At 66.1% G+C, this 56,926-nt stretch carries 52 protein-coding genes (1 of these 52 cut by a window edge); 21 read left to right on the top strand and 31 right to left on the bottom strand.

All coding sequences use genetic code 11. The features are described 5' to 3' along the window. The 4 genes from RTN46_RS00780 to RTN46_RS00765 form a co-directional block, all read left to right on the top strand. Positions 1–594 carry the final stretch of a malate:quinone oxidoreductase gene (locus tag RTN46_RS00780; protein ID WP_312178521.1) on the top strand. 903 nt of this gene lie to the left of the window's left edge, so only the last 594 of its 1,497 coding nucleotides appear in the window; its start codon lies off the left edge, out of view; its stop codon occupies positions 592–594. Positions 595–725: 131 nt separating this feature from the next. Beyond that, positions 726–3,857, top strand: a complete 3,132-nt coding sequence (locus RTN46_RS00775) for an efflux RND transporter permease subunit (protein ID WP_312178520.1) — start codon at positions 726–728, stop codon at positions 3,855–3,857. Positions 3,858–3,971: 114 nt separating this feature from the next. Beyond that, positions 3,972–5,087: an LLM class flavin-dependent oxidoreductase gene (locus tag RTN46_RS00770; RefSeq protein ID WP_312178519.1), complete on the top strand. Its 1,116-nt coding sequence runs from the start codon at positions 3,972–3,974 to the stop codon at positions 5,085–5,087. Between the two features lie 4 nt (positions 5,088–5,091). Next, a complete protein-coding gene (locus tag RTN46_RS00765) occupies positions 5,092–5,574 on the top strand; it encodes a MarR family transcriptional regulator (RefSeq protein WP_312178518.1) in 483 nt (160 codons plus the stop codon). A 95-nt stretch (positions 5,575–5,669) separates the two neighbouring features. On the opposite strand, the gene RTN46_RS00760 is transcribed toward RTN46_RS00765, so the two are convergent. The 4 genes from RTN46_RS00760 to RTN46_RS00745 all read right to left on the bottom strand — a co-directional run bounded on the left by RTN46_RS00760 (position 5,670) and on the right by RTN46_RS00745 (position 9,832). After that, on the bottom strand, positions 5,670–7,139 hold the full coding sequence (locus tag RTN46_RS00760) for an MFS transporter (protein WP_312178517.1): 1,470 nt from the start codon (positions 7,137–7,139) through the stop codon (positions 5,670–5,672). After that, positions 7,139–8,545 carry a M20/M25/M40 family metallo-hydrolase gene (locus tag RTN46_RS00755; RefSeq protein WP_312178516.1) on the bottom strand — a complete coding sequence of 469 codons (1,407 nt, stop codon included), beginning with the start codon at positions 8,543–8,545 and terminating at the stop codon, positions 7,139–7,141. Before RTN46_RS00755 ends, RTN46_RS00760 begins: the two co-directional genes overlap by 1 nt. A gap of 70 nt (positions 8,546–8,615) precedes the next feature. Continuing rightward, the gene (locus RTN46_RS00750; RefSeq protein ID WP_312178515.1) at positions 8,616–9,059 is read right to left on the bottom strand and encodes a DUF2975 domain-containing protein; all 444 of its coding nucleotides are present in this window, start codon (positions 9,057–9,059) and stop codon (positions 8,616–8,618) included. A gap of 65 nt (positions 9,060–9,124) precedes the next feature. Then, the gene (locus RTN46_RS00745) at positions 9,125–9,832 is read right to left on the bottom strand and encodes a TetR/AcrR family transcriptional regulator (RefSeq protein WP_312178514.1); all 708 of its coding nucleotides are present in this window, start codon (positions 9,830–9,832) and stop codon (positions 9,125–9,127) included. 126 nt (positions 9,833–9,958) lie between these two features. On the opposite strand from RTN46_RS00745, the gene RTN46_RS00740 reads away from it, so the two are divergent. From RTN46_RS00740 to RTN46_RS00715, 6 genes are all read left to right on the top strand, one after another. Beyond that, entirely contained in the window at positions 9,959–10,453 is a 495-nt protein-coding gene (locus RTN46_RS00740; protein ID WP_312178513.1) for a DUF3237 domain-containing protein, read from the top strand. Between the two features lie 54 nt (positions 10,454–10,507). Continuing rightward, complete coding sequence (locus RTN46_RS00735; RefSeq protein ID WP_312178512.1) at positions 10,508–12,094, top strand: ABC transporter substrate-binding protein; 1,587 nt, start codon at positions 10,508–10,510, stop codon at positions 12,092–12,094. 61 nt (positions 12,095–12,155) lie between these two features. Then, entirely contained in the window at positions 12,156–13,574 is a 1,419-nt protein-coding gene (locus RTN46_RS00730) for an amidase (protein WP_312178511.1), read from the top strand. Beyond that, on the top strand, positions 13,571–14,629 hold the full coding sequence (locus RTN46_RS00725) for an ABC transporter permease (RefSeq protein WP_312178510.1): 1,059 nt from the start codon (positions 13,571–13,573) through the stop codon (positions 14,627–14,629). The genes RTN46_RS00730 and RTN46_RS00725 overlap by 4 nt, the downstream gene beginning before the upstream one ends. Continuing rightward, the gene (locus RTN46_RS00720; protein ID WP_312178509.1) at positions 14,622–16,355 is read left to right on the top strand and encodes a dipeptide/oligopeptide/nickel ABC transporter permease/ATP-binding protein; all 1,734 of its coding nucleotides are present in this window, start codon (positions 14,622–14,624) and stop codon (positions 16,353–16,355) included. Before RTN46_RS00725 ends, RTN46_RS00720 begins: the two co-directional genes overlap by 8 nt. Beyond that, positions 16,352–17,239, top strand: a complete 888-nt coding sequence (locus RTN46_RS00715) for an ABC transporter ATP-binding protein (protein ID WP_312178508.1) — start codon at positions 16,352–16,354, stop codon at positions 17,237–17,239. The genes RTN46_RS00720 and RTN46_RS00715 overlap by 4 nt, the downstream gene beginning before the upstream one ends. A gap of 30 nt (positions 17,240–17,269) precedes the next feature. Here RTN46_RS00715 and RTN46_RS00710 read toward each other — a convergent pair whose 3' ends face one another. After that, positions 17,270–17,992, bottom strand: coding sequence for an NrtR DNA-binding winged helix domain-containing protein (locus RTN46_RS00710; RefSeq protein ID WP_312178507.1), 723 nt, complete (start codon positions 17,990–17,992; stop codon positions 17,270–17,272). Positions 17,993–18,047: 55 nt separating this feature from the next. Next, on the bottom strand, positions 18,048–18,548 hold the full coding sequence (locus RTN46_RS00705; protein ID WP_312178506.1) for an Lrp/AsnC family transcriptional regulator: 501 nt from the start codon (positions 18,546–18,548) through the stop codon (positions 18,048–18,050). Between the two features lie 849 nt (positions 18,549–19,397). Between RTN46_RS00705 and RTN46_RS00700 the strand changes: the two genes are divergently transcribed. From RTN46_RS00700 to RTN46_RS00680, 5 genes are all read left to right on the top strand, one after another. After that, positions 19,398–20,432: a thiamine pyrophosphate-dependent enzyme gene (locus RTN46_RS00700; RefSeq protein WP_312178505.1), complete on the top strand. Its 1,035-nt coding sequence runs from the start codon at positions 19,398–19,400 to the stop codon at positions 20,430–20,432. Positions 20,433–20,457: 25 nt separating this feature from the next. Next, positions 20,458–21,474, top strand: a complete 1,017-nt coding sequence (locus tag RTN46_RS00695) for an alpha-ketoacid dehydrogenase subunit beta (protein ID WP_312178548.1) — start codon at positions 20,458–20,460, stop codon at positions 21,472–21,474. Beyond that, positions 21,467–21,796, top strand: a complete 330-nt coding sequence (locus RTN46_RS00690) for a biotin/lipoyl-containing protein (protein WP_066295408.1) — start codon at positions 21,467–21,469, stop codon at positions 21,794–21,796. The genes RTN46_RS00695 and RTN46_RS00690 overlap by 8 nt, the downstream gene beginning before the upstream one ends. Beyond that, positions 21,796–22,611, top strand: coding sequence for an alpha/beta fold hydrolase (locus RTN46_RS00685; protein ID WP_312178504.1), 816 nt, complete (start codon positions 21,796–21,798; stop codon positions 22,609–22,611). The genes RTN46_RS00690 and RTN46_RS00685 overlap by 1 nt, the downstream gene beginning before the upstream one ends. Before the next feature lie 185 nt (positions 22,612–22,796). After that, the gene (locus RTN46_RS00680) at positions 22,797–23,741 is read left to right on the top strand and encodes a serine/threonine-protein kinase (protein WP_312178503.1); all 945 of its coding nucleotides are present in this window, start codon (positions 22,797–22,799) and stop codon (positions 23,739–23,741) included. Between the two features lie 6 nt (positions 23,742–23,747). Here the strand turns inward: RTN46_RS00680 and RTN46_RS00675 are convergent, their stop codons facing one another. The 9 genes from RTN46_RS00675 to RTN46_RS00635 all read right to left on the bottom strand — a co-directional run bounded on the left by RTN46_RS00675 (position 23,748) and on the right by RTN46_RS00635 (position 34,778). Further along, the gene (locus tag RTN46_RS00675; RefSeq protein ID WP_312178502.1) at positions 23,748–23,927 is read right to left on the bottom strand and encodes a hypothetical protein; all 180 of its coding nucleotides are present in this window, start codon (positions 23,925–23,927) and stop codon (positions 23,748–23,750) included. Positions 23,928–24,096: 169 nt separating this feature from the next. Further along, on the bottom strand, positions 24,097–25,005 hold the full coding sequence (locus RTN46_RS00670) for an ABC transporter ATP-binding protein (protein ID WP_312178501.1): 909 nt from the start codon (positions 25,003–25,005) through the stop codon (positions 24,097–24,099). After that, positions 24,995–25,768: an ABC transporter permease gene (locus RTN46_RS00665; protein ID WP_312178500.1), complete on the bottom strand. Its 774-nt coding sequence runs from the start codon at positions 25,766–25,768 to the stop codon at positions 24,995–24,997. The genes RTN46_RS00670 and RTN46_RS00665 overlap by 11 nt, the downstream gene beginning before the upstream one ends. Continuing rightward, the gene (locus RTN46_RS00660; protein WP_312178499.1) at positions 25,765–26,553 is read right to left on the bottom strand and encodes an ABC transporter permease; all 789 of its coding nucleotides are present in this window, start codon (positions 26,551–26,553) and stop codon (positions 25,765–25,767) included. The genes RTN46_RS00665 and RTN46_RS00660 overlap by 4 nt, the downstream gene beginning before the upstream one ends. 37 nt (positions 26,554–26,590) lie before the next feature. Further along, on the bottom strand, positions 26,591–27,577 hold the full coding sequence (locus tag RTN46_RS00655; RefSeq protein ID WP_312178498.1) for an ABC transporter substrate-binding protein: 987 nt from the start codon (positions 27,575–27,577) through the stop codon (positions 26,591–26,593). A 234-nt stretch (positions 27,578–27,811) separates the two neighbouring features. After that, positions 27,812–29,188: an MFS transporter gene (locus tag RTN46_RS00650; protein WP_312178497.1), complete on the bottom strand. Its 1,377-nt coding sequence runs from the start codon at positions 29,186–29,188 to the stop codon at positions 27,812–27,814. Between the two features lie 113 nt (positions 29,189–29,301). Next, complete coding sequence (locus RTN46_RS00645; RefSeq protein ID WP_312178496.1) at positions 29,302–32,442, bottom strand: SMC family ATPase; 3,141 nt, start codon at positions 32,440–32,442, stop codon at positions 29,302–29,304. Further along, positions 32,439–33,605, bottom strand: a complete 1,167-nt coding sequence (locus RTN46_RS00640; RefSeq protein ID WP_312178495.1) for an exonuclease SbcCD subunit D — start codon at positions 33,603–33,605, stop codon at positions 32,439–32,441. Before RTN46_RS00640 ends, RTN46_RS00645 begins: the two co-directional genes overlap by 4 nt. A gap of 90 nt (positions 33,606–33,695) precedes the next feature. Next, positions 33,696–34,778 carry an aquaporin gene (locus RTN46_RS00635; protein ID WP_312178494.1) on the bottom strand — a complete coding sequence of 361 codons (1,083 nt, stop codon included), beginning with the start codon at positions 34,776–34,778 and terminating at the stop codon, positions 33,696–33,698. 194 nt (positions 34,779–34,972) lie between these two features. Between RTN46_RS00635 and RTN46_RS00630 the strand changes: the two genes are divergently transcribed. Further along, on the top strand, positions 34,973–36,055 hold the full coding sequence (locus RTN46_RS00630) for an ADP-ribosylglycohydrolase family protein (RefSeq protein WP_312178493.1): 1,083 nt from the start codon (positions 34,973–34,975) through the stop codon (positions 36,053–36,055). Positions 36,056–36,088: 33 nt separating this feature from the next. Here RTN46_RS00630 and RTN46_RS00625 read toward each other — a convergent pair whose 3' ends face one another. The 8 genes from RTN46_RS00625 to clpS form a co-directional block, all read right to left on the bottom strand. Continuing rightward, positions 36,089–37,093 (bottom strand): exonuclease domain-containing protein, encoded by a 1,005-nt coding sequence (locus tag RTN46_RS00625; protein ID WP_312178492.1) that lies wholly within the window; start codon positions 37,091–37,093, stop codon positions 36,089–36,091. A 1-nt stretch (position 37,094) separates the two neighbouring features. Continuing rightward, positions 37,095–37,781, bottom strand: coding sequence for a DedA family protein (locus tag RTN46_RS00620; protein ID WP_312178491.1), 687 nt, complete (start codon positions 37,779–37,781; stop codon positions 37,095–37,097). Positions 37,782–37,888: 107 nt separating this feature from the next. Beyond that, positions 37,889–38,527, bottom strand: coding sequence for an RdgB/HAM1 family non-canonical purine NTP pyrophosphatase (rdgB, locus tag RTN46_RS00615; RefSeq protein ID WP_312178490.1), 639 nt, complete (start codon positions 38,525–38,527; stop codon positions 37,889–37,891). Next, positions 38,524–39,291, bottom strand: a complete 768-nt coding sequence (gene rph / locus RTN46_RS00610; protein ID WP_312178489.1) for a ribonuclease PH — start codon at positions 39,289–39,291, stop codon at positions 38,524–38,526. The genes rdgB and rph overlap by 4 nt, the downstream gene beginning before the upstream one ends. Before the next feature lie 69 nt (positions 39,292–39,360). Continuing rightward, positions 39,361–40,200, bottom strand: coding sequence for an MBL fold metallo-hydrolase (locus tag RTN46_RS00605; RefSeq protein ID WP_312178488.1), 840 nt, complete (start codon positions 40,198–40,200; stop codon positions 39,361–39,363). Beyond that, the gene (gene murI, locus RTN46_RS00600) at positions 40,197–41,183 is read right to left on the bottom strand and encodes a glutamate racemase (protein WP_312178487.1); all 987 of its coding nucleotides are present in this window, start codon (positions 41,181–41,183) and stop codon (positions 40,197–40,199) included. Before murI ends, RTN46_RS00605 begins: the two co-directional genes overlap by 4 nt. A gap of 65 nt (positions 41,184–41,248) precedes the next feature. Continuing rightward, positions 41,249–41,812, bottom strand: a complete 564-nt coding sequence (locus RTN46_RS00595) for a DUF2017 domain-containing protein (protein WP_312178486.1) — start codon at positions 41,810–41,812, stop codon at positions 41,249–41,251. A 31-nt stretch (positions 41,813–41,843) separates the two neighbouring features. After that, positions 41,844–42,152: an ATP-dependent Clp protease adapter ClpS gene (gene clpS / locus RTN46_RS00590; RefSeq protein ID WP_312178485.1), complete on the bottom strand. Its 309-nt coding sequence runs from the start codon at positions 42,150–42,152 to the stop codon at positions 41,844–41,846. A 100-nt stretch (positions 42,153–42,252) separates the two neighbouring features. Between clpS and RTN46_RS00585 the strand changes: the two genes are divergently transcribed. After that, positions 42,253–43,587 (top strand): nicotinate phosphoribosyltransferase, encoded by a 1,335-nt coding sequence (locus RTN46_RS00585; protein WP_312178484.1) that lies wholly within the window; start codon positions 42,253–42,255, stop codon positions 43,585–43,587. After that, a complete protein-coding gene (locus tag RTN46_RS00580) occupies positions 43,584–44,201 on the top strand; it encodes a nicotinamidase (RefSeq protein ID WP_312178483.1) in 618 nt (205 codons plus the stop codon). The genes RTN46_RS00585 and RTN46_RS00580 overlap by 4 nt, the downstream gene beginning before the upstream one ends. 69 nt (positions 44,202–44,270) lie before the next feature. Here RTN46_RS00580 and RTN46_RS00575 read toward each other — a convergent pair whose 3' ends face one another. From RTN46_RS00575 to RTN46_RS00545, 7 genes are all read right to left on the bottom strand, one after another. Beyond that, the gene (locus RTN46_RS00575) at positions 44,271–46,061 is read right to left on the bottom strand and encodes a DEAD/DEAH box helicase (RefSeq protein ID WP_312178482.1); all 1,791 of its coding nucleotides are present in this window, start codon (positions 46,059–46,061) and stop codon (positions 44,271–44,273) included. Continuing rightward, positions 46,058–47,473, bottom strand: a complete 1,416-nt coding sequence (locus tag RTN46_RS00570) for an MFS transporter (protein WP_312178481.1) — start codon at positions 47,471–47,473, stop codon at positions 46,058–46,060. The genes RTN46_RS00575 and RTN46_RS00570 overlap by 4 nt, the downstream gene beginning before the upstream one ends. A 74-nt stretch (positions 47,474–47,547) precedes the next feature. Continuing rightward, a complete protein-coding gene (locus RTN46_RS00565; protein WP_312178480.1) occupies positions 47,548–47,853 on the bottom strand; it encodes a DUF3039 domain-containing protein in 306 nt (101 codons plus the stop codon). A 28-nt stretch (positions 47,854–47,881) separates the two neighbouring features. Beyond that, complete coding sequence (locus tag RTN46_RS00560; protein ID WP_312178479.1) at positions 47,882–49,456, bottom strand: transporter; 1,575 nt, start codon at positions 49,454–49,456, stop codon at positions 47,882–47,884. Continuing rightward, positions 49,438–50,292 carry an ABC transporter ATP-binding protein gene (locus RTN46_RS00555; protein ID WP_312178478.1) on the bottom strand — a complete coding sequence of 285 codons (855 nt, stop codon included), beginning with the start codon at positions 50,290–50,292 and terminating at the stop codon, positions 49,438–49,440. Before RTN46_RS00555 ends, RTN46_RS00560 begins: the two co-directional genes overlap by 19 nt. A 166-nt stretch (positions 50,293–50,458) precedes the next feature. Then, positions 50,459–51,403, bottom strand: a complete 945-nt coding sequence (locus RTN46_RS00550; RefSeq protein WP_312178477.1) for a tetratricopeptide repeat protein — start codon at positions 51,401–51,403, stop codon at positions 50,459–50,461. A 96-nt stretch (positions 51,404–51,499) separates the two neighbouring features. Then, a complete protein-coding gene (locus tag RTN46_RS00545) occupies positions 51,500–53,221 on the bottom strand; it encodes a hypothetical protein (RefSeq protein ID WP_312178476.1) in 1,722 nt (573 codons plus the stop codon). A 264-nt stretch (positions 53,222–53,485) separates the two neighbouring features. Between RTN46_RS00545 and RTN46_RS00540 the strand changes: the two genes are divergently transcribed. Next, entirely contained in the window at positions 53,486–54,802 is a 1,317-nt protein-coding gene (locus RTN46_RS00540; RefSeq protein WP_396157095.1) for an AI-2E family transporter, read from the top strand. Positions 54,803–54,910: 108 nt separating this feature from the next. On the opposite strand, the gene RTN46_RS00535 is transcribed toward RTN46_RS00540, so the two are convergent. After that, entirely contained in the window at positions 54,911–55,270 is a 360-nt protein-coding gene (locus RTN46_RS00535; RefSeq protein WP_312178475.1) for a hypothetical protein, read from the bottom strand. 39 nt (positions 55,271–55,309) lie between these two features. Between RTN46_RS00535 and nucS the strand changes: the two genes are divergently transcribed. Continuing rightward, complete coding sequence (gene nucS, locus RTN46_RS00530) at positions 55,310–56,005, top strand: endonuclease NucS (protein ID WP_312178474.1); 696 nt, start codon at positions 55,310–55,312, stop codon at positions 56,003–56,005. 319 nt (positions 56,006–56,324) lie between these two features. Continuing rightward, positions 56,325–56,528 carry a cold-shock protein gene (locus RTN46_RS00525; protein WP_191807782.1) on the top strand — a complete coding sequence of 68 codons (204 nt, stop codon included), beginning with the start codon at positions 56,325–56,327 and terminating at the stop codon, positions 56,526–56,528. Positions 56,529–56,926: the final 398 nt, after the last annotated feature.

Below are 56,926 nucleotides of genomic sequence, written 5' to 3'. Positions count from 1 at the left end.
CCCCCGATGTCCGTTCCCCACCTGGACACCCGCTTCGTGGACGGCAAAAAGTCGCTGCTCTTTGGCCCGTACGGCGGTTTCTCCCCCAAGTTCCTCAAGGGTGGTTCCTTCCTGGATCTGCCGCTGTCCGTGCGCCCGCACAACCTGGTGCCCATGCTGGCGGTCGCCAAGGACAACATGTCCCTGGTGAAGTACCTCGTGACCGAGGTGCTGAAGTCCCGCGAAGGCAAAACAAAGGCTCTGCGCGAGTTCTACCCGCAGGCCACCACCGAGGGCTGGGACCTGATCACCGCCGGCCAGCGCGTCCAGGTCATCAAGAAGGATCCGAAGAGCGGCGGCGTGCTGCAGTTCGGCACCGAACTCATCACTTCGGCTGACGGCTCCATCGGTGCGCTGCTTGGCGCCTCCCCCGGAGCTTCCACGGCTACCCCGATCATGATCAACCTGATGAAGCGTGCCTTCCCCGGCGAGTTCGCCGGCTGGGAGCCGAAGATCAAGGAAATGATCCCGGGCTACGGCGTCAAGCTGAACGAGAACGAATCGCTCGCTGACGAGATCGAAGCCGAAACCAACCGCGTCCTGAACCTGGGTTAGCCACGCCCTGAAGGATTGACGTGCCCCCACCAAGCGGTCCGGGGCACGTTTCGTTAACGCGGCCTGCCCCTGGGCGGAGGCCGCCTGCGGCGCACGTATGATGAGTTCGTCCACGTCACAAAGGCAGGTTCATGGATCGTCTGGCCAAGCTCTCCCTCGCCAACCGGGCCCTCATTGCGCTCATCACAGTTTTTGTGGCGGTCTTCGGCGTTATTTCGCTGAATTCGCTGAAACAGGAACTTATCCCCGCACTGGAGTTTCCCCAGATCAGCGTGATTACCGCGCTGCCCGGCGCCTCCCCCGAAGTCGTGGACAAGCAGGTGAGCGAACCGCTGGAGGCTGCCCTCACCGCCGTCGAAGGCCTGGAGTCTTCCTCCGCGACCTCCCGGACCTCGATATCCGCGATCACCCTGACCTTCGCGTACGGCACGGACCTGGACCGGGCCCGAGGCCAGGTGGACCGCGCCATTTCCAATGCCCGGCAGTCCCTGCCGGAGGACACCAACCCGCAGTCCCTCGCCGGAAGCATCAGCGACTTCCCGATCGTTTACCTGGCTGTCTCCAGTGACCAGCCGCTGAGCGAACTCAGCGCCGACCTGGAGCGGCTGACGGTGCCGCGGCTTCAGAAGGTCGAAGGGGTCCGCACTGCCGAAGTCACCGGCGGCTCCGAACGCCACGTCGCCATCCTGCCCGACGACGCCGCGCTGGCAGCGCTGGGCATCTCACCCGCGGCTATTTCCGCCGCCCTGGAAAACAGTGGGGCATTGATCCCGGCCGGAACGGTCCAGGAGGACAGCCGCACGCTCTCGATCCAAGTGGGAAGCCCGCTGGATTCCCTCGAGAAGATCTCCGCGCTGCCGCTGGAAGCGGAAGGTGCGGAGCCGGGTGCCGCGCCGCCGACCATCGGCGACGTCGCGGTCGTGGAAATCACTGACGACGAACAGACCTCGATCACCCGCACGAACGGCGAGGCCACACTCGCCATCTCGATCACGAAGACTCCTGCCGGCGATACGGTGGGCATCTCGCATGAAGTGATGGATCTGCTGCCCTCGCTCCAGGAGGAGCTGGGCAACGGGGCGAAGTTCACCGTGATCTTCGACCAGGCGCCCTTCATCGAGAAGTCCATTTCCGATCTCACCACCGAAGGCCTGCTGGGCCTTGGCTTTGCCGTGCTGGTGATCCTGGTCTTCCTGCTCTCCGTGCGGTCCACCCTGGTCACCGCCGTCTCCATTCCGCTCTCGCTGCTGGTCACCTTCATTGGCCTGCTGGCCTTCGGCTACTCGCTGAACATCCTGACCCTCGGCGCGCTGACCATCGCCATCGGCCGCGTGGTCGATGACTCGATCGTGGTGATCGAAAACATCAAGCGGCACCTGGGCTACGGCGAGGAAAAACGCACGGCCATCCTCACCGCCATCCGCGAAGTCGCCGGAGCCGTGACGGCCTCAACGCTGACCACGGTGGCTGTCTTCGCTCCGATCGCCCTCGTCGGGGGCCTGGCCGGGGAGCTCTTCCGCCCCTTTGCCATCACGACGTCGCTGGCGCTGCTGGCGTCACTGCTGGTGTCGCTGACGATTGTCCCGGTGCTGGCCTACTGGTTCCTGAAGTCCCCCAAACCGGTCAGCGATCCGGCAGCGTACCGCGCGGACGCCGAAAAGCGCGAGCAGTCCTCCTTCCTGCAGCGCGGCTACCTGCCGATCCTGCGCGGCACCCAGCGCCATCCGGTTTACACCTTGCTGGCCGGCGCCCTGGTCCTGGCCGGAACCGTGGCGATGACGCCCCTGCTGCAGACCAACCTGCTCGGCGACACCGGCCAGAACACCTTCAGTGTCCGGCAGGAACTCCCGCCGGGCAGCTCACTGGAGACCACTTCCGAGGCCGCCGCCGCGGTGGAGGACCTCCTGGCCAACACCGACGGCGTGAAGGATGTCCAGGTCACGATGGGCACCTCAACGTCGGGGATCGCCGCGTTCAGCGCCGGCGGCGCTTCGGTTGCGAACTTCACCGTGATCACGGATCAGGGTGTGGACCAGGTTGCCCTCCGGGAAACCGTCCGCCAGGAGCTCGAGGATCTTGGCGACGAGGCCGGCACCGTGTCCTTGGGCACCCAGGGCGGCGGCTTCGGCACCTCCAATACAGTGGACATTGAGATTTCCGCGGGAGATCCAGCCGAGCTGGAGCCGGCGGCGGACGCCCTGGTCAACGCCATGTCCACACTTCCCGGCGTCGCCGAAGCCTCGGACAACCTGGCCGCGTCCGAGCCTGTGGTGCAGGTAACCATCGACCGGTCCAAGGCTGTGGCTGCGGGTCTGGACGAACAGCAGGTCGCGGGGATTCTCGCTTCCACCCTGAGCCCCCTGCCGGCTGGAACGGTGCGGCTGGGCACCGACGACTTCCCGGTCCTCATCGGTGAAGGCACGGAGGTTGCCACCACCGAACAGCTTGCCGGGATCATTATTCCGACGGCCACGGGACCGGTCCCGCTGAGCGAGCTAGCCATTGTGGAGGAAACCAGTGTCCCCACCACTGTCTCCTCCTCCGGAGGTGAACGGACCGCCGTCGTCTCGGTGACCCCTGCCGGTGACGATCTGGGCGGTGCGATTGCGCAGGTCCAGGCCGAGCTGGCCAACGTTGAGCTGCCGCCCACCGTCACCGCGACGCTGAGCGGGGCAGCCACCCAGCAGAACGAGTCCTTCACCCAGCTGGGCTGGGCACTGCTGGCGGCCATCGCGATTGTCTACGTGATCATGGTTGCCACATTCAAGTCCCTGGTGCAGCCGCTGATTTTGCTGGTTTCCATTCCCTTCGCGGCAACCGGCGCCATCCTGCTCCTGCTGATCGCCAACGTGCCGCTGGGCCTGCCGTCCCTGGTCGGCATGCTGATGCTGGTGGGCATCGTGGTCACCAACGCCATTGTGCTGATGGACCTGATCAACCAGTACCGCCGGCCCCGCGGCGGTGAACCGGGCATGAGGGTGCAGGAGGCGATCCTGCGCGGAGCACGGCAGCGGCTGCGCCCGATCCTGATGACGGCACTGGCGACCATCTTCGCGCTGACCCCGATGGCGCTTGGCGTTACCGGCGAGGGTGGTTTTATTTCCCGCCCGCTCGCGATCGTCGTCGTCGGCGGCCTGGTCACGTCCACCCTGCTCACGCTGGTGCTGGTCCCCGTGCTGTACCAGCTGGTCGAAGGTCCCCGGGAACGCCGCGCCCTGGCGAAGGAGGAATCGGACCGCAGGGCCGCGGAAGCCGCAGGCTGAGAGAGGGAATGAAATCAGGGACCGTCCTGTTGTAACCTGTCAGTAGATGCAAATGCATACACTCTCCGTCCCCGCTACCGGGACGAGGGAACAGCCAGGCAACAGGAGGCCACCATGCAGATCGGCGTATTCAGCGTCAGCGACATCACCCGGGACCCTGTCACGGGTCGGATGCCGACGGAAGGCGAGCGCATCCAGTCCGCCGTCGCCATTGCCAAGAAGGTCGAAGAGATCGGCATGGATGTCTACGCCACCGGCGAGCACCACAATCCGCCCTTCTATGCTTCCTCCCCCACCACACTGCTGGGCTACATCGCGGCGCAGACCGAACGCATCATCCTTTCGACGTCCACCACCCTGATCACCACCAACGATCCGGTAAAGATCGCCGAAGACTTCGCCATGCTGCAGCACCTCTCCGGCGGCCGCACCGACCTGGTCCTCGGCCGCGGCAACACCGCACCGGTCTACCCATGGTTCGGCAAGAACATCCAGGATTCCGTCGACCTGACCGTGGAGAACTACAACCTCCTGCGCCAGCTTTGGGACAACGAGACCGTGAACTGGGAGGGCAAGTTCCGCACTCCGCTGCGGAACTTCACCTCAACTCCGCGCCCGCTCGACGGCGTCGCCCCGTTCGTTTGGCACGGCGCGATCCGCACGCCGCAGGTCGCCGAGATCGCTGCCTACTTCGGCGACGGGTTCTTCGCTAACAACATCTTCTGGCCGAAGGAGCACTACATGCAGCTCATCGGACTCTACCGGGAGCGCTACGAACACTACGGCCACGGCTCCGCGGACCAGGCAATCGTTGGCCTCGGCGGACAGTTCTTTATGCGGAAGAACTCCCAGGACGCCGTCAACGAATTCCGCCCGTACTTCGACAACGCCCCGGTGTACGGCCACGGCCCCTCGATGGAGGACTTCACCGCACAGACCCCGTTGACTGTCGGAAGCCCCCAGGAAGTCATCGAGAAGACCCTCACCTTCCAGGAGTACTTCGGCGACTACCAGCGCCAGCTCTTCCTGGTTGATCATGCGGGCCTGCCGTTGAAGACCGTACTTGAGCAGTTGGACCTCTTCGGTGAATATGTACTGCCGGAGCTGCGGCGCGAGTTCGATTCACGCCGTCCGGCACATGTTCCTGACGGCCCAACCCACGCCGGCCGGGTCGCGGAACGCAACACCGGCGCCTCCGACACACATAGCGCTTCTTCTTCAGTAGGCTAATGAGATGAGTTCGGAGAACAGCGGGTCCACCCCGGTCAAACAAACAGCCGAAGCCTGGGAATCCCTCTTCCGGGCACAGGTCGGCGTAATGCGGCGGCTCCAGCGTGACCGGGAGTTCAAGGAACTGACCATGCGCGAGTACGACGTGCTGTTCAACCTCAGCCGTTGCCCGGGCGGGTGGACGCGGTTGAACGAGCTCAACGAGCACCTGCTGATCAGCCAGCCCAGCCTGAGCCGAATGATGGACCGGCTGGAGAGCAAGGGCCTGGTCCGCCGCCGGCCGGCCCAGAATGACCAGCGCGGTGTGGAGCTGTCCCTGACGGAGGAAGGCCAAGCGGTGCAGAAGCGCCTCGGCCGGATCCATGTCCGGGGTATCCATGACCTGCTCTCCCCCGCCCTGAGCCCCCAGGAACTGGCCGATTTGAAGGCCCTGACCGACAAGCTGCTCAGCAGCCTCAACGCGGACGGCAAACCCGGACCGGCATGACGCCGCCGCCGTTCTACCGTGGGGCTCCCATTTGGCGGGAGCTCCGCGGCCCCGGCCCGGCCACCTGGGCCCGTCTGTGGCGGGCCACTGCGACCTCACCGGTGTGAGGTATCTGGAGTAGATCCCTCGAGCCCGGAGGTCAGGGCAGCGTCCGCAAACGCCAGCCGCGGCACCAGCAGCAAGGCGGCAGCGGCTGCGAATGCCGTCACGGAGCAGACAGTCCACACTGTGAGGTAGCCGGACAGCGGTGCGGCGGTGGCTGCGCCGGTGACCCCGCCCAGTGTCTCCCCCGCCGCGCTCAACAGCGCGATGCCGAAGATCGCCGAGGCGAAGGAGCCGCCGATCGTTTTGGTCGTGTTCGTCAGCCCTGTCGCCATCCCGGTGCGGTTCAGCGGTGCCGCTGCCGCCGCAGCGGACGGCAGCGCAGCCACGAGCGCACCGGAGCCGAGGCCGGCGATCACCATGTTGGTCAGTGTCTGCGCCAGAGAATCGTGGAAGGGCAGGAACATCCCGTAGCCGATACCCACGACGGCGGCCGCGCCGCTGAGCGTGATCCGCGGGGTGGAGAGCCGGGCGGCCAGCGGGAACAGCAGCGCGCCGGTGAGCACCGCGAGGACGTAGGCGCCGATGATCAGTGACACGGAACCGGCTTCCAGTCCCAGTCCGTAGCCGTGCAGCTCACTGTCGGTCCGGGCGAAGGTGGACATGGGTGCCTGCGCCCCCAGCACCGAGATGCCGAACAGGCCTGCCGTGAGCTGGACCGGCCACATGGTCGGGGCACACAGCATCCGGATGTCGATCAGCGGCTCGGCCAGCCGCAGCTGGTAGCGGACGAACGGTACGAAGGCGGCCAGACCGGCCGCCAGGACCAGCCACACCCACCAGGTTCCCACGCCGTTGATGCGCAGGAAGGTCAGGCCCGAGGTGAGCAGCAGCAGCCCCATGGCCAGCAGTGCGAAACCCTTGATGTCGACCGCTCCGCCAGTCCTGACCGAAGACTCCGGGACCCCGAACCAGATGGCGAATATACACAGCGTTGCTGCCACCGCGGGGACCATCAGGGTCAGGCGCAGGTCGCCGTCGAACACCCCTATCAGGGCGCCTGCGGCGAGCGCACCGGCAATCACACCGAACTGCAGTCCACCCACCAGCAGCCCTGCGGCTTTGCGGGTCAGGGCGGCCCGGTTGGGAGAGGCCGCCACGCGGGCGAAAATGAGCGCCACCTCCAGCGGCAGCCAGACCACATAGAAGCCCTGCAGCGACCAGGCCGCCAGGAACGTCCAGAAATCGGGTGCGAACGCCACACCCCAGGACGCAGCGGCGGTGAGCGCCGTGGAGACGAGCAAGATCCGCTTGTGCCCGTACATATCCCCGAGCCGCGCCAGGATCGGCACGGCGAGGGCACTGAACATCAGCTGCGCCGCTTCGAACCAGTTGACGTCTCCGTCAGCGATACCCAATCCCCTGGCAATGTCCGTGAGGATCGGTGTGTAGTACCCCTGCAGGATGCCGCTGGTGATTTCCACCAGCACCAGGAAGAGGACAATCGGTCCGAGGGCGCGCATCAGGCCTCCGCCGTCAGGTGCTGCAGCAGCCGGCGATAGAACCGGATGCCCTCGCCGAAGGTCTTGATGGAGAGCTTCTCGTTGTCTGCGTGGATGGAGGCACGTGCTGCCTTGTCCATCCGGAAGGGCGCGAAGCGGTAGACGTTGCTGCAGATGGTGGTGAACCTTCGGGAGTCGGTGCCCGCCAGCATGATGTACGGGGCGGCGAGGGCATCCGGGAACACCTCGGCTATCACCGCCTCCAGCAGCGCAAACTGCGCGCTGTCGGTGGAGGACACGGGCGAGGGGCCGGTGCCGTTCACTACGCGCAGCGAAACGTTCCGGTCGCGGATGGTGTGTTCCATCCGCAGCAGGACAGACCCGATGCTCTCCCCCGGGGCGATCCGCACGTTGGCGGTGGCGGACGCCCGGGTGGCCAGGACATTCGAGGCCTTGGAACCCTGCAGCCGCGTCACGGCCACTGTGGTGCGGGTCAGCGCATTGGGTTCCCCGCCGAGGGCACCGAAGACGCGGGCCAGCGGCCGGCGGAGGGCGCCGGCACGGGCGAAGAGGAGGCGGGGCAGAAACGGCGCTCCGGCTGCCAGCCGGTGCAGCATTTCAACGGTGACGGGATGCAGGGCGGCCGGGAACGGCCGGTTGTCCAGGCGCACGACGGCGCGGGCCAGCCGGGCGGTGGCGCCCAGCCTGCTGGGGGTGGATGCGTGCCCGCCTGGGTCCTCCACGGACAGTTCCACATCCAGGATCCCCTTTTCGGAGACGCCGACGACGGCGACCGGCCGGTTCACGAAGGGAAACGCCTGGGCCGCAACGGCGCCGCCCTCGTCCAGCACCAGCCAGGGCGTTACCCCGCGCGCAGCCAGGGTTTCGGCAATCGCTGCCGCTGTATCCCCCGCGGTTTCCTCATTGTCGCCGAAGGAGAGGTAGACATCCCGGGAGGGGACGAACTGCTCCGCCAGCAGGGTTTCGACGGCTTCCAGGATGGCTGCGAGCTGGCCTTTGTCATCGAGCGTCCCCCGCCCGTGGATAAAACCATCCACGATCCTCCCGGCGAACGGCGGATGCTCCCACGCCGCCTCGTCCTCGACCGGAACGACGTCGTAATGCGCCATCAGCACCACCGGATCAGGCGGCGGGCTTGCCGGCTCTCCCCCGGACTGCCCTCCTCCGGCGGCCCAGCGGTACAGCAGTCCGCCGCCATTCACGCGCTCAAGCTCCAGCTCTGCGTGGACGCGCGGATAGAGCTCCGCCAGCAGCTCTGCGAACCGGGCGAACTCCCGCGCGTCGGCGCCTTCGGGGTCCGGGGAAGAGACGGTGCGGCAGCTGATTAACCGGGCCAGCCGGGAAGCCGCCGCTTCACCCGGTTTCCCGGGCAGGGGGTCGGTCGCAGGAACAGCACTCGTATACATGGGAGAAGTGTAAGCGCCGCCACACCCGGGCCCTGGTTACTCCGCGCGGGGTGCCGCGGTTCCGCGCCTGTCAGGCTCGCATCGGAAATCCCCGTGCCTTGTGCCGCAGCACAACCGCCCCGGGTACAAGGGCGAGGGAAGCAAGAAGTCCGAACAACATTGGCGGGCTGCCGACGCCGGCGAACCCGGTGTGCGCGAACACGCCCGCGAAGAGCACTGCCATAAAACCCAGGGAAGCAGCCATCAGGTTGGCCCACCGCGGCGGCCATCCGTCCGACGCCCCGCCGCGTTCCGCTGCTGAGAGCAGCTGCCAGGCTGCAAACAACGCCACCTCGAAACCGCCGATGGCAACCACGATTACCGTCACGTACGGGGCTGCAAGGTATGCCACTTCCGGGTAGTCAGCGGCGAAGCCGGCCGCGGCCCCCGGAACGAGCACCAGCTGAGCCAGCAGGGCTGCGAGGGCAAGCGCGGCGAGGACACAGCGGAGAGGTAGGGTTTCCTGCCTGGTCATACCGGCATCATCGACGTGCCTCGGGTATCTGTCAACCAGGCATCAGCCAGCTGAGCGGCGGCCCCTCAGGAGACAGCTGGAAGGGAAGCCCGCATAGCCGCAAGAAGTGCCTCGACCTGCCCCTGGTAGACGGCGAAGTTGTCCTTGAGCCGGAGATCGTCCCGGTGCTCCCACAAGTAGGGGAATTCCGCGGGATTAGTGGGCATATACTCCTGCGTCCAAAAGCTCCCCGGAGTGACGCCTGCTTCGTCCGCGGCGGCCAGCATCGCGGCGTTCCGCCCGCTCAGCGCAAGCACGAGGTTCGAGTACATCTGGTACTTAAAAACTGCTTCCTGTCCGCGCCAGCCTGCCTGGTGAATGGCTTCGAGGATGGCGTCAACCACTCGGATCTCGTTTGGGCCCAGGGTGACACGGTAAAAGGTGTGCATGGCGGCGGCGGAGTGCTGCTCGAACGCGCGCCAGGCCCGGTATGCCAAATCCCGCAGCGAATCCTGCCAGGAGTCTGACGGCTGGTAGCCGTCGATGGCAATCCGGATGAGCTCATCCGCCACGGCGGTCAAGATGTCGCCCCGGCTGGAGAAATGGCGGTAGACCGCCGTCGGTGAGGCCCCAAGTTCCTTGCCCAGCCGCGCGAACGTCAGTCCATTGACCTGCCCCCCGTCCAGGACCCGCAGTGCGGCCTCAACGATGACTTCCCGTGTGAGAGTCCCCCGGCTCAGTCTGGCGGGCGGTTTCCTCTGCGGCGCAGGCAACCGTTCGACCCCCTTCATCATGCGAGAACTCCTCCGGCCTTATCTGCCCCAAACCTACCAGCTGCCCTGAACGCGGCCCCGGGTCTTGGAACAACGTTTTAGTGAATGCTATTGACTAAGCCATTCACTTTTCACCATAGTACTCATATGACACAGATCACACCCCATCCGGCCGAGTCCGGACACCCTTCTGTCCCTGCACTGCTGCACCGTTTTCGGATCGTCGCCGAAGTCGCTCCGGACATCCTCATCGACGCAGCAGGCGGCGGCGAGCTTGATTTCATCCCGATTACCGGCGGGCCGGGATCCGGAGACATACGCGGGGAAATCATCCCCGGCGGTGGCGACTGGTGCCTGTTGAAGTCGCCGGGAAGCTACCGGGTCGAGGCCCGCTACGGGATCCGCACGGAGTCGGGTTCCTACATTGACGTCTACAACGTCGGCATCCTGACCCGTCCCCATGAGGGAGCCGACACTCCGGGGCGTACCCAGGAGTACTTCGTAACGACACCGGTCTTCCGGACTACAGACCCGACCCTCGCCTGGCTCACGCAGTCCGTATTCATCGGTCATGCCGCCGCCGGAAGCGGCGCGACCACCATCGATGTCTTCGAGGTCTTGGCTCCCGCGCTCTCTGTCTAGCCCGGTACAGCCAGCCAGCCGCTACCCGTTCACCACCACCAGCAAAGGACCACCATGAACCGTTCGCTGTATCCAGCCGGAGCCCTCATTGCAGCGGCCGGCCTCCTACTCACCGGCTGTACCACCGCCGGCCCCTCTCCGGCCGCCTCCGGTGCCGCTGACGGAGCAACGTCACAGCCTGCAGGCACCGTGCGGACCACCCTCGACCTGCCTGCGACGTTCGACCCGGTCCGGGGAGTGTCCCTCCCGGACTATCTGACCGCCCGGATGAGCTATGACACCCTGCTGCGGAAGGACGACGGCAATGAGCTGGTGGGAGGGCTGGCCGAGACCTGGGAAACCACCCCCAACGGCGCTGTGTTCACCCTCCGGGATGGCCCCACCTGCTCGGACGGCACACCCATCACCCCGGAGATCGTCAAAAATTCTCTCGAATACCTTGCCGCGCCCGAGACCGCCTCGGTGTCAGGGCCCCTGATCTTCGGCGTAGCAGCTCCTCCGGTCATTACCGCCGACGACGCCGCGGGGACCGTGAAGATCGAACTGGCCGAGCCGTGGCCGGACATGCTGCCCGGACTGGCCATGGCCGCGTCCGGAATTATCTGCCCGGCAGGCCTGGCAGATCCTGAGGCACTCGCCGCGGGAACCGCCGCGGGATCCGAGTCAGGGCCCTACCTCCTCTCCGGCAAGGAACACGGCGTGCGCTACACCTACTCCCTCCGCGAGGACTACGACTCCTGGCCGGACTACGCGGCCCCGCTGCCGGGGCAGTCTCCCGCAACCATTGTCTACAACGTCATTGCGGACAAAAACGCCACCGCCAACCAGCTCCTGGCCGGACAGCTGGACACAGGATTCGTGAACGCCAACAGCGTTCCGCGATTCGAGGGCAACGACAAGTTCACCGTAGCCAATGAGGCCTTTTCGGACTTCTTCGTCCTGTTCAACCAACGTGAGGGCAGCCCGTTCACCGATCCAGCCAAGCGACAGGCCGTCGCCCAGGTCCTCGACCGCGCAGCTTTCGAAAACATCACCTCAAACGGCATGGGCCAGGTGAGCACCCAGCTCGTAGCCAACGGGACGAAGTGCGCATCCCCGGAAGACTCTCCTGTGCTGGAGCTTGACCCGTCCGCTGCCAAGACGGTCCTCAACGGGGTCAAGATCCGCATGGTGGGTGCCCAGATCGTTGGGCCGCAGGGCTCGGGCAACGTCTACGTCCAGGAGCAGCTGCGGGCTGCCGGCGCGGACGTCACCCTGGACAACCTCGACGTCGGTGGTTGGATCGGCACGGTTTACGGTGAACCCACTGGCTGGGACCTCACCGTGTACGCCGACCTCAACTTCATGGGAACGATGTCCAACCCGATGAACTCGATGAGCGGCGCACCCATGGAAGACGGGGGCGGAAATATCGCGGCCATCAACAACCCGGAGGCCGAGGAGGCCCTCGCCGCGTACCGCGCGGGCGGAGATGAAGCAGCCCAGTGCGCCTCCCTGCAGCAGGCCATGGATTCTGTGATCACCAATGCCGATGCCATCCCCTTGTCCAACGATCCCCGGATCATGATCTCCTCGGATGGGTTCGCCGTCGTTTCGCTCGGCGGAACCCTGGACGATCAGCACTACCGGGTCCTCAAGTAACCAAAGGCTGTGGCGCCCGCCGGCGGGCGCCACAGCGTCTTTCACACCTAGGAGCACACCGATGGACCCTTTTGATTCCGCCACAAGCCTGGCTGCCGCGATCCGCAGCCGCACCCTCAGCCCCGTGGAGGTCGTCGACACTTACCTGGCGCGTATTGACGACGTCAATCCACTGATCAACGCCGTCGTCTGGCGCAACGACGAGGAGGTCCGCGCCGCCGCACGGAAGGCCGAACGCCAGGTCCTGGCCGGCGAGGAACTGGGTCCCTTCCACGGGGTACCGATTCCGATCAAGGACCTCTCCGACGTTGCCGGGCAGCCCAACACCCATTCCTCGCTCGCCATAGGCGACACTCCCCGGACCACCAGCAGCCTCAGCGTCCAAAAACTCCAGGAGGCAGGGTTCCTGCTGATGGGACGCACCAACTCCCCGGAACTCGGACCCCTGACAGTCGCGGAGAACGCCCGTCATGGAAATACCCGGAATCCGTGGAATCCGGACTACACGCCGGGGGGATCCAGCGGAGGAGCCGCCGCTGCCGTCGCCGCCGGCATGGCCCCAATCGCCCATGCGTCCGACGGCGGAGGATCCATCCGGGTCCCCTCCTCTGCATGCGGCCTGGTCGGCCTGAAACCCAGCCGAGGGCGGGTTCCCCAGGAAGTATCCGGCTGGGAGCACTCGACAGTTGAAGGAGCCATCACCCGCACGGTCGCGGACGCGGCGGGAATCCTTGATGCGATGAGCGCCCAGGACCGTCTTGCCTGGTACTCGGCACCCGCGCCCGCTCGGCCCTTTGCCTCCGAAGTCGGAGCCGATCCGGGACGGCTGCGAATCGGCATGCTGCTTCAGGCGCCGACCGGGCTGCCGGTCGATCCGGCCTGTGCAGAAGCTGCACACATGCTCGGCACCGCCCTGGAAGCCGCGGGGCACGAGGTGTTCGAAGCAGCACCTGTTCTCTTCTCCAGGGAGGCCATTGATGCCTTCCAGATCATCATCAGCGCCTCGGTCTGGGCAACCCCGTTCGACGACGCCTCAAAGGTCGACCCGTACATTTCCCACCGGATTGCACAGGCTGAGGGATTCCACGCCGGACTCTATGCAAGAGCCGCAGCCCTCCTCCAGCTTGAGTCCCGCCGGGTGGTGGCCCAATGGGGCAAGGACTACGACGTCCTTTTGACCCCGACGATGGCGACCACGACTCCGCGGGTGGGCGTAGTGCTGGATGAAGCGAACAACGATCCCAGCGGACCCAGGCTCACGGAGCTGCGCATGATCTCCTTCACCTCCTTCTGCAACATGGCCGGGCTACCCGCCGTCAGCCTTCCGGTCCACACGGACCGGAACGGACTGCCGGTCGGGGCCCAACTGGTTGGCGCGCCCTTCGACGAAGCCCGGCTGATCGCCCTGGCCGCGCAGGCCGAGGAGCACTTCCGCTGGCAGGACCGCCGGGCACCCGCATTGAATGGGGCTGTGCGGTGACCGTGAATCCGAGCACCCTCACCGGCCCAAACACGCCGGGCGGGCCGGGCTTCGGCGTCCTGCCCGGTCCCGCAGGGCGCGTGCGCCGGCGCCGATGGTCCTCAAACGCCTGGCTGAACTTCGCCATCCGTCGAAGCGGCGGCCTGCTGCTGTCACTGTTCGTACTTGTGGTCCTGACCTTCCTGATGGTGCCGCTGATTCCCGGGGACCCCGCGCGCGCCATCGCGGGAACGGACGCCTCTGCGGAAACTCTGGCCCTCCTGCGGGAGCGGATGGGACTGGATAAACCGCTGCCGGTGCAGTTCCTGGACTATTTGACGGGGCTGTTCCAGTTTGATCTGGGCACAAGTTTCCGGTTCAACGAGGCGGTGTCCGTTATCGTCGCCACGAAGCTGCCCTACACGGCGCAACTGGCGCTGATGGCCATCACTGTGGTCCTTCTCGTCGCGGTTCCCGCCGGCATGGCCGTTGGTGTCCTCACCCGGGGCGGCAGGCGCCGTTGGCTGGACATGGGGTTCGGCAATGTCGCCGGCTTTTTCGCCTCACTGCCGGGCTACGTAACGGCCACCCTGCTGGTGGTCCTCTTCGCCATCATGATTCCGATCTTCCCCGCGGGAGGAGCGGACTCACTCGGCGCTCTCGTCCTGCCTACTCTTGCCCTCGCACTGGGCCCGACCTGTGCCGTGGCCAGAGTCGTGAGGCAGGAAACCGCAACCGTCCTGGAACAGGACTACATGCGCACTGCCCGGGGACGGCGGATACCCCCGCTCAGGCTCTACCTGCGCCATGCCCTGCCCAACCTGCTGACCAGCACGCTGACAATCACCGGCCTGATCCTGGCGAGTCTGCTGGGCGGGGCGATCATCATCGAAACGGTCTTCAACTACCCCGGGCTCGGAAGCGAAATCATCCAGGCAATCATCTACCGCGATTATCCGGTCATCCAAGGCATCATTCTGGTCGTCGGATTGATCGCCACACTGCTGAACCTGCTCGTGGACGTTGTCCTCGGCATCATCGATCCCCGCACGCTCGGAGCGAACTCCAATGGCTGAAACACCCAACACACCCCGCCGGTTTCGCTGGAGCGCCGGGCTGGTCCTTGGCCTGGTACTTATGGGCGCCCTGGTGATAACCGGACTCCTGGCCCCTCTCTTCCTGACCGGCGCAGCGGAGACGCTGAGCGCGGATTCCCGGCAGGGCCCCAGCGCCGAGCATCTGTTGGGAACCGACGACTTCGGCCGCGATATCCTCGCCCGTGCCCTCGTGGCGACCCGGCTGACCCTGGTCATGTCCATCTCCGCCACAGCTATCTCCGTGCTGGGCGGACTCACGGTTGGCTCCGCGGTCTGGCTGGCCCCCCGGCGGATCCGCGAGCTCTCCCTGCGCCTGATCGAGGCGGCCGTCGCCTACCCGTCCCTTATCTTTGCCCTGATCATCGCGGCGATTCTTGGCCCGGGAAGCACAACGGCGGTCATCGCCATCGGACTGGCCGGCATCCCGAGCTTTGCCCGGCTAACGGCGAACCTGGCGGCTTCCGTGTCCCACCGTAATTTTGTGGGGACCGCCCGTCTGCTGGGAGTCCCAACGCCGCTGCTGGTCACCCGCCACATCCTGCCAAACATGGCCGAACCAATCCTGGTCGTGGCGACCTCGAGCTTTGCCCTCTCGCTCCTGGAGATCTCCTCGCTGTCCTTTGTAGGGCTTGGTGTGCAGAGTCCGGAGTTCGACTTTGGCCGTCTCCTCAACGAGGGACTCGTCTCAATCTACTCACAGCCCCTCCAGGTGATCGCGCCGTCCATCATGCTGGTCATTGCCGGACTGGCGGCCATGCTCATCGGTGACGGGCTGGCGTCCGCGGCGGACCCCCGCGGCGGCCGGCGCTTTGCTCCGGCGCGTCGGGCAGCCACCCGCCCGGCCTCCGTCGAAGCGAACTCCGCCGCACTTTTGGAAGTGGACAACCTCACCGTGAGGGCACCGAACGGACGCACACTTGTGAACGGTGTGTCCTTGTGTATCCAGCCCGGTCAGGTCGTCGGACTCGTTGGCGAATCCGGTTCCGGTAAATCTATGACCGCCATGGCCGTCGCCGGACTTCTGGCAGAGGGTGTGTCAGCAACCGCCCACACCCTCCGCCTTGATGCCCTGGACCTTTTGGGGCACAACGATCCCAAAGTTCTGGCAGAAAATATCGGACTCGTCTACCAGGATCCAGGCACCACGTTTAATCCGGCCCTGCGCATGGGCCCGCAGCTGACGGAAGTCCAGCGGACCCACCTCGGACGCAACCGGCGAACCGCAGACCGGGAGATGGTCGACGCCCTCGACCAGATGTCCATCCGGGATTCTGCGCTGCGTATGACCCAGCACCCGCACCAGCTCTCCGGCGGTATGCTGCAGCGGGCCATGATCGCGTCCTCGACCATCGCGGAACCGAGACTGCTCATTGCCGACGAACCAACCACCGCCCTGGACGTCACCGTCCAGGCGGAGGTCCTTCGGAAAATCCGTCAGGTGAACCGTAAACAAGGGACGGCCGTCCTCTTCATTTCGCATGACATCGGCGTAGTCCAGGAACTCTGCGACGAGGTGCTCGTGATGCACGGCGGGCAGATCCTTGAACGCCTCACCGGGCGCCAGCTCAAGGAGGGCCAGGCCAAGCACCCCTACACGCAGGCGCTGCTGTCCGCGACCCCCAGCATGACTGAAAAGCGCGAAACCCTCACCGGCTCGCGTTGGACCCCGCCCGCCCCGTCCGATTCGGACGGAGCCCGGCTATGAAGGGAAGCACAAGCATGGACAGCCCCACGCCTCTCCAGGGACACGCCCCGCCGATTACTGCGCCCGACGTCGTGACCGCACCCCTGCTCGATGTCCACGGCCTGACGGTCGAGCTCGGTTCCGGTGCGATGCGTGTGCGCATCCTGAACGAAGTTAGCCTGCGGGTCCATCCCGGCCAAACGGTCGGGCTGGTTGGCGAATCGGGTTCCGGAAAGTCGACGTTCGCCAACACACTGGTGGGTGACATCAAACCGTCCGCCGGCTCAGTCCGCTTCAACGGAATGGATACTACGGGGCTAAGGGGCGCCCAGCTGTGCGAGCTCCGCCGAAAGGTGCAGTTGATCCCGCAGGATCCCTACTCCTCCCTGAACCCGCGCCGAACCATCGGACAGACACTGGCCGAGGCCATCGATCCCCGGCGCGGCACTCCCAGGCGCCATGCCGCAGCAATCACCGGGTGGCTGGAGCGGGTCTCGCTTCCGCCGGAGTCCGCCCAGCGGTATCCGCATGAGTTTTCCGGTGGACAGCGGCAGCGCATCGCCCGGGCGCTGGCGGTGGAACCGGACCTCGTTATCGCAGACGAAATCACGTCGGCGCTGGACCTGACCACCCAGGCGGACATCCTTAACCTCCTGGGAGAGCTGCGGAGCGACCTTGGGCTGACAATGCTCTTCATCTCCCACAATCTCTCCGTCGTCCGCCACGTCAGCGACGAGGTGGCAGTGCTCTATCACGGTGACCTAGTCGAATTCGGCGGGATCGAGCAGGTCTACTCTGCACCGGAGCATCCCTACACCCGGCGTCTGCTGGAATCAGTGCCGGGCGGCCCTGGATTCAACATAGACGGCGATACCGGTCAGTCCCCCACCGGCGGCCACGGCTGAGCCGGAGCATAAATACGGCGTAAGGGACCGTCAGGATTCCGTGGCTTCCTCCGAAGGGAATGCATCGGTCTGCAGTTCCGGCCCGGTATAGCGGTACAGCCGCGGTGGCCGGTGGCGGCCGCCCTGGAGGAAGGAATCCGTCCGCTCGATGTCCTGTGTGCTCTGCAGCTGCCGGCGGAAGTTAGCCGGGTCCAGTTCCCGGCCCAGGACGGCTTCGTAAACCTCGCGGACCTGCGCCAGCGTGAAGGTGGGGCCCAGGAAAGCATAGGCAATGGAGCCGTACTCCATCTTGTTGCGCAGCCGCCACAGGGCGTAGTCAATGATCTGGTTGTGATCGAAGGCGAGCTCTCCGACAGCGTCTGCCGGGAACCAGCCGACGTTTTCATCCTGGCGTGCCAGGGCTGCTTCGTCCGGCTGCACCAGCGCCCAGTACACAATGGAGACCACCCGTGGAGAGGGCGAACGGTCCGGGCCGCCGAATGCATACAGCTGTTCGAGATACCGCGGTGACAGCCCGGTGGTTTCCCTCAGGTTCCGGGCTGCAGCGTCCTGGAGGGATTCGCTGGGCCGCAGCGGCCCGCCGGGCAGGGCCCACAGCTCCCGGTAGGGCTGGCGGATCCGCCGGACAAGGGGCAGCCACAGGCTGAGCCGCCCGGTCTCCGGATCCGTGCGCAGCGCGAAGATCACAGTGGAAATGGCCAGCGACGGCGGCTCCTGCTCCCGCTCGGAGACATTTGCGTACTTCGGACTCATCCCCGCAGGCCCTTCCTAGAACATCAGTAACAGTTGGCGCGAATCCAGCTCAACGTTACGCGCTTTGCCCGGGTCCGGCTGGAGCCTCGGCTCCGGCCGCCGCGTGCAGCAGCGGAAGCATACGCCCCTCGAAATGGGTGTTGAGCACAATCACGGACGAGGAACGCAGGACCGTTCCGGTGGCGACCATGGAGTCAATGACACGCTGCAGGTCAGAGTTGGAACGGGCCGCCACTCGGGCAATCAGGTCACTCTCGCCAGAGACCGTGTGCGCCTCCTGGATCTCCGGGATTTCGGACAGCGCTGCGACGACGGCGTCGTGCCCCTGATCCTGCCGGATGGTGAGTGAACAGTAGGCGATGACGTCATACCCGAGCGCAGCCGGATCAACCCGCGGCCCCCACCCGGCGATCACACCGCTGCGCTGCATCCGGTCCAGCCGAGCCTGCACCGTTGCCCGGGCAACTTTCAGCTTGCGTGATGCCTCAAGCACCGACATGCGGGGGTCGTCGGTAAAAAGGGAGACGATCCTGGCATCGAGCTGATCCGTCGCCATGGCAACCTTTCTGTGGCTTTCTGTGGGAGCGCAACCGGTGGCCCAGGACATCGACCCTGGGCTGGAGGGCTCAGCCGCGCTGACCCTCATCCGGAACTCTATCCGCATGCATACCACACTGCTCAGCACGCCACGGCAGAAGCCCCCGCTGGAAAACTCCAGCGGGGGCTTCTGCCGTACTCATAATTTTTGGCGGGAATAAACAGTAAAAAGGTCACGGCGGGAAACACTGCCGCGGCGCATAAAACCGCCTCCGGTTGTGTAAAACCATAAAAACAGGGAAAAACAGCAACATTTATTTTCGCGGTGTTTTAGTTTTCCGCAATAATTTCTGCGCTGAACCCCTCCCCAGCCCGCTTGACCTGCCTACTGCCCCCGGGCCTGGCTACTGCCCCTTACGCTTCCTCGGCAGAGCCTCGGTGTCGGCGGCTGACTTGGCCCGCTTGTCGGCCCGCTTCTCCTTGATCGACCTGCCGGGTTTTTTGGCGTCGGATCCTTGCGGCGATTTTCCAGACATTTACACTCCTGTGTCACTCAACCAGTGGATACTTTCAGACCATACCGGGAAATAAAATAAATGCCAGTCCGCACCTGCGAATTAACTTCCGTGACCCCTGAATCCGGCGCCTGCCGCGGCGCGGCGCCGGCCACCTGCAGGATTGCGCCCGGCTGGCGCGGTGGCCGGCGCGATCGACTTTCGACCACAACCCGATGTCTGACGACCAATTCCCACATCCACCTATCAATTTGTTTAGGTAGTTCCGGTAATCAGGATGCAAGATGCACAGTGTGCGCACCTATACCGTCCTAGATTGCCAAGTTGACGTGATTGCGGTTACTTTTCAGCACATGGATCTAGATACCAAGAGCACTCCGGAGCTCACTCACGAGGAACTGCGCCGGCTCTTTTCGCTGGTATGCGCCACACGGGAACTGGACCTGGCCGCCGTCGCCTGGCAGCGCCAGGGCATCATCCCCGGTTACGCTCCGGAGCTGGGGCAGGAAGCGGCCCAGGTGGGCAGCGCCTTTGCGATGGACCCGGCCAGGGACTTCCTGTTCCCGACCTACCGGGAAATGGGCGTCGCACTGGCCCTGGGCGTGGACATGGTGGAATACATGTCCACTCACAAGGCCAGCTGGCACGGCGGGCTTTACGACCCGGTCCAGACGCGGCTGGCGCCCATCCAGGCCGTTGTGGGCGGTTCGGTGCTGCACGCCGTCGGCTGGGCGCACGGAGCCCGGCTCTCTGCCGAGCCCGGAGCGGACCTGCCGGTAGCGATCACCTACTTCGGTGACGGCGCCAGCTCGCAGGGCGATATCCACGAGGCCATGAACTTCGCCGGGGTGCTGAAGGCTCCGGTGATCTTCTTCGTACAGAACAACGGATGGGCGATTTCGCTGCCCACCGAAGAGCAGGTTGCCGGCGGCACTGTGGCGGCCCGTGCCGCCGGATACGGAATGGCATCGGTGACCGTGGACGGCAACGATGCCGCCGCCGTCGTCCGCGCCACCCGCAGTGCGCTGGGCCATGCCCGCGCCGGCAGGGGCCCGGTACTGATTGAAGCCATGACTTACCGCCGCGGTCCCCACTCCACCAGTGATGATCCCGGCCGCTACCGGACCCTGGACGATGAGCGCCGCGATGCCGGCACCGATCCGGTCTCGCGGCTTGCCGAACTCGTCCTGGCAACCGGAGCAGGTACCCAGGAGTTCCTGGACGCTGCTGCGGCCGAAGCCAAGGCGCACACCGAGACCGTCCGCGAAGGCGTCCAGGCCCTCGGGTCCCGGCCGGGGACGGAAATGTTCGATTTCGTCTTCGCAGAACCCACTGACGCATTGAAGGCCCAGGCACGCGCCTGGCGGGAGGAATCCGAGCATGTCTAGCCAACTGACCGAAGGAGCCCGGCTCATGGACGGAGCAAGTCCCGCCCCTGAGTCCGCTGCCGTCGAAACAATTTCCATGCAGGCGGCGCTGAACCGCGCCCTGGCCGAGATCCTGGCCGAGGATCCAAAAGCCGTGGTGCTCGGGGAGGACGTCGGCAGGCTCGGCGGCGTCTTCCGCATCACCGACGGTCTCCAGAAGCGCTTCGGCGCTGATCGGGTCTTCGACACCCCACTGGCGGAGTCCGGGATCCTGGGCATGTCCGTGGGACTGGCGATGGCCGGCTTCCACCCCATTCCCGAAGTCCAGTTCGATGGCTTCGCCTACCCTGCCGTCAACCAGATCATCACGCAGCTCGCCCGCATGAACTATCGCAGCCGCGGCACCATGCCGATGCCGGTGACCCTGCGCGTGCCCAGCTTCGGCGGCATCCGTGCACCCGAACACCACGGCGAGTCACTCGAAGCGCTGTTCGCGCATGTTCCGGGTCTGAAGGTCGTCTCGCCGTCGAGCCCGCACGAGGCCTACCACCTGCTGAAATATTCTGCGGCGGCCCAGGATCCGGTGATCTTCATGGAACCGAAGTCCCGCTACTGGCAGAAGGACGCCGTGGACTTCGCGGATCCCGGATCCCCGTTGGGTTCCAAGGTGGTCCGCCCCGGAAAGCACCTGACCCTCGTCGCCTGGGGCGCAATGGTGGCCCGCTGCCTGCAGGTGGCCGAGCTTGCCGCTGAGGACGGCATCGAAATCGAAGTCCTGGACCTGCGCTGGCTCAAGCCGATCGACGCCGAAGGACTGGCGGCTTCCGTGGCCCGGACCAGGCGTGCCGTGGTGGTGCACGAAGCCCCGCTGACCGCAGGACTGGGAGCGGAAGTGGCAGCCCTCATCACCGAACGCTGCTTCGACACCCTGCGCGCTCCGGTGGAACGCATCACCGGATTCGACGTACCGTATCCCTCAGGTGACCTCGAAGACGAATATATCCCGAACATTGACCGCATCCTCTTTGGGATCCAGCGAGTATTGGAGTACCGGCGTGGCTGAAATTTCCTTTCCCCTTCCCGACCTCGGCGAAGGCCTGATCGAAGCGACCGTCCTGGAGTGGCTGGTGGCCCCCGGCGACCAGGTGGAACGCAACCAGCCGCTGGTTGAGGTGGAAACGTCCAAGTCCGCCGTCGAGCTCCCCTCACCGCAGGCAGGCATCGTGGCCCGCATCTACGGCGAGCCGGGCGAAAAGATCAACGTCGGTGAACCGCTGGTGGTGTTCGAGGTTCCGGATAACACTGCCGGGATCGTGGGCACCGTTCCCGAGGAAGCTCCGGCACGCCGCCGGGTCCGGCTGTCCGCAGTCCTGGACGAGGACTAATGGCGGCGGAAACCCTCAACGGAACCGATCCGGCACTGCACCTCGAGGTCTTCGAACCTGCCCGGGGTGCGGATGCCGGACTGCGTCCAGTACTGCTGTTGCACGGCTTTGCCTCTTCGGCTGAAATGAACTGGCAGTCCACCGGCTGGATCGCTGCGCTCACCGAAGCGGGCCGGAAGGTTCTCGCCGTCGACCTTCCCGGCCACGGCCGCAGCCCTGCCCCCGCAGCACAAGAGCTCTACCTGCCCAGCCGGATCCGGTCCGGGCTGATGCGGCTGCTTACCTCGGCAGGCGTCCGCCCGCTCGAGGAGGGCGATGAGTCCTCCGGCGTAGATGTTGTTGGCTACTCGCTGGGCTCCCGCCTGGCTTGGGAGCTCGGGGCCGACACACCCGGTTACGTACACAGGATGGTCCTGGGCGGCCCGGGTGCCGGGGACCCGCTGGCAGACTTCGACCTTGCCGGCGCGCGCGCCTCACTAGCCGGGGGCGCCCCGCTTCCCGATCCGGTCAGCGCGGACCTGCTGCGGATGGCGACGCTGGTCCCGTCAAATGACCTTGAGGCGCTGTTCACGCTGATCGAGGCCATCAAGTCAGAGCCCTTCCGCCCCGAGGACGCCGTTCCGGCCATGCCGCTGCTGCTTGTTGCCGGGGACAAGGACGGGCTGGCAGCGACCGCACCGCGGCTGGCTGAGCTGAGCGGGCGCGCGGATCTGCTCCTGCTGCCGGGCCGCAGCCACGCCAACGCCGTGACCTCGCGGGCCTTCAAATCGGCCGCGCTCTCGTTCCTGGATCCCGGTCCGACTACCCCGGCGTGAGGCACGCCCTGTCAAGACTTGGTCACGAAAGCCTTTAAAGCGGGCTGCGTGGGTGTTGGGGCAGGTAAGATCAAATTTGTCAGTACACTTTAATTATTAGTAAGTGTGCTTTCATTTCGTCTCTTCCCCGTCATCGTCATTTTTGCTGCAGTTTTATGCAGTTCAACTCCCAAGTAAGGACGCCTGTGGAACTACTCCTGGGGCAGCGCTACCGCACCGCCGAGCTCATAGGAGCTGGCGGCGCCGCTTCCGTGCACCGGGCTACAGACGAGAACCTCGGACGCGAAGTTGCCGTAAAGCTGTTTCGGCCCACCGTCCAGGAGGACGACGACTACCGCCGGCAGCACACCGAGACACTGCTGCTGGCAACGCTGAACCACCCGGGGCTTGTCACCCTCCTCGACGCCGGCCTGCACCACGACGATGACGGCCACGTCTTGAACTACCTCGTGATGGAACTGGTTGACGGTCCGGATCTGCGCCGCACCCTCAAGTCCGGTCCGCTGCCGGCGGTGTCGGTAGCATCGCTCGGCGCCGATCTGGCCGATGCCCTGGCTTATGTGCACACCATGGGCGTCATCCACCGGGACGTCAAGCCGGCCAACATCCTGCTGTATCCGCAGGAACACGATTCCCGCCTCTACCCGAAACTCACGGACTTCGGCATCGCCCGCCTCGTGGAGGCCACCGTGGCAACGGCTCACGGGGCCACCATCGGCACGGCGAATTACCTGAGTCCGGAGCAGGCCCAGGGCGGCACTGTTCAGCCCTCCACCGACATCTACTCCCTTGGCCTCGTACTCCTCGAATCACTGACCGGAGAGAAAGCCTTCCCCGGTCCGATAGTGGAAGCGGCAGTTGCCCGCCTGCTCCGGGATCCCGAGATCCCCAGCTCCCTCGGGGAGGACTGGGTCGAGCTGCTGCGTGCTATGACAGCGCGTCTTCCCGACGTTCGCCCGACTGCCCAGGAAGCGGCCGCTGCGCTGCGCCAGCTGGCAGTGGAGCCGGACATGGTGCTGCCTGTCGGCGGCGCGGCCGGCCCGGAGGAAGAGGAAGTCACCACGGGCGGGGTCACCACCGGAAACATCTACATTCCGCTGCCGCCCGACCACGCTCCCAGCCTGGGCTAGGCACACTCAGGAGCCACTGTCCCCGGCGGCGTCCGTATCTTCCTCGGGTTCAAAATTTGAGGCTTCGTCGGCGCTGGCCGCTGCCACGCCGTCGGCTGTCTTGGGAATGGTCCCCTCAGGCCCGGTTCCGTCCGGGTTTTCTTCCTGGTTCTGCTCTTTCGGGTTCTTCTTGCCTGAATCAGCCATGACGCTCTCCTTTGGCGGGTGCCGCTTGGGGTGTCCGGCCGCGCTGCCTGCCGTGGCCGCTGACTTCCGATACTAGGCCACCATGCCCTCACTCGACAGGGACCCGGCCTCCTCCGCCGAGGCGGGGAAGCCGGATCCCTGAGCTGCTCCGAACCGTCTTTCCGGGTGGTTAGGAAGCGTTCATTCCACCGATCGGCGGCATGCCCCCGTCACCCGCTGCGACGGCGTGGGGAACCGATGTCCGCGGATCAGCCGGAACGGTATTGGCCGTGCCCTTGTTCTTTTTCGCGATCTGGATCTGCTCATATACGTGGTTGCGCAGTTCCACGAAGCGCGGCAGCGAACGTGTGGTGAGCTGGTCCCGCTTCTCGGGCAGATCAATGACGATGTCCTCCTGGACCACGGTCGGCGAGCTGGAAAGCACCACCACCCGCTCCCCCAGATAGACGGACTCGTCAATATCGTGCGTAACGAACAGGATCGTCACACCCAGCTTCTCCCAGACATCACGGACCAGATCCTCCAGGTCCGCCCGGGTCTGGGCGTCGACGGCGGCGAACGGCTCGTCCATCAGCAGCACCTTGGGCTGGTACGCGACAGCCCGGGCGATAGCCACACGCTGCTGCATACCGCCGGAGAGCTGCCACGGGTAGCTGGTGGGCACGTGGGCCAGGCCAACCGCCTCCAGCGCGTCGTCCACCAGCTTGTTCCGCTCGGCCTTGGCGATTCCGGCGTTCTTCAACGGGAGTTCGACGTTGCCCCGCACGGTCATCCAGGGGAAGAGGCTTCGCCCGTACTCCTGGAAAACCACCGCCATGTCCTTGGGCGGCTCGGTGACCTTTTTACCCGCCAGGACGACTTCGCCCGACGTCGGTGCCATCAGGCCGGCGATGATCTTCAGCAGCGTCGTTTTGCCACTGCCGGAGGGGCCTACGAGGCAGACCAGTTCCCCAGGCCGCAGGTCGAAGGTCAGGTTGCGGACTGCTTCGATTTCTCCAGCGTCGACCTTGTAGATCTTCTGGATGCCCCGGACCGAAAGCAGCGGCTGGTCCTGGCCGTCCGTGGGGTTACTCTGCATGTTCTACCTCTCTCAAACCGTGGTACCAGCCGAGAATGCGGCGTTCGGCCCACTGGAACATAAATGACATGGCCACACCGATCAGGCCGAGGACCACGATGCCGCTCCACATCTCTGGAATGGCGAAGGAGCGCTGGAACTGGACGATCGTAAAGCCGAGGCCCTCCGAGGATGCAAACATCTCCGAAATCACCATGAGGATCAGTCCGATGGACAGGCACTGCCTGATCCCGGCCATGATCTGCGGGCTGGCGCTGGGGAGCACCAGGAAGCGCATCCGGGCGAACCCGCTGATCCGGAAGGTCCGGGCGGTATCGCTGAGGACGCCGTCGACGGCGCGGACGCCCTCGATGGTGTTCAGCAGTACCGGCCAGATGCAGCCTGAAACGATGACCGCAATCTTCATCTGGTCGTTAACGCCGATCAGCAGCATCAGGACCGGAATCAGCACCGGCGGCGGAATGGCCCGGAAGAACTCCAGGACCGGTTCCAGCAGGCTGCGCAGCCAGCGGGTGGTGCCGACCAGGATGCCCAGGACAGTGCCCAGGACGATTGCCAGCAGGATGCCGATCACGAGCCGGGTAAGGCTTGGCAGCACATCCCCGACCAGGCGCTCCCCTGTCCAGACGGTCACCAGTTTGTCCACCAGCATGCCGGGCTTGGGGACGAAGAAGTTGGTGCTTCCCTGGGTGCCGATCCACCAGATGAAGATCAGCAGAACGGGCAGTGCGACTAGGTAGCCGGCTTTCTTGAGCGTATTCATACCACGACCTCCCCGCGGACCGAGCTGTGCCAGGACAGGGTCCGGCGTTCGACGAAGCGCATGCCCATGTTGATGAGAATGCCAAGGACACCGGTGGTCAGGACGAGTGCGTACATCTGTGCAATTGCACCGCCGGACTGGGCGTTGGCAATTTCCTTACCCAGGCCGGGCGAACCAATGATCAGGCTGGCTGTGATGGCGAGGATCAGGGCCACTGCCGCAGCCAGGCGGATGCCTGTCATCAGGTACGGAAGCGTAGTGGGCCACACGACGTACCGGATGCGTGCCAGCGGGCCGAGGCCGAAGCTCTTGGCCGTGTTGCTGGCGACGGGATCGACGTCGGCCACCCCGTACAGGACCTGGATCAGGACCTGCCAGAAGGACGCGTAGATGACCAGCAGGAGGGTCGATTCGAGCTTGAGGCCGAAGAGGAGCACGGCCAGCGGAATCAGTGCAACCGAGGGAATCGGCCGTAGGAACTCGATGGTGGAGTTCGTCGCCTTCCGCAGGAAGTCGCTCGAACCGATCACCAGCCCCAGCACGATGGCTGCGACCGTGGCGATGAGCAGGCCCAGGAACCAGCCCGTCATCGTGTCGAGGACGGCGGTCCAGAAGGCGCCCAGTCCGAGGTTGCTGGCGAAGACGCCCAGCACCTCACTCGCTGGAGGTAGGAAGCGGGGGTTGACCACGCCCAGCCGGGGGATGAGTTCCCAGGTCAGCAGGAAGCCGAGGATTCCCGCCAAACCCAGCAACGGCCCCGTGGGGAGGCGTTTGGAGGTATTCATATGGTCTCGTTCTGTGAAACCGGAAGGGTGTCCGGTGTTAGTCCTGTGCGGGCAGCATAGCGTCCAGATCCGGAGCCTTTGAGAGCGTTCCGTAGCTGGCTGCGGCCTCACCCAGAACGGTCAGGCCGTCACGGTCGAAGTCGGCGTGGAAGGCGGGCAGGATCATCTTGGCGCGCATTTCTTCGTCGATCTTGGTGTAGGTGCCGACGATGTCACGGACAGCATCCGGGTTCTCCTGCGCGTAGACCAGCGACTTCTTCATCGCCGCAGTGAATTTCTCGACGATTTCCGGATTCGCTTTGGCGTACTCGGAAGAGGTGAAGTAGCCGGAGATGTCCAGGTTCTCGTGGGTTTCGGCGAAGTTGTAGGCGATGACACGGGCCCCGTTGTCCACAGACTGTGTCAGGAACGGATCCAGGATCCAGGCTGCGTCCACCTGGCCCGACTCGATCGCGGCGGGGGCGTCAGGGAATGGAATCTCGACGAACTTGATGCTCTCCTGGTCCCCTCCGGCGTTCTCGACGGCCTTGCGGATAGTCGTATCGCCGATGTTGGACAGGTTGTTGACCGAGACGGTCTTGCCGGAGAGGTCCGCGGCGCTCTGGATGTCGGAATCGCCGGGAACAACGACGGCGCCGAAGTCCGAAGTGGTGTCACCAGTGGTCGAGTTGCCGTTGGAGACGAACTCCAGGTTCAGGCCCTTGTCATTGGCGACCATCACGGAGACAACGTTGCCAAAGGCGAACTGGAAGTCGCCGCTGACAATGCCGGGCACGGCGGCTGCGCCACCGGTGGTGGTCTGGATATCGAGGTCGATGCCTTCATCCTCGAAGAAGCCTTGTTCCTTGCCGAGCCAGATGGGTGCGGTGTCGACAATCGTCATGACTCCGGCGGATACCGTGGTCAGTTCCGACGAGCCTTCAGCAGCGGCAGTGCTGTCATCACCGGACAGAGAGCCTCCACCGCAGGCGCTGAGGGCCAGAGCTGCCGTGGCAGCCAGGATGACGGGGACAGTACGTTTCACGAAAAGCGCTCCTTGTGCGTGGGGATCCCCGTGTGGACGGAACGGGGGCGAGAACGTCCTGCAGACGGCGAGATTTTTGCGCTGTTCGCATACTGAACAAGAGTTCTACAGGTAGACGCTATGAAATACGTCACTCTCCGTCAAGGAAAAAAGGTGATTAGAGCCACATTCGATATCGGCCCGTAATGTAGCCGCACCACCTGCAAAGAATGGCAGGGATGCCTGCTGGGTCGGTTAGGCTGATTGGCCCTTTGTCCGGCGTACGGCGACGGCGGACGCCAGCCCCAGGACCAGGAGTGCCCCCGCAGCGGAGGCACTGACCCAGAACGCGGCGGTATGGCCGAATTCCTCCGCGAGCGGACCGGCCAGGCCTGAGCCAATGGCAGTTCCGGCAACCGTGCCGCTGGCGAGGAGGGTCATCACGGTACCCATCAGGTTTGGCGGTGCCAGTTGGGCGCCGATGCCAAAGATGCTGACCATTGTTGGCCCCACCGGGATACCCAGGACAAAGAGCACCAGGAGCATCTGCGGAATTCCGGTGGGCAGAAGCAGCATCAGCGCGGCACAGGTCATGGCCAGGGCAGAGAGTATCCAGCGGGCGGACTGGCTAAGCCGCTCGGGCCAGAACGCGACCGAGAGGGCGGCCGCAGCCGAGCTGATGCCCATCACTGAGTACAGCAGCCCAGCCGCGTCGGCGATGCCGAAGGTGCCGCCGAAGGCAGTGAGGCTGGCCTGCGTGGCGCCAAAGAACGTTCCCATGGCCACCATGCCAAGGACCGGCAGAGCCAGGAGGGCCCAGGTCCGCCACACGCTGGCTGCTGAGCTGCCAGTGTCCGCCGAAGGGTGGGCTGCTCTCTTTCTGGCCGAAGGCCGGCGTCCCGCCGGGACAACAGCTTCGACGGAGCGGTGCAGGGCAAATGCGGTGACCATGGTTCCGGAAATCACCGCCGCCAGTACCAGGGGTAGCCACGGGGCTACCGCCGCGGCCAGCAGGCCCACAAGTGCGGGGCCCAGGACAAAGCTAAGTTCGTCGGCCATGCTCTCGTATGACAAAGCCGTGCCCAGTTCCCTGCCGCTGCGGTCCGGTGCCGTCATGGACATCCAGCGCACGCGGGCGAGCGGGCCCACCTGGGCGCCGGTGGCTCCCATGGCGAAGGCAGCGGCCAGGACTGCGGCCAGCGGGCCGCCCCCGGGCAGCTGCGCCGCCGTGAACAGCACGGCCAGAATCATCAGCGGATTTACGACGGCGGTGCCCAGCAACAGGGGACGCTGGCCAATGCGGTCCGCCAGGTAGCCGAGCAGCGGACCCCCCAGCGCGGCACCGACACCCACTGCCCCGGCGGCGAACCCGCCCTGGGCGTAGGAGCCGGTGGTGCTGGTGACAAGGGTCAATGCTCCGATGGTCAGCATCGCCAGCGGGAGCCTGGCGAGGAAGGCGATCGGGAAGAAGGCTTTGCCGGCGAGTTCGAAGATCCGCGCATACCGGCCGCTGGCCTGCGGTGCGGGAGCCGCCCCGGAGCCCGCAGCGCTGGAACCGGCACCGGCACCGGCAGAACCGGAGCCGGCAGGCTCCGATGAGGGATATTCGGGCGTCATTGGATCAGGGTTCATTTTCGCTCAGTTCACGCAAAACTGCGCACCGTCCCCCCTCCCGATGCGCCCGACCCGGTTGCACGTCAATTCTACTACTTGTCCCCGTGCTGCAGCGCTGCCGCGCACCCCGGTCAGGAGGCCAGGGCTTCCGCGGACCGGAACCGGATGGTGGACCCGTTCCGTCCCCGGGTAATCTGCAGCTGGGCACCGATCCGCTGCTTCATCTCCCCCACGTGGCTGACCAGGCCCACCACCCTGCCTCCGTCGCGGAGGCCTTCGAGTGCATCCATGACCTGTTCCAGCGCTTCTTCGTCCAGGCTGCCAAACCCCTCATCGACAAAGAGGGTTTCCATGCTTGTCCCGCCGGATTCCTGCTGCACCACGTCGGCCAGTCCAAGTGCCAGGGCCAGGGATGCCATAAAGGACTCCCCACCTGAAAGCGTTGAGGTATCCCTGCGGACGCCGGTCCAGTCATCGATCACATGGAGGCCAAGCCCTGCCTTCCGGTTGCCGGAGCGGGAGTCGTCGTGCACCAGCGAGTACCGTCCAGCCGTCATCGCTGCGAGACGTTCGGTCGCCGCAGCTGCGATCTGTTCCAGGCGTGCGGCGAGCACATAGGTGCTCAGCGCCATCCGGTAGTTGTTCTCGCCGTTGCCGCGGGCTGTCTCGGTCACGGACTGGAGCAGTTCGAACCGGCTGCGCAGCGGACGTATCTGTCCGCCGGCCGCGGCCAGTTTCTCCGCCAGCTCCTCGAGAGTGGCGGCGGAGCCCTCCAGCAGGCCAATCTGGACAGCTCCGTCGGAGACCGCCTTCCGTGCGGCATCTGCCGCTTCCGCGGCCTCGGCCACGTCTTCCTCGTCCGGCATGGCAGCCCGCTCGCCGTCGCTGTCCAGGGCCGCGGCCGCGTCCTCTGCCTCGCGGCGCATGGCAAGGCGCGCGGCATCCGCGTCAGTCGCTTCGACCGTGCTGCGGATTTCCGCAGCTTCCGCTTCAGGGAGCAGGGCGGCCCGGGCGGCGTCGGCATCAGCGAACCCGGTCCCAATGAGAGCTCCGTCCAATGCCTGCGTGCTGCTCAGCCGCGAGGCGCCCGCATGTGCCACCGCCTGCAGGGCCGAGCGGGCATCCCCTCCCAGCCTGCGGACTGCCCGGAGGTTCTCCACACGCTCCTGGAGTGTCGCGGCGCCCTTCCGCAGGTCGGCGCTGCGGCTGCGCTGCTGCGCGATTTCCTCCTGGGCGGCCCCGGCCCGCGCCTGGGCATGTGCAGCCTCCTGCAATAGCCGGGATTCTTCTCGGTTGAGGCCCTCGAGTTCCTGTTCCAGCAGGTCCACTCGCGCTTCGTCTGCTGCCTGCTTCGCCGCGGCTTCTTCCGCCCGGCGGAGCTCGGCTGCTGCCGCGTCACGCGCCAGGAGCGCGTCCCGGGGATCGGCGTCGCCGCCCTGGACCTGGAGCGCAGCGGCCGTTGCGGCATCCGCAGCCGCCGCACTCCGAGCCTCCTCCCACTGCTTTTCCGCAGCCTCGCTGCGGGACCGTGCCGCCGATTCATCCTCGCGGGCGACGAACGTCCCGTTCGTGGGAAGCGGGGCCGGGTCGGGGTGCTCGCAGCTGCCGCAGACCGGGCAGGCAGCACCTGTCTCCAGGGAAGCAGCCAGCTCGGCGGCCGCCTGGTCAAGGCGGAGCTGCAACAGGTCCTGCCATTGCCCGCGCCGGTCCTGGTAGTCCTGCCGGGCGGCTGCTGCTGCCTCCGCGGACACGGCAGCGGCTGCGTGCGCCTTGCCGTACGCGGCGATGACCTCTATCAGGCGCTCGGCCTGTTCCATCCGGTTTCGTGCGGCTTCCGTGCCGGCGGCAATGGACCTGAGCCCCGGCAGGCCGGTGCGCAGGCCGGATTGTTCGCTGCGCAGCTCTGCGGCTGCGGTGCGGGCCTGTTCAGCCTCGGACCGGGCCGCCGTTTCGAAGGCCAGGTCCTTTTCCACCTGGCGCTCCATGCCGGCCAGCCGTTCGGCGTCGGCCAGGGCGGCTTCTGCTGCGCCCAGTTCCGACGCCGTAGCCGTGTCCAGTCCTTCCAGCTGCTGTGGGTCGGGCCAGGAACCGGGCTCCGTCTCCGCAGGCCCGGCAGGGACCAGCTCCGCCAGCCCCTCTGCTGCCGCGGCCCGGCGAAGCTCGGCCAAGGCGGCGCCGGCGTAGGCCGCTGCCTTGTCCGAACTGCGGCGGGCAGAATCGCAGGCTGCCAGATATCCGGAGAGCCCTTCGGCACGGGCATGGGCGGCCAGCGCTTCGCGCAGCGGAACGCTGGCCGCCTGGCGCGAGGTGTGCGCTCTTTCGTCTGCTTCCAGCTGCAGTAGTGCCAGGCCACGGGCCCGGCGTGCCTGGAGCCGGTGCAGGGTGTCCTCCGCCCGGGAAAGTTCGGTGCCGCGATGTTCCTGTCCGGCCCGGAAGCCCTCGAGCCGGGCGGCCACATCGGTGCGCACGGCGTCCAGCCAGGCAGAGTCGTCGCCGGCAGGCTCAACTCGGAGATCCTGTCCGGAAGCTGGCTCAGAGTCCTCTCCCTCACCGCCGGACAGGGAGGCTCCCCCGTCTCCCAGCAGTCTCAGGCAACGGTTAACTTCGCTGCGGACCTGGGCCAGGATGAGATCGGCCCCGGCTTGCGCTTCGGCCAGTTTCGCCTGTGCGGCTGAGGCTTGTTCCTTGAGCTGGCGTTCGATCTCCTCGAATCGCCAGGTGCCGAACAGGCGCTGGAGCAGGTCGGCACGGGACGTGGCGTCGGCGCGCAGGAATGCGGCGAAGTCACCCTGGGGCAGCATCACCACACGGGTGAACTGTTCCCGGCTCATGCCCAGCAGGTCCTGAATCTCCGCTGCGGCCTCGTCATTGCGGGTGGTTTTTTGCACCCACTCGCCGTGGACCAGTTCGCGCAGCAGTGTCCGGGCCTGCTCGGTGACCGTTCCGGTGGCGCTTCCGGCGCGTTTGGCCGGACGCTCCCACTGCGGGCTGCGCACTACTTCGAAGCGGCGCGGGCCGGCGCTGAAGTCCATAACGACCTCGGGCGCCGTGCCGGGCGCCGCATGGTCGCTGCGAAGCTTCCGGGCTTCCTGCCTGGCTCCCGGAACGGATCCGTACAGCGCAAAGCAGATCGCGTCCAGGACACTGGTCTTGCCTGCGCCCGTGGGACCGTTGAGCAGGAACAGCCCCTGGGCGCCCAGCTCGTCGAAGTCGATTACCTGACGTTCCGCGAACGGCCCAAAGGCCTGTATCTCCAGCCGGTGGATCCTCATTTGGACACCTCCGCGGCGTTGACCTTCTCCAGGACTTCCACGAAGAGGTCCTTCTCTTCAGGGGCAGCTTCGCGGGACCGCACATGGTCCAGGAACCCGCAGCAGATATCCAGGTCGTCAGTGGCGCGGGCCAGGCGGCGGCTGTAGCTCTCGTTCGCGCCGCGTTTCCCCGAGGCCGGTTCGAAAGCGAGCACCAGCGTCCCTGGGAAACGTGACCGGACCCGTTCCATGGCCTTCGCCGGGCGGTCGTCATCCGTCAGTGTGACCTGGCACCAAGCGTCTTCCGCGCCGGCCAGGGCAGGGTCGGCCAGGAGCTCCTCCAGGGTCCCCCGCAGCAGCTCCAGCCGCTTAGGTGCGTCCCACGGCACCGGGGTGACGCCGGTCAGGCCGGCGGAACCGATCTCGACCAGGAGTCCACCTTTGGACTGGCGGGCTTCGGAGAAGGAATACGGCAGCGGGGAACCGCTGTACCAAACGTTCGGCGCCAGCTCCTGCCGGCCGTGGAGGTGGCCAAGGGCGGCGTAGGAAAACCCGGTAAACAGATCCAGCGGCACGGCACCGACCCCTCCCACGGAAAGGTCCCGCTCGCTGTCCGAAGTGAGACCGCCGCTGGCGAAGGTGTGTGCCATCACGACCGGAAGAACAGGGTTTCCCTCTGCTTCCCGCCGCGCTACGTCCCGGCGGATCCGCTGACAGGCTTCAGCCAGCACTCCGGAATGGCTCGGAGGCACATCCGCACCGAGCTCCGGAGCCGCCAGCCGCGGCTCAAGGTAGGGGATGCCGTACACAGCCACGGTGGCAGAGCCCTCCTGCAGCAGCACCGGCGAGGTGATTGCGTCGATCCCGGTGCGAAGGTGCACGCCGCCCTGTTCGAAAATCCGTCCACCGAAACCCAGCCGGGCGGCTGAATCATGGTTTCCACTGGTGAGAATGACACGGGCACCGGCGGCGGTGATTCCTGCAAGCGCCTCATCCAGGAGCCTGACGACGTCGACGCCGGGAAGCGCGCGGTCGTAGACATCGCCGGAAATCAGGACAGCGTCCACCCGTTGTGCGCGGACAGTCTCCAAAAGCTGGTCGATGAACCCGCGTTGGGCCTCCAGCAGGCCGACTCCGTGGAAGGAACGGCCGAGGTGCCAGTCAGAGGTGTGCAGAATTCGCATACCTTCAAACTACCGCCCGCCGGTGACACAACAGGACCCGGGGCATTGCCCCGGGTCCTGTTGTGGTGCTGCGGCTGCTGCCGCGGCGGCTTACGGCCGCTTGGGTTCGGTGGTTCCGCCGTCGGAAACGTCTCCGTCATCCGGGCGGCCGGTGGTCCCGCTGCCTTCGCCGGTGCCGGCCGCAGGGGAGGAATCATCCTGGTCGAAGAAGCCGCGGGCTTCCTCGCGTTCCTTGGAACGGGCGTCCTCGGCCTGCGCACCTGACCCGGCTTCGGGCCCGGATTCGGCTTCGGCGGCAGCCGGCACGGCTGTGGTGTCGGCAGTCGTGACCGCGGCCGGTTCGGCTGCAGCGTCGGTGTCCTCGTCGAGGTATTCCTCTTCGTAAACGTCCACCGCGGCCACCGCGGCCGTACCTGCAAGGTCAAGGCTGCGGTAGATCAGGCCGGCGATGGCGGCACCCAGCAGCGGGGCCAGCCAGAACAGCCAGAGCTGGCCCACGGCCCAGCTTTCGGCGAAGAGCGCCGTCGCCGTCGAACGCGCCGGGTTGATGGAGCCACCGGTGATGGGCACCAGGAAGGTGAGCAGCGCGGCGTACGTGACGCCGACGGCGAAGGCACTGGCGGCTGCGGAGAGCCGGCTGCCGGCGCCGAGGTAGACAGCGGTGAGCAGTGCAGCGGCAATAACTTCGGTCAGCAGGGCTCCGGCAAGCGGGAACTGCGTGGCGGAGTTCTCAGCGAATCCGTTCGCGACAGCCGAGAAGAACGGCTGCGTTTCGGGGATCTGGGGATGCCCGGTCATGGACACCCACAGAATCAGTGCGGCGAAAACGGCTCCCACGACCTGGGCCACAATGTAGGGAAGGACGGACTTCCAGTCTGTCCGGCCCGCCATGGCGCTGCCCAGTGTGATCGTGGGGAGGAAGTGGCCACCGGAAATGTAGCCGAACGCGACCATTGCGGCCGCCAGGACCAGCCCGAAGGCCAACGGCGCGGAGAGCCCGCCGGTGGGGTTGAAGAACGCGACGCCCAGGCCCACCATAACCAGCAGGAAGGAGCCGGCCGCTTCAGCAACGCTGCGGCCGACGAGCCCGTACCTGCGAAGGGGTGCAAGGGATACGCTCTCGGTGTCGATCCCAGCGCGGGCGCCGGCTGGGAAGTGTGGCTCAGCAGTCATGGAAGAGGGTGTTCCTATCAGTTGGAGACAATTGGTCGCCGCGGACGGCGGATAGCGCGCGGCCGGAACGGGCAGGCGCTGTGCAAACCACCCCAGACTTCCATCGGTACCTGAGAGTCCGCTGGGTGCGAACTGAGCATACACTTGTGCGGCACCCGGGCGGCAGGGCCGCCGCAGACACCTATGCTTGAGATGTGAAAGAATCCCCCGAATCCAGCACCGGAGCGACCGTCGACGCCGCGAAGTTCCGGAATAAAGTCCATGGCTGCCTGCTCGGCGGAGCGATTGGGGATGCCCTCGGCTACACCGTGGAATTCGATTCCCTGGAGGGCATCCGCAGCCGGTATGGCGCCCTGGGACTGACCAGCTTCGACCAGCTGGACGTCCCCGCCCGGATTTCGGACGACACCCAGATGACCCTTTATACGGTGGATGGGCTGGTGGAAGTCCTGCAGTGGGCCAACGACGGCGTGGGCGCGGATGAGACCGCCTGCCTCTGGCTGGCCTATCTGCGCTGGCTGAAGACGCAGGGATTGCAGGTGCCGGACAACGCGCCCTTCCAGCCCGACCGCTGGATCGATTCCCAGGAAGTGCTCCACCACCGCCGTGCGCCAGGCAATGCCTGCCTCTCCGGTTTGCTGACCGGCGAGATGGGAACCCGGTTCCGTCCGGTGAATCCGGATTCCAATACCTGCGGCACAGTAATGCGCTCGGCTCCGTTCGGCCTGCTGCCCTATGTCGCCGGGGACGTCATCTACCGGTTCAGCACCGACGGCGCCGCACTGACCCACGGCCATCCCTCCGCCCTGCACAGTGCAGCGGTGTTCAGCACCCTCATCCACGATCTGCTGCCAGAAGGCGCTTCGCTGGAGGCCGCAGCAACGCAGGCCGTGTCGCGTGCCGCTGCCGGAAATGTCCCGGAATTATCCGCCCGGCTTGAGGCCGCTCTCGCCCTCGCCGCCGAACAGGACGTCCGCCCCGAACGGATGACCGAAGTCCTCGGCGAAGGCTGGGTCGCTGAGGAAGCACTGGCTATCGGACTGTACGCAGCCTTGTCCTCCCTGGACGCCGGGACGCCGCTGGCGCAGTTCCGGAAGGCAATGGCGGTGGCCGTCAACCACGACGGCGACAGCGATTCCACCGCGTCGGTGGCCGGCAACATCCTCGGCGCGCTCTATGGTGTCGAAGCCCTGCCGCAGGAATGGGTGGAGGCAATCGACGCCCGCGAAACCGTGGCGAAGATGGCTGAGGCGCTGATTGCCGTCACCGTCGGCTAGCGCCCGGTGAAGCCACAAAGCTGAGGGTCTGGGTTACTGGCTGCCGTGGGGCCAGGACCCACCGATCATCTGCAGGAACTCCGCCTCGGAGAGGACTTCGATTTGCTGGCCGCGTTCGTGCAGCTCCAGCACCCGGCGGGCTTTTCCGGTCACATGGCCGTTGCGCAGGTCCCCGGCTTCGAACCCGTCACCGACAACGAGCACTGTTGTGGACCGGGTCACCGTGCTGGCCGGGCGGGCCCCCAGATCTGCGGCGCGGTCCTTCGCATGCTGCCGGGGCATCCCCAGGTTCCCGGTAAAAACGATGGTCTGGCCGTAAAGCGGGTGGCCCGGCTCCGCAGCCGGGTTTGGCGGAGAGTTCACGCCTTCCGCGGGCCAGCCGCTCCAGCTTCCTGCCGCCTGGGGCGATCCGGTGCCGCGTTCCAGTGCGGCTCTTGTCGCTTTGGAGAGGGCATCGGTGCCCGGGCGGTAGGCGGGGGCATGGTTCGGCGTCATCCCTTGAAGGACGAAAAACTCGTCCAAGGAACCCGCTCCGGAACGGCGGACGACGTCGATCATGATCCCGGCACAGGCCCTGGCATCGGCCGTGGCGTCATGGTGGTTTTCCAGCGGCACGCCGGCTGCCTCGGCCACGAACGGCAGGGAGTGCGAGGGCAGGCTGTACGTCCGCCGGGAGAGCATCACCGTGCAGGTGTAGTCATACGCCGGGCCCGGCAGGTCCGAGACTTCCAGGGCGGAGCGGATGACGCCCAGGTCGAAGGCGGCGTTGTGGGCAACCAGCAGGTCTTCGCCGATGAACGCCCCGATCTCGGGAAACAGGTCCCCGAAGCGTGGTTTGTCCGCCACCATCCAGGCCTCGATGCCGTGGATGCCGGTATTGCGCCGGTCAAAGAAGTCATGGCCCTCCGGGGGCCGCATGAGCCAGGAGGCTTCCTCTACGATCCTGCCGCCGCGGACCTTGCTCAGGCCCACCGAGCAGGGAGATCCGCGGAATCCGTTCGCCGTTTCAAAGTCGATGGAGGTGAAATCCACGCCCACTTCAGGACTCGTCGGCCGTGCGCTGGGCCTTCCTCCGGCGGTAGGACCGGACCTTGGCCGTGACGTACCAGACGGCTGCCACGAGGACCGCAACGATCACGATGTTCTGGAAGATCCCGGCGTATTCCTCGACGATGTGCCAGCTCTCGCCCAGGTAGTAGCCGGAGAGTACGAAGATCGTGTTCCAGATGAGGCTGCCCGCGGTGGTCAGGCCGAGGAACTTCAGCACGGGCATCCTCTCGATGCCGGCCGGGATCGAGATGAGGGACCGGAAGATGGGGATCATCCGGCCAAAGAACACGGCTTTGTAGCCGTGCCGCTCGAACCAGGCCTCGACCTTGTCCACATCTTCCAGGTCAACCAGCGGGACCTTGTCCGCGATGGCGCGCATCCGGTCCCGTCCCAGCCAGGCGCCCAGCGCGTACAGTGCCAGCGCACCGATCACGGAGCCGAGGGTCGTCCAGATCAGCGCAGCGGTGATCGAGAAGTTGCCCTGGCTGGAGGCGAACCCCGCCAGTGGGAGGATGACTTCACTCGGCAGCGGCGGAAAGAGATTCTCCAACGCGATGGCCAGGCCGGCACCAGGAGCGCCGATGGCCTCCATGATGTCCACGGCCCACTGGGCGACCCCTCCCAGGGCCGATCCGGAACTGGCGGGGTCAGCGGAGACGCTGGTCAGGATACTCATATCGGAACCAATTGTGCCCTACTCCCCCGCCAGCCCAGAACGCGGCCGCGTGTCCCGGGGGCGGTTCCCCGCCGAACACCGCGCTTAGGCAGTGGCGGTAATCACAGTTACGTGGCGGGCGGAACCTGCAGTACCTGGACGATCGAGGGCAGCAGCGCGCGGAAGGCCTGACCGCGGTGGCTGATGGCGTTTTTCTCATCGCTGGTCAGTTCCGCGCAGCTGCGCGTCTGGCCCAGCGGCTGCAGGATCGGATCGTAACCGAACCCGCCGGCACCGCGCGGTGAGGCCAGCAGGGTGCCGCGCAGCTCTCCGCGTTCCACGGTGTCCGAGCCGCCGGGAACTGCCAGGGCGGCCGCGCAGATGAACGCCGCGCCGCGGTGCTCTTCCCCGATATCGGCCAGCTGCGCCAGCAGCAGATCCAGGTTGGCGGGGTCATTGCCGTGGACGCCTGACCACCGTGCGGAGAAAATCCCCGGGGCGCCGCCCAGGACGTCCACGGCCAGGCCGGAATCGTCGGCGATCGCCGGCAGGCCGGTAGCCTCCGCCACTGCCCGTGCCTTCAGCAGCGCATTCTCCTCGAACGTAACGCCCGTTTCCGGAACGTCCGGGGCTCCGGCGGCAGCCGCGTCGATCACCTGGGTGTCGACGTCGAGCCCCTCGATCCGGCCGCGCAGCAGTTCGCGCAGCTCCCGCAGTTTTCCCGCGTTCCGGGTGGCCAGCACCAGGCGGGGTTCGACGGCGGTCACTGGCCTGCCAGCGTGCGCCGCTGGATTTCAGCGAGCTGGGTGGTGCCGAGCAGCGCCAGGTCCAGCAGGGCATCCAGTTCCGCACGGTCGAAGGGTGCGCCTTCGGCTGTGCCCTGGACCTCCACGAACTTGCCGCTGCCGGTCACCACCACGTTCATGTCGGTTTCGGCCCGGACGTCTTCAACGTAGGGCAGATCCAGCATTGGCACGCCGTCGATGATGCCTACGCTGACGGCGGCCACGGTGTCCCGCAGCGGCTCTGCGCTGCGCGGGATCAGTTTGTTCTCCTTGGCCCAGGCCAGTGCGTCGGCCAGAGCCACGTAGGCGCCGGTGATCGCCGCGGTGCGGGTTCCGCCGTCAGCCTGGAGCACGTCGCAGTCCAGCACGATGGTGTTTTCGCCCAGCGCCTTGGTGTCGATGATGGAACGCAGGGAACGGCCGATCAGCCGGGAGATCTCATGCGTCCGGCCGCCGAGCTTGCCCTTGACCGACTCGCGGGCGTTACGGGTGTTGGTGGCGCGGGGCAGCATCGCATACTCGGCGGTGACCCACCCCTTGCCTTCGCCCTTCAGCCAACGCGGCACGCCCGCCGTCAGGGACGCAGTGCAGAGCACCTTGGTTCCGCCGAACTCGATCAGCGCCGAACCTTCGGCCTGGGTGGACCAGCCGCGGGTGATGGTGATGTTGCGGAGCTGGTCGGGGGTGCGGCCGTCGGCACGTAGTGTTCCGGCTGCGGACAGGGAGGAATTCGGGGCGGTAGTCATGCGCCCAGTCTATCGCCGGGGCGTGGACCCGCTTTCAGGGTGCCGGGGCCGAGGTGCCGGGGGCCGGAGCTACTGGTTCCGTTCCACCGCCAGCGGCGGCGCGAAGGCGGTGCCGATGTCATAGGACACGCCGGCGACAGCGACGGCGAGGTCGCCGTCGTAGGTTTCGCGTGCTTCCTGCACCGCGGCATTCGCATCGTTCCAGACCGGCAGGTGGGTAAGCAGCAGCCGGCGGGCTCCGGCCGCGGTCGCCGCTGCACCGGCCCGCTTACCGGTCAGGTGGACTCCAGTGATGGCGTCGTCGCGCCCTTCGTGGAACGCTGCTTCACACAGGAAGACGTCGCTGTTCCGCGCCGCTTCCTCCAGGCCCGGACAGGAATCCGTATCCCCGGAGTACGCCAGTGAACGGACTACTTCGGCGCCGTCCTCGGTTTTTACGGTGGCTTCCACGCGCAGGGCGTATGCCTCGTCGGCGGGATGGGCCGCCGGGTACGGGGTCACGGTGAAGGGGCCGATCTGCACCGGTTCCCCTGCCGTCCAGGAGTGGAACTCGAAGTCCTCATGCATCCCGGGGTCAGGGTCGAGGCCGTAGGCGACGGCGATCCGGTCAGCGGTCGCGGCCGGCCCAAAGACCAGCACACGGTCACGGTTCCAGCCGGTCGGATCCCAGTGCACGGCCACATGCAGCCCGCACAGGTCCATAAAGTGGTCCGGATGCAGGTGCGTGATCAGCACGGCATCAATATCCCGCAGGTCCATGTAGCGCTGGAGCGGGCCCAGGGACCCGTTGCCCAGGTCCAGCAGGATGCGCCAGTCGCGGATCCCGTCGCTGGCGGTCACCAGGTAGCAGGATGCCGGGGAAGCCGGGCCGGGAAAGGAGCCGGAGCAGCCCACGATCTTCAGTTTCATCGGGTGCCGTTCCGCCGGGCGCCGGCGGTGGCGCGCTTTTCTGCCCGAGCCTGTGACTGGGATTTGGCCGCGGCGATCATCTCCGGCGTGATCCGGGCCAGGACACCGGTGGGGTAGCGCGCTGCGACCGAATCGGCGTGCTCTACCCGGAGGACTTCGGGACCGAGGAAACGCCGGGCCAGGAGTTCGAAGGAGCCGGCATCGCCGGTGGCGACGAAGCGGTGCTGCGGCGGCGTGCCCGATTCGCGCTGCAGTCCGTGTGTGATCAGTGACCGGTACACGTCCTTGGCGGTTTCCTCGGCACTCGAGACCAGGGTGACGCCGTCGCCCATTACATAGGAGATGACGCCGGTCAGCAACGGGTAGTGCGTGCAGCCCAGGACCAGGGTGTCAACGTCATGGTCCTTCAGCGGCGCCAGGTACTCCTCGGCGACTTCGAGCAGTTCCTCGCCGGCGGTAACCCCGGCCTCGACGTATTCCACAAAGGCCGGGCAGGCCACCGAGGAGACTTCGAGGTGGGGTGCTGCGGCGAACGTGTCGTCATAGGCCCGTGAGCCCACGGTGGCAGCGGTGCCGATCACGCCAATGCGCCCGCTGCGGGTGGCTGAAACGGCCCGGCGGACGGCTGGCTGGATCACTTCGATCACCGGGATGCCGTAACGGCCGGTGTAGCGTTCACGGGCGTCACGGAGGACTGCGGCAGAGGCGGAGTTACAGGCGATCACCAGCAGCTTCACTCCGGCGTCGACCAGTTCGTCCATCACTCCCAGGGCGAAGGCGCGCACATCTGCAATCGGAAGCGGGCCGTAGGGGCCGTTCGCGGTGTCTCCGACGTAGAGAATGGATTCGTTCGGCAGCTGGTCGATGACGGCACGCGCCACGGTCAGTCCGCCGACACCGGAATCGAAAATGCCGATCGGCGCGTCTGTGGTCTTCGGCAGCGCGTCCAACAGCTGCGACGTACCGGGATGGTCAGAGCTCATGATGTATCGACAATAGTCCCCGGGCGCGTCCTGATGCACAGGAAAGTCCGTGGCCTTGGTCACACTCAGTCAGCGGGCAAGGTATCCAATAGTGCCTTCATGAGGGTTTCCTGCAGCCACGTCACGAAGTTGTAGACCAGGGCCAGGTAGTCGTCCACGTCCTGCGCGTCATCGGGTTCCGTGATGGAGTGCAGTGCCTCGGCGTCCTCGTCCGTCTCGAGCCCCAGCCTGGAGCCCAGCACCAGCCGGACGTCGTTCAGCGCCCGTGCGAAGTGCCGGGCCTGTTCGGAATCCAGGTGCAGCGGGCTCGCTTCGAGCGCCATGGATGCGGCACGCAGAGCGCCGATCTTCCCCTCGCGCAGTGACCGCTCGGTCAGCCGGCGGAACTCCAGGGCGTCGTCGTCGTTGCCGTGGACGCCGTTCGGCAGCAGCCGCAGCAGCGCCGGGTCCTCGGGCAGCTCGGCACTGGTATCCATTCCGATCATGGCGGCCAGCGGGTCCTCCTGGGCCGGAGTTTCGGGCTCGAGCATGCTGGCCACATCGGAAAACAGGTCGCGGAGCAGTGACCTCTCCCCCGGCTCCAGTGCGGCCGTGATGCCCTTGCGGGTGAGCTTGAATCCGGTTGTCAATGAGAAATCTCCTGTGGTTTGGCTGCCCCGCCTAGGGCTGATCGGCTTTCTGGAACGTGGCCCAAAGACCGTAGGAGTGCATCGCCAGGGTGTGGCGTTCAGCTTCCTCACGTGAGCCTGTGGCAACAACCGACTTGCCCTCGTTGTGCACTTCCAGCATCAGCTTGTGGGCCTTGGCTTCCGGGTAGCCGAAATAGCTCTGGAAAACATAGCTGACGTAGCTCATGAGATTCACCGGGTCGTTCCAGACAATCACCACCCACGGGACATCACTGAAGGTCAGTTCCTCGGTCCGGGTGTCGGTTTGTGTCCCGGTACCCGGGAGGGTGGCAACGCTCATGTTGTCAATTGTAGTTTGGTGCGGGCACGTCGGTGCGACGGCGGCAGCCGGACACATCGGGTGCGGCAGCGGCCCGGGCCGGCGGGATAGAGTTTTGGATGTGAACAGTCCCATCTCGTGGCAGCACCCCAACACTGCCCTGTACACCGACCACTATGAGCTGACGATGCTTCAGGCCGCGCTCCACGCCGGCACCGCCGGCCGACGGTCGGTCTTCGAAGCCTTTGCCCGCAAGCTTCCCGACGGCCGCCGCTACGGCATCGTTGCCGGAACCGGCCGCCTGCTGGAAGCGCTCCCCCACTTCCGGTTCGAGGAACCGCAGCTGGAGTTCCTTGGCTCAACCGGCGTGGTTGATGACCGGACCCTTGCCTGGCTGGCGGACTTCCGGTTCACCGGCAGCATCCACGGCTACGCCGAGGGCGAAGCCTATTTCCCCGGCTCCCCGATCCTGCAGGTGGAGGCCAGCTTCGGCGAGGCCTGCATCCTGGAAACGCTGATCCTCTCAACCCTTAACCACGACAGTGCCATTGCCTCCGCCGCCTCACGGATGAGCCGTGCCGCCGGCGGACGGCCCTGCATCGAAATGGGTTCGCGGCGCACCCATGAGGAAGCCGCCGTTGGTGCTGCCCGTGCCGCCGTGATCGCCGGTTTCGACAGCAGCTCGAATCTGGAGGCCGGACGCCGCTACGGGCTGAAGACGGTGGGAACCGCCGCGCATTCCTTCACCCTGCTGCACGACTCCGAAATCGCGGCCTTCGAGGCGCAGACGGCCTCGCTCGGGCTTGGCACGTCGCTGCTGGTGGACACGTACGACGTCGAGCAGGGCGTGCGCAACGCCGTCGCCGTCGCGGGCCAGAAGCTGGGCGGCGTGCGGCTGGACTCCGGTGACCTGGTCACCCAGGCCCAGTGGGTGCGTGAACTGCTCGACGACCTGGGCAACACGTCAACCCGGATCATGGTGACCTCGGACCTGGACGAGTACGCCATTGCTGCACTGGCCTCCGCCCCGGTGGATGCTTACGGAGTGGGTACCTCGCTGGTGACCGGCTCCGGCGCCCCGACCGCGGGCCTGGTGTACAAACTCGTGAGCCGCGAGGGCACGGACGGCAACTTCGTCGACGTGGCTAAGGCGGCCAAGAACAAGGCGTCGCTGGGCGGACACAAGTACGCCCTGCGCCGGCTGGATGAGCGCGGGCGGGCCACTGCCGAGGTAGTGGGAGTTGGTGCCCCGCCTGCCGGTGACGGCAACGACCGCCAGCTGCTGCATACCTTCGTTGACGGCGGTAACATCCAGGAGAGCTGGGCCGGCCCCGGCGCCGTCGTCCGGGCCCGGAAACGCCATGACGCTTCGCTGGCGGAACTGCCGGCATCTGCCCACCGCCTGCAGCGCGGCGAGCCCGTGATCCCGACCGAATTCGAGGAGAAGACCCGATGACCCGTGCACTGATTGTGGTTGATGTCCAGAACGATTTCTGCGAAGGCGGCAGCCTCGCCGTTCCGGGAGGAAACGATGCGGCCGGGGAGATCAGCGACTACATCGAAACCTCACGCGACCGCTACAGCGCAGTCGTCGCCACCCAGGACTGGCACATCGAACCCGGCAGCCACTTCTCCGATAACCCGAATTTCCGGGACTCCTGGCCGGTGCACTGTGTGGCCGGTACCCACGGCGCGGCACTGAACCAGGACCTGGACACGGAATTCATCGACGCCTACTTCCGCAAGGGGCAGTATGAAGCCGCCTATTCAGGGTTCGAGGGGGTGCTGGCCCCGGACGTCGAAGTCCCGCTCGGGGAACCCGACGCCGAACCGGTCCGGGATGCTGACGCCGTCAGCCTCGATGACTGGCTGCGGGACAACGGCGTGGACGAGGTGGTAATCGTCGGCCTGGCCACGGACTACTGCGTGAAGGCCACTGCACTGGACGCCATCGCCGCGGGCTACGACACCTCGGTCATCCCCGATCTGTGCCGTGGCCTGGACCGGGTTGATGTCCGCGCTGCCCTCGACGAACTCGAGGATGCCGGCGTCGAGCTCCTGGACCTCTAGCCTCTCCTCGCGAAAGCAGAAACTGCCCGTATCAGGTCCTGATACGGGCAGTTTCTGCTATGTCGGAGGCTATTTGCGGCCGATGAACCAGTCCTGGAGCTTCTCCAGCCGCTTCTGCAGCTGCTCCTCGTTGGCCTGGGCGACGGCGGGGCCGCCGCAGATCCGGCGCAGTTCGCTGTGCACCATGCCGTGCGGCATGCCCGAGCGGGCGGACCAGGCCGAAACGTTCTTCGCCAGCTGGCCCCGCAGCTCGGTCAGGTGCCGGTGGTCGGCGACGGAGGGCAGCGCCTCCGGAACCGCTTCTTCGGCAGCGCGCTTACCGCGCCGCGAAAGCTGGTCATGCTGGCGCTGGCGCAGCAGCGTGGTGACCTGGTCCGGATCCAGCAGGCCGGGAATGCCCAGGAAGTCCAGCTCTTCTTCGCTGCCGAGCGCACCGCCGGTCCCGAACTCGCCGCCGTCAAAGAGCACGCGGTCAAAGGAGGCCTGCGATTCAAGCGCCTCAAATTTCTGCTTCTGCAGCTCACCGGAGGCTTTTTCCTCCCGGTTCGCGGCTTCCATCAGCGAGTCGTCCAGGCCGAAGCCTTCCTCCTCGAGGTGATTCTCCGGCCGGTCCAGGGCGTGGTCCCGTGCGACTTCCAGTTCGTTGGCCAGGATCATCAGGTTCGGCACGGATGGCAGGAACACCGACGCTGTCTCTCCGCGCTTCCGGGCACGCACAAAGCGGCCGACGGCCTGGGCAAAGAACAGCGGGGTCGCCGTCGAGGTGGCATAAACGCCGACGGCCAGGCGCGGCACGTCCACGCCTTCGGACACCATGCGCACGGCCACCATCCAGCGCTGGGTCCCGGCTGAGAACTCGTCGATCTTTTCGGAGGCTTTGGCGTCGTCGGACAGGATGACAGTGGGTGATTCCCCGGTAATCTTCTTCAGCTGCCCGGCGTAGGCGCGGGCGTCCTCGTGGTCCGTCGCGATCACCATGGCCCCGGCATCGGGCACCGACCGCCGGACTTCGCTGAGACGCCGGTCGGCTGCGGCCAGCACGGCCGGAATCCATTCGCCGGCCGGGTTGAGCGCGGTGCGCCAGGCGTGGGCGGTGATGTCCTTGGTGACTGCCGCTTCGCCGAGCGACGCCGCCATTTCCTCGCCCGCGCTGGTCCGCCAGCGCATCTGCCCGGAGTAGGCCATGAACATCACCGGGCGGACCACGTGGTCCTTCAGGGCCTGGCCGTAGCCGTAGGTGTAGTCGGCCTTGGACCGGCGGATGCCGGCGCCGTCCTCGAGGTACTCGACGAACGGAATCGGTGCCGTGTCGGAGCGGAACGGGGTTCCGGTCAGGGCCAGGCGCTTGGTCGCCGGTTCGAAGGCTTCACGGATGCCGTCGCCCCAGGACAGGGCGTCGCCGCCGTGGTGGATTTCATCCAGGATGACCAGGGTGCGGGCTGCTTCGGTCTTGGCCCGGTGCAGCATCGGTTTGCTGGCCACCTGTGCATAAGTCACGGCCACGCCAATGAACCCGTGGCCGTGCCGGCCGTCGGCGTTCTTGAAGTTGGGGTCCAGGGCCAGTCCGACCCGCGCGGCGGCGTCGGCCCACTGCCGCTTGAGGTGATCAGTCGGCGCGACCACGGTAATCCGGTTGACGATGCCGCGGTCCACCAGTTCCGTGGCCACCCGCAGGGCGAAGGTTGTTTTACCTGCACCGGGGGTAGCGACGGCGAGGAAGTCGCTGTCATTTTTGGCGAAGTATTTTTCCAATGCTTCGGCCTGCCACTGCCGCAGCTTCGGTGCTGTCCCCCAGGCCGCCCGTTCAGGGTAGGCAGGAGGCAGCGCTGTTCCACCGCCGAAAAGGGTATCGGGACTCACGCTTGGGAAGGCACCTTTCCGGTACTTGGTCTAACAATTGCACTGCGGATACCCGCTGCCGTTCCTAGAACGGCGAAGACCGCCAGGGCCAGCCACATCACGGCGAAGGATGATCCTTCCTGGGATGTTCCCGGCAGGGCCACCACGGCAAACAGGGCGCCGCCGACGGTGGTTCCCGCCACGGCCCCGACCTGGTCCGAAAGCTGAAGGGAAGCTGAGTTCCGGCCCCGGTCCGCCGCGGAGGACGCATCCAGGACCATTACGGATGTGCTGGACAAAGCCGCTCCCATAGCGACCCCGGCCAGTGACCAGACCATAACCAGCATCCAGAACGGAGCCTGGGCTCCGGCCAGCAGGCCGGTTCCGGCAACCGCCACGGCCAGGAGGCCGGAGCCGCCCGCCAGCAGCAGGTAACGCTTTCGGGTAACCCTCGCCTGGACGAAGGATCCAATGGCCCAGCCTACCGCGCCGACTGTCAGCGCGATTCCAGCCGTGGCCGCGCTCACGCCGTACACGGCCAGCAGCATCACCGGCATAAACGCCTCAGCGGCGACGAACGCTGCGTTGATCAGTCCGCGTGTCGCGACGACGGAGGGCATCCCCCGCCGCAGCCACAGAGTGCCCGCGGGCAACAGCACCACCAGCGCAGCGACAGCGGCAACGATTCCCACAGCAGTGACCGCGGCGGCCACGGGGGAACCCGTCGCTGCCGTCTGGTTTCCCGCCCACTGCGCGGCGAAAACGCCTGCGGCCAGGAAGATGCCCCACAGGCCGCGCCGGCGTCCGAGGGCCCGGTCCAGGGCGGGGTTATCAGGAGCACCCAGATGCCGGACCCGGGGCCAGACCAGAGCGGCAGCCACCAGGACTATCGGTATAGCCGCGGCAAACACCCACCGCCAGCTCGCATACTGGGCCAGCAGCCCGGCCACCAGCGGACCCACCATCGACGGAAGGATCCAGGCCGTGGATACCCAGCCGAAGACCACCGGCTGCATCTTTGACGGATAGACCTCGCCGATGATCACGTACAGTGCCACGACCATTGCCCCGCTGCCCAGGCCGGAGACCGCCCTCCCGGCGGTAACCTGCCAGAACTCGCCGGCTACCGAGGACATCACCAGTCCCGCCACGAGCAGCGCCATGCCTGTTACCAGCGGGCGGCGCGGCCCCTCGGCGTCGCACCGGGAGCCGGCCAGCACGGAACCCAGCAGCGAGGCGGTCAGGAACATGGAGAACGCCAGCCCGTAGCCCGCTCCGGCGCTCAGCTCCCCCGCGACCACCGGCATCGCCGTGGTGACGGCCATGGCTTCGAACGCCGCGCACGTCACGATCGCGATCACGCCCAGGGTCAGCGGACGGTACGCAGAGGACATTGCGCCCTCGGGCCGGCCCTTGGGCAGGGGATCACTCATGGAGGCATCAGGACTTACTGCCGTCTTAGGGTTCGACGGCGACGAAGGGCGTCAGGGAAGTGTCGGGGTACCGGCTACTTCTTGTCGCCGGAGTCCTTACCGGGACGAAGGCCTTCGTAGATTTCCTTGCACTCCGGGCACACCGGGAACTTTTTGGGATCGCGTCCCGGTGTCCAGACCTTGCCGCAGAGCGCGATCACGGGTTCACCCGACAGGGCGGACTCCATGATCTTTTCCTTGCGGACGTAGTGCGAAAACCGTTCGGCGTCTCCCGGTTCGACGAGTTCGCGCTGCTCTTCGCGTTCAATGACGGCGGTGGAGGAACCGCTGTCCGCCCGGCGCATTGGATCGGATTCGAAAGGATCAGGAGGCAGAGTCATGCATCCATCTTAGTACGCGGCACCGTGGCTATTTGTTGACCGAAACCGCCAAAAGCACTTCCGGTCCGCGCCGGTCCAGCCAGCGGCCGCCCACCCGGATGCCCGCCACCAGCAGACCGGATCCGAGCACGATTCCAACCGCCAGCGTGACCCAGCCCCAGACGGGACCCGCGCCGAAAGCATAGGCGATAGCCGGAGCCAGCAGCGGCAGTGCCAGCAGCAGCTGCATCAGCAGCCACAGGCCCTGGGCGATCATGGTGCGTCCGGTGGACCCGGGCGGGGTCTTGAACGCGCTCTCCCCCGGCAGCGGGACGTTGTACGTGTAACGGGCCGAGAACACACTGGAGAGCCCAAGGCCGCTCAGCAGCAGCCCGAGGGACAGTCCCAGCAGCACCGGCACGGCTTCGGGCCGCCCGAGGATGACCGGCGGCAGCACTGCCGCCAGGATGGTGGCAGGCAGGGCGAACACTGCGCACGCGATAACCCGGCCGGCCCGGTCTGCCATCCCGGTCACCCCGGCTGAGACGTGCAGCGCGAACGCGGTGTTGTCATAGGAGATGTCAGCGGAAATCCCGAAGGCCAGCAGAAAGGCCACCAGCGGGCCAAGCGCGAGGACGGCAGGGGGCAGGTCGCCGCCGGTCTGGACCGCGAAGATCATCACGAGCGCCAGGACGGGAACGATGACCAGCGAGATGCTGTAGCGCGGGTCCCGGATCCAGTAGGTCAGCGCGCGGGCCGCCACGGCTCCCGTGGGCGTGGCGGGGAAGCGTCCGAACAGCCCGAGCTTACCGGCGCCCCTGCGGACGGCGGAGTTATGCGCCGGGGTGACCAAGGCACGCTGCAGAAGCGTTTTCCACGCCCAGGCTGCCAGCACCAGGAACAGTACCGAAATCGCGAACCGTGCCGCCGCGGTTCCGGGGCTGCCCAGTGCGACGTCGCCCGCGACCGCCCAGCTGCTGCCCAGCGGCGTCCAGGCCAGGATTCCGGCCAGTCGGGCCAGGATATCCCCGGAGTCGGCGAAGGCCGTCGCCAGGGAGCCGATGATGGGTCCCAAAAGCACCAGCGGAATAATGATGACCAGGCCGGCAACGTCCTTGAACCGGCGGGAACTTGCCAGGGACGTTGTGGCGGCAACGCCCAGCCGGGCCAGCACCACGCAGGTCAGGACGGCGACGGCGGCGGCCGGGATGCCGGCGAGGACTGCAGCCGGGTGCTGCCACCAGGAAGCGGCCTGCACCAGCGCGGCCAGCAGGGTAACGATGCCGGGGATTCCGATCAGCGAACCAAGGGCCAGTCCGATGATCATTTGCCGCATGGGGATGGCGAACGTAACGAACCGCGCGGGATCCAGGGTCATGTCGACGCCGGTGGCAACAACGGGAATGACCGCCCAGCCGAGCACAGCCGCGGATCCGCCAAGGATCACCACGGTGCGGGCCAGCTCCGGATCGGAGAAGTTCAGGAAGAACAGGCCGCCCATCAGCAGCGTCAGCACCCCCAGGCCGTAGAGCGCGCCGAAAATGATACCGACCAGCTGCCACGGGCTGCGGCGCAGGGAGTTGCGCAGCAGGAGGAGCTTGAGCCTTAGGAGGTGCGCAACCATGCCAGGCCCTCCGAGGTGCTGCGGCCACCGACCAGCTGAACGAAGGTTTCTTCCAGGCTGCGTCCGGCACGCACCTCGTCCACGGTTCCTGCCGCGAGAACGTTTCCACCTGCCACGACGGCCACGTGGTCACACATCCGCTGGACCAGGTCCATAACGTGGCTGGAAACGATGACGGTTCCGCCCGAAGAGACGTAGCTGGCGAGGATGTCCCGGATGTTGGCTGCGGAGACCGGGTCCACCGCTTCGAACGGTTCGTCGAGGACAAGCAGCCGGGGCGCGTGGATGAGCGCGGAGGCCAGGGAAATTTTCTTCGTCATACCGGCGGAGTAGTCCACCACCAGGGTGCCGGCGTCGGCGGTCAGATCCAGTGCGGCGAGCAGGTCGGCGACCCGGCCGGCCACAGTTTCCCGGTCCATGCCGCGCAGCAGCCCGGCGTAGGTAACCAGCTGTTCACCCGTCAGCCGGTCAAAGAGCCGCACGCCGTCGGGCAGTACCCCCATGATGCGCTTGGCTTCAAGCGGGCGGGCCCACACATCCACGCCATGGACCCAGACCTGGCCGTAATCCGGCCGCATGAGCCCGGTAGCCATGGACAGTGCGGTGGTCTTGCCCGCTCCGTTGGGCCCAACGAGTCCGTAGAACGATCCGGCAGGTACGTCCAGGTTGATCCCGTTCACGGCGATCTTCTCGCCGAAGCGTTTGGCCAGGCCCCGGATGGCCAGCGCCGGGGTGCCGTCGGCTGTGCTTGGGGAAACCAGCGGCGCCGTGGCGGCGTGTGCCGGCGGCGTTTCCGGTCCGTGCTGGGGGGTGGGACGCTCGGGTGTCTCGCTCATGCCAGTAACGCTAGCAACTTCAGTCCCGCGGTCCCTCCGTCTTGTGAACGAATTCGGCCGCAGCCCCGCAGGCCCGAAACCCCGCCATGGGGACTAGGGAACGACGCCGGTGCTCCCGGCTGGCGGGGTTTGGGTTGGCAGAGCCGGGAGTGAACGAGGGGCTGGGCTAGAAGAGAGCCCGGGCCAAGGCGGAGCGGGCCTTCGTGACCCGAGGGTCTGAGCTGCCGGTGATTTCGAAAAGGTCCAGCAGCCGCAGGCGAACCCGTTCCCTGTCCTCGCCGGCGGTCCGCGCAATCAGGCGGACCAGACGGTTGAAGGCGTCCTCAACGTGGCCGCCGGAGGTGTCCAGATCGGCTACCGCCAGCTGGGCGTCAATGTTGTCCGGTTCCTCGGCGCCTGCCTTGCGAATGGCGTCGGCATCGGCATCCTGGAGCCGCTGCATCAGTTCCACCTGCGCCAGCCCGGCCTTTGCCTCCGCGTCTGCGGGCTGTTCGGCCAGTGCCCGGCGGTAGGCGGAGGCAGCGGCGTCGTAATCTCCCGCAACGATCGCGTCGTAGGCTTCCTGGTGCAGCGGTGGAAGGGGTGCTTCCTCCGGGGCCTGGGCGGCGCCGTCGGCCAGGGAACCGTTGACACCGTTGGCGTCCGCCACCTGCATCAGCTCGTCCAGGAGAGCGCGCACTTGTTCAGCCGGCACGGCCCGGTCGAAAAGCGGCACGGGCTGGCCCTTCACGACGGCGGCGACCGTCGGAACGGAAACTGCCTGGAAGGCCTGGGCGATCTGCGGGTAGGCATCAACGTCGACGTTTGCGACCAGCACTTTGCCGTTGCGGCTGGCTGCCTCCTGCTGCAGCACCGCGGTCAGCTCAGCGGATTCCGGACTGCGGGCGGAGTACATGTTCACGATCACCGGCACCGTCGCCGAGAGCTGCACGACCTGCGGGAAGGACTGCTCAGTCACCTCGACCACATACGTGGCAGCTTCTGAGTCCTGCCCGCCGGACGCCGCCGCGGGCGGAGGAGCACTGGCTTTGGCTTTGAGCGCGGAGAGGTCCACAGCCCCCCGAAGGTTCATTGACGGTGACGGCGCGGGCCGGTGGTTCGGTGTGCTCATGGCCTCAACCCTAGTACGGCGACGGCACCCCGGGGCAAGTAGGCCCCAAATACAGCCGGCGGTGCCGCGGCACCGCCGGTGCTGTTCCCGGGAGGTTTACTTGAGCTTGGCGGAGAGCAGTTCCTGCGCTGCGCCAATGACCTCCACCTGGTCCTGGCTGCCGGCCGCCGGGACATAGAGCATCACGGCTTCGCCGTGGGTGACGTCGATCCCGGCCTCCGTGTTCTTTTGGCCGGTGAGGGTCTCATAGATGGTGCCCTCGAGGTTGATTGAGTCGCCTGCTTCACGCGGGACGCTGGAGTAGCTGTGGGACATATACCCAAAGACGATCGCCCCGCCGTCAGCCGTCCGCAATGCACGCGTGTCCTCTGCAACCGGCGTGTGCTTGAAGGAGATTGAGGCGAACTCGTTGTCCGGATTCGACGTGACCTTGGACTGGAACGTGGTCACTGCCTCCGCGAAGCTGTTCGCGGCGAACGTGTCCTTGTGGGAACCGTCCGGGTTGGTCAGCGCGTCTGCCAGGGCATCCACGGCACCCTGAGGGGACAGAATCAGCCCTTCCCCGGAGTCCGCTGCGGCAGCGGAGACACCCGCGCCGTCAGACGGAGGCTGCGGGAAGGTGGTTCCCGGCAGCATCTGAATGGCTGAGACAAGCTTGTAGTTTTCCCGAGGGGAGGCCTGAACGAGCATCAGGGCCTGCGGCACAGTGTTGTCTTCGCCCTGGGTGACGGCGACGACGGTCCGCGGGAAGTCGGTTCCGGAGGACACCATGTCCGTCAGCAGCGGAGAGGCAGCGACGGCGGCGGGAGCCTTGGTGTCCGGCGCTTTGGCTGCGGCAGCATAGTTCGCTTCCCGCAGGGACAGGGCCGTGGAGCCGGCGCGTTCCTTCAGCAGGGAGGCGTCCTTGGCGGCGTCGGCCTCCTGTACGGTGCCTGCCACAGATCCCAGGATCCGGGTCAGCTGGCTGTCCAGGACTACGGGCTGGGATGCTTCCGTGCTGCCTTCCTGCGTGGCCGAGGCCGCACCCGGAACCATGGCGAGAGCGAGCCCGCCGGCAAGGGCTGCGGTGAGCATTCCGGCCAAGCCCCGGTGGACGGTGGGGGCTCCGCCGGCGCTGAACCGGCTGACTCCGGTACTCTGTCCGCGCTTGGCGACGGTCCTCATAGCGGCTGTGTCCGATTCGCGGACGGCACGGCGGCTTCCGGGGGCCGGCGGCGTTCCGCCGTTGCTCCGGGCGATAAAGGCCAGGGCCAGGCCGAGCACGGCGATCAGCGCACCCGCCACGATCAGCGGGACGGCAAACGGCGTCCCTTCGTCGTTGGCCCAGCTGACGGTGATATCCGTGGGGGCGGCGGCGGTGCCGTCAGAGGCGATGAGGACAGACCAGTCGCCCTGGGCCGGCGGGGTCCAGGAGTAGGAGATTTCGCCTTCCCCGGTTTCCTCGTTGACCCACAGATCCGACCCGGCCGGGTTCGGGACTGTGTCTTCGCCCTCTGTGGTCTCGGCGGCGAGGGAATCCTTTTCTCCGCTGCTTACCCGGGTCACGGCTGCATCGCCGATCCAGGCGTCAACGTCCGATGCCCGTCCAACGGCAAGGAAAGCTCCGGCATCGCCCTCCGAGCGGACCGTAATTTCTGCGCCGTCGGCCCGCGAGGCGAGCAGCCCGGCGTCGAGCACTGTCACCGGCGCGGCACCAGCGTCTGCGGGGGCCTGCGCTGTCACCGTCTCCGGAGGTGCCCAGAATGTCCGCTGGCCGATTCCGACCAGCATGATCAGCACTCCGAGCACGATCAGCGGAACTGCAATTTTGTTTCGCACAACTTACCTATCGTCGGTCACGGTCCTCCGCGCGCCTGTAGGCAGCGGTGACGGGACTTGAGCCCCATGGATACCGTCATGGCGGTTGGTTTATAACCCTATGGTAACGAAATCCCTTTCAAGAGCACATTTCGGCGTCACCCTCCTTGTCAGCCTACGACAGCGGGCCTTCGCACCGTACTGGCCGTTCACTGATAATCTGGCGCCGCAGCATAGCCACGGAATCCGAGAACACCAGTACCGAATGCAGGGAGAACGACGCCGATGAGCGAGGACGACGACCGGGAACTCCCCGTCGACGAGCCACTCCCCACCCCCGGCGAGGACGTTGAACGCCGCGCGGGCTGGATGGAATCGGTCGGCTCCCGGATAAGACAGCTGCTGGTCCGTGTGCCGGGAGCCCGTCCGCGCCCGCACTTCGACGTTCCCCCGGAGACCCCGGTCCCGGGCGGGGCAGCGGAACCTGAGGTGGACGAAGACGCCGACCTCACGGACGAACGGCTCCGGTTCGGAGGGGTTCCGGTGCCTGACAGCCGCAGCCGGGGCCCGGAGGGACATCCCATCCGCTTCGGGTTTATGTTCACGGTCGGCGTTGGTTTCGCGCTGCTCTTGTTCTTCATCTTCACCAACGTTGGTGAGCTCCTGGTCTGGATCGGCGCTGCCCTCTTCATCGCGCTGGGCCTTGACCCGGTGGTCCGCTGGCTCAGCGCCCGCGGCGTTCCCCGGCCCGCGGGAATCGCCATCACCGTCCTGGTCCTGGCAGGAGCCATTGCCGGCTTCTTCGCCAACCTGATCCCTACGATCGTCAGCCAGACCACGGAGATCATTAACGCTGTCCCCGGCTACGTGGACCGGTTCCTGTCATCGGATTTCTTCGTCTCGATTGAACGCCAGTACCAAATCCAGGAACGCATCGATGAGGAAGTCCAAAAGTTCTTCTCCAACGCCGATGCGGTGGGCGGAATCTTCGGCGGTGTACTCAGCGTTGGCACGGTGATCGCGAACGGACTCTTCGGCGCGCTGATTATCCTCGTCCTAACGCTGTACTTCCTGGCATCGCTGCCTTCCATGAAGAAATGGGCCTACCGGCTTGCTCCGCGCAGCCGGCGCCGCCGGGTGGAAGCCCTCTCGGAGGAGATCACCAGCAGCGTCGGCAACTACGTCATCGGCCAGGGTTTTGTGGCACTGCTGGACGCGCTCTACGCCTTCGTCATCATGACGATTACCGGTGTCCCGTTCTCGGTGCTGCTGGCGTTTGTCGTGGCGCTGCTGGCGTTCATTCCCCTGGTGGGCCCCCCGATCGCCCTGGTACTCGTGTCCCTCGTTGCGCTGACAGCGAGCTGGCAGACCGCCGTTGTCTTTGCGATCCTCTACATGGCCTACCTGCAGTTCGAAGCCTATTTCGTCTCCCCGCGCGTGATGCAGCGCGCTGTTGCGGTCCCGGGGGCGGTGGCTGTCATTGCGGTCATCGCCGGCGGAACCCTACTGGGTGTCCTAGGTGCCCTGATCGCCATTCCGACGGCGGCCGCAGTCCTGCTGCTGATGAAGGAAGTCGTTATTGCCCAGCAGGACCGGCGCTAGCCGGACGGTCTTCGCCAGGGCTCAGGGCTCAGCGGGCTCAGGGCTCAGGGCCAACCGGGCTCAGTCGGGCGGACTCAGGGCCAACCGGGCTCAGGCGGGAGGCATCGATCAGCGCCTCCGGCTGGCTCCCTGCCTGGTCTGCCAGCAGCGTGCGTGCCAATGGCGGCGGTCCTCCACCGCCGTCTGCCGCCCGAAGAGGGAATCTTCCTGCCACACCACCAGGTGTTCGATTCCGGGCGGAATAACCTGCCCGCAGCCGGGGCACCGGTAGTCCTTGGCCGCGTTCCTGGCCGTGATCCTGCGCACTGACCATTCGCCGTCGGACGCGCTTTCCCGTTCCGGAATTCCGGACCGCGCCCGGTCCAGGTCAATCTCCGGCACCGGAGCCGCCCATTTGCGCCGGGCGTTGCGGCCGGCCGCCGTGCTGGAGGCGGGCAGCTGGCGGCGTGGGCGGTTGGAACGGGGCATAAAACCATTTTGCCGCAGCGGAGCCGGTAAAGTGCAACTGTGCGTTTAGTGATAGCCCGGTGCTCTGTTGACTACATCGGCCGCCTCCGTGCCCATCTGCCCCTTGCAACCCGCCTCCTGATGGTGAAGGCGGACGGCTCCGTCCTGATCCATTCCGACGGCGGCTCCTACAAGCCGCTGAACTGGATGAGCCCTCCCGCGACCCTCCGCATCACCGAGCCGTCCGAGGATGACGCTGAAGCAGGCGTTGTTGAAGTCTGGAACGTGCAGAGCGCCAAGACGGACGACAAGCTGGTGATCAGCGTCTATGAACACCTTTCCGACGTCGCGCATGATCTCGGGACCGACCCCGGGCTGATCAAGGACGGCGTGGAGGCGGACCTCCAGCGGCTGCTGGCCGAACAGATCACGAAGCTGGGTGACGGCTACACCCTGATCCGCCGGGAATACATGACGGCCATCGGCCCCGTTGACATCCTGGCCCGGGACGCCGCCGGCGCCACGGTGGCGGTCGAGTTGAAGCGCCGCGGCGACATTGACGGCGTGGAGCAGCTCACCCGCTACTTGGAACTGCTCAACCGTGACCCGCTCCTCTCCCCCGTGCGCGGCGTCTTCGCAGCCCAGCAAATCAAGCCCCAGGCGAAGGTCCTGGCCGCGGACCGGGGCATCGAATGCCTCACGCTGGACTATGACGAAATGCGCGGCGTGGACGACAGCGCTTCCCGCCTGTTCTAACTCCGCTTACCAGCCGCTTTCTTTGCCCTTGAACCCGGCACTTTGGAGCGTCTCTGCCTGCCTGATTACCGGCCCCCAATGGGTGCAAATATCAGCGGAAAGTTTCTGCCAACTTTTTCGTCAAATCCGTTGACGGGTCTTTAGCCGTATGTAACGCTATAGGCAGTCTTTGTGTAGGTGTATTTTCATGCTCGCAAGACGGTTGCGAGCGTGAAGCTCCTGTAGGAACTGCCGGTAGGCAGGGAACCTGGACTTCCCGCTTCTGTAACAACCACAGGCACGAGGTGTGCCGGTTCAGTTCCAATATAGGAGACATCAAATGGCACAGGGCACGGTTAAATGGTTTAACGCCGAAAAGGGTTTCGGCTTCATCACTCCGGATGATTCCGACGGCGACGTTTTCGTCCATTACTCGGAAATCCAGTCGAACGGGTTCAAGACCCTCGACGAAAACCAGCGCGTTCAGTTCGAGATCGGCCAGGGCGCCAAGGGCCCCCAGGCCACCGGCGTAACCGCGGTCTAGTTTCTTCGAACACCAAAAGCGGGGACTTACCGTCCCCGCTTTTGTTGTCTCCGGGCGCTTTGTTGTGTCCGGGGGCTTTGTTGTGTCCGGGGCTTTGTTGTCTCCGGGCGCGGGCTTTGTTTGTTCGGGTGCTTTGTTGGGTACGGGGTTTTCTGGTGGGCCGATCCTTGTTGAGGCAACGTCCCTCCTGTGGCGTCCGCGGGCCTGCAGCTCTGGCGGCCTCGTCGGTGCGCAGCTCTGGCGACCTCGCCGGCTGAGGCGGCCGTGCGTGCGCAGATCTGGCGACCTCCCCGAAGAACAACTCACCTTATCTGCGCACCCAACCATCCCAGCCACTCCGCAGCGGTCCGTAGGTGTGAGCTCTAGCCGCCTTCCAGGCCGAACGATCCGTGGGTGCG

Source organism: Arthrobacter sp., assembly GCF_031988865.1.
Lineage (GTDB): Bacteria > Actinomycetota > Actinomycetes > Actinomycetales > Micrococcaceae > Arthrobacter_B.
The sequence above is the reverse complement of the archived record's forward strand: the minus strand, read 5'-3'. Positions and strand labels throughout refer to the sequence as shown.

Coding starts and splice junctions, on each gene's coding strand:
- RTN46_RS00745 (WP_312178514.1), bottom strand. CDS start 9,832: ATGATGAAGGGGGTCGAACGGTTGCCTGCGCCGCAGAGGAAACCGCCC.
- RTN46_RS00740 (WP_312178513.1), top strand. CDS start 9,959: ATGACACAGATCACACCCCATCCGGCCGAGTCCGGACACCCTTCTGTC.
- RTN46_RS00580 (WP_312178483.1), top strand. CDS start 43,584: ATGACCCGTGCACTGATTGTGGTTGATGTCCAGAACGATTTCTGCGAA.
- RTN46_RS00675 (WP_312178502.1), bottom strand. CDS start 23,927: ATGGCTGATTCAGGCAAGAAGAACCCGAAAGAGCAGAACCAGGAAGAA.
- murI (WP_312178487.1), bottom strand. CDS start 41,183: ATGAGCTCTGACCATCCCGGTACGTCGCAGCTGTTGGACGCGCTGCCG.
- RTN46_RS00670 (WP_312178501.1), bottom strand. CDS start 25,005: ATGCAGAGTAACCCCACGGACGGCCAGGACCAGCCGCTGCTTTCGGTC.
- RTN46_RS00730 (WP_312178511.1), top strand. CDS start 12,156: ATGGACCCTTTTGATTCCGCCACAAGCCTGGCTGCCGCGATCCGCAGC.
- RTN46_RS00570 (WP_312178481.1), bottom strand. CDS start 47,473: ATGAGTGATCCCCTGCCCAAGGGCCGGCCCGAGGGCGCAATGTCCTCT.
- RTN46_RS00715 (WP_312178508.1), top strand. CDS start 16,352: ATGAAGGGAAGCACAAGCATGGACAGCCCCACGCCTCTCCAGGGACAC.
- RTN46_RS00710 (WP_312178507.1), bottom strand. CDS start 17,992: ATGAGTCCGAAGTACGCAAATGTCTCCGAGCGGGAGCAGGAGCCGCCG.
- RTN46_RS00555 (WP_312178478.1), bottom strand. CDS start 50,292: ATGAGCGAGACACCCGAGCGTCCCACCCCCCAGCACGGACCGGAAACG.
- RTN46_RS00635 (WP_312178494.1), bottom strand. CDS start 34,778: ATGACTGCTGAGCCACACTTCCCAGCCGGCGCCCGCGCTGGGATCGAC.
- RTN46_RS00765 (WP_312178518.1), top strand. CDS start 5,092: ATGAGTTCGGAGAACAGCGGGTCCACCCCGGTCAAACAAACAGCCGAA.
- rph (WP_312178489.1), bottom strand. CDS start 39,291: ATGACTACCGCCCCGAATTCCTCCCTGTCCGCAGCCGGAACACTACGT.
- RTN46_RS00695 (WP_312178548.1), top strand. CDS start 20,458: ATGGACGGAGCAAGTCCCGCCCCTGAGTCCGCTGCCGTCGAAACAATT.
- RTN46_RS00775 (WP_312178520.1), top strand. CDS start 726: ATGGATCGTCTGGCCAAGCTCTCCCTCGCCAACCGGGCCCTCATTGCG.
- RTN46_RS00550 (WP_312178477.1), bottom strand. CDS start 51,403: ATGAGCACACCGAACCACCGGCCCGCGCCGTCACCGTCAATGAACCTT.
- RTN46_RS00640 (WP_312178495.1), bottom strand. CDS start 33,605: ATGCGAATTCTGCACACCTCTGACTGGCACCTCGGCCGTTCCTTCCAC.
- RTN46_RS00565 (WP_312178480.1), bottom strand. CDS start 47,853: ATGACTCTGCCTCCTGATCCTTTCGAATCCGATCCAATGCGCCGGGCG.
- clpS (WP_312178485.1), bottom strand. CDS start 42,152: ATGAGCGTTGCCACCCTCCCGGGTACCGGGACACAAACCGACACCCGG.
- RTN46_RS00735 (WP_312178512.1), top strand. CDS start 10,508: ATGAACCGTTCGCTGTATCCAGCCGGAGCCCTCATTGCAGCGGCCGGC.
- RTN46_RS00605 (WP_312178488.1), bottom strand. CDS start 40,200: ATGAAACTGAAGATCGTGGGCTGCTCCGGCTCCTTTCCCGGCCCGGCT.
- RTN46_RS00665 (WP_312178500.1), bottom strand. CDS start 25,768: ATGAATACGCTCAAGAAAGCCGGCTACCTAGTCGCACTGCCCGTTCTG.
- RTN46_RS00750 (WP_312178515.1), bottom strand. CDS start 9,059: ATGACCAGGCAGGAAACCCTACCTCTCCGCTGTGTCCTCGCCGCGCTT.
- RTN46_RS00525 (WP_191807782.1), top strand. CDS start 56,325: ATGGCACAGGGCACGGTTAAATGGTTTAACGCCGAAAAGGGTTTCGGC.
- RTN46_RS00645 (WP_312178496.1), bottom strand. CDS start 32,442: ATGAGGATCCACCGGCTGGAGATACAGGCCTTTGGGCCGTTCGCGGAA.
- RTN46_RS00660 (WP_312178499.1), bottom strand. CDS start 26,553: ATGAATACCTCCAAACGCCTCCCCACGGGGCCGTTGCTGGGTTTGGCG.
- RTN46_RS00535 (WP_312178475.1), bottom strand. CDS start 55,270: ATGCCCCGTTCCAACCGCCCACGCCGCCAGCTGCCCGCCTCCAGCACG.
- RTN46_RS00720 (WP_312178509.1), top strand. CDS start 14,622: ATGGCTGAAACACCCAACACACCCCGCCGGTTTCGCTGGAGCGCCGGG.
- RTN46_RS00650 (WP_312178497.1), bottom strand. CDS start 29,188: ATGAACCCTGATCCAATGACGCCCGAATATCCCTCATCGGAGCCTGCC.
- RTN46_RS00685 (WP_312178504.1), top strand. CDS start 21,796: ATGGCGGCGGAAACCCTCAACGGAACCGATCCGGCACTGCACCTCGAG.
- RTN46_RS00705 (WP_312178506.1), bottom strand. CDS start 18,548: ATGGCGACGGATCAGCTCGATGCCAGGATCGTCTCCCTTTTTACCGAC.
- RTN46_RS00540 (WP_396157095.1), top strand. CDS start 53,486: ATGAGCGAGGACGACGACCGGGAACTCCCCGTCGACGAGCCACTCCCC.
- RTN46_RS00700 (WP_312178505.1), top strand. CDS start 19,398: ATGGATCTAGATACCAAGAGCACTCCGGAGCTCACTCACGAGGAACTG.
- RTN46_RS00770 (WP_312178519.1), top strand. CDS start 3,972: ATGCAGATCGGCGTATTCAGCGTCAGCGACATCACCCGGGACCCTGTC.
- RTN46_RS00560 (WP_312178479.1), bottom strand. CDS start 49,456: ATGGTTGCGCACCTCCTAAGGCTCAAGCTCCTCCTGCTGCGCAACTCC.
- RTN46_RS00760 (WP_312178517.1), bottom strand. CDS start 7,139: ATGCGCGCCCTCGGACCGATTGTCCTCTTCCTGGTGCTGGTGGAAATC.
- RTN46_RS00620 (WP_312178491.1), bottom strand. CDS start 37,781: ATGAGTATCCTGACCAGCGTCTCCGCTGACCCCGCCAGTTCCGGATCG.
- RTN46_RS00755 (WP_312178516.1), bottom strand. CDS start 8,545: ATGTATACGAGTGCTGTTCCTGCGACCGACCCCCTGCCCGGGAAACCG.